This is a genomic window from Algibacter luteus (assembly GCF_030344935.1).
In the GTDB taxonomy this organism is placed as follows: Bacteria; Bacteroidota; Bacteroidia; order Flavobacteriales; family Flavobacteriaceae; genus Arenitalea; species Arenitalea lutea.
The window spans coordinates 865,071-922,741 of the sequence record NZ_CP128313.1 but is presented as its reverse complement, the minus strand read 5'-3'; the positions used below and the strand labels follow the sequence as shown (position 1 = coordinate 922,741).

General features: G+C 33.9%; 53 protein-coding genes and 1 tRNA gene (2 of these 54 cut by a window edge). 27 read left to right on the top strand and 27 right to left on the bottom strand.

Annotated elements, in window-relative coordinates:
• Positions 1-369, bottom strand: partial view of an adenylate kinase gene (locus O5O44_RS03975; RefSeq protein WP_289195827.1) — the beginning only. 741 nt of this gene lie to the left of the window's left edge; only the first 369 of its 1,110 coding nucleotides appear in the window; it begins with the start codon at positions 367-369; the stop codon falls past the left edge of the window.
• A 134-nt stretch (positions 370-503) separates the two neighbouring features.
• Here O5O44_RS03975 and O5O44_RS03970 point away from each other — a divergent pair, with 134 nt between their 5' ends.
• The 6 genes from O5O44_RS03970 to O5O44_RS03950 all read left to right on the top strand — a co-directional run bounded on the left by O5O44_RS03970 (position 504) and on the right by O5O44_RS03950 (position 5,338).
• Complete coding sequence (locus O5O44_RS03970; RefSeq protein ID WP_289195826.1) at positions 504-1,661, top strand: 5-(carboxyamino)imidazole ribonucleotide synthase; 1,158 nt, start codon at positions 504-506, stop codon at positions 1,659-1,661.
• A 2-nt stretch (positions 1,662-1,663) separates the two neighbouring features.
• Positions 1,664-2,146 carry a 5-(carboxyamino)imidazole ribonucleotide mutase gene (purE, locus tag O5O44_RS03965; RefSeq protein WP_289195825.1) on the top strand — a complete coding sequence of 161 codons (483 nt, stop codon included), beginning with the start codon at positions 1,664-1,666 and terminating at the stop codon, positions 2,144-2,146.
• Between the two features lie 147 nt (positions 2,147-2,293).
• Positions 2,294-4,333 carry a M3 family metallopeptidase gene (locus O5O44_RS03960; RefSeq protein ID WP_289195824.1) on the top strand — a complete coding sequence of 680 codons (2,040 nt, stop codon included), beginning with the start codon at positions 2,294-2,296 and terminating at the stop codon, positions 4,331-4,333.
• Positions 4,334-4,388: 55 nt separating this feature from the next.
• Positions 4,389-4,451 (top strand): hypothetical protein, encoded by a 63-nt coding sequence (locus O5O44_RS16305; RefSeq protein ID WP_350494442.1) that lies wholly within the window; start codon positions 4,389-4,391, stop codon positions 4,449-4,451.
• Positions 4,452-4,523: 72 nt separating this feature from the next.
• Positions 4,524-5,075 carry a sigma-70 family RNA polymerase sigma factor gene (locus O5O44_RS03955; RefSeq protein ID WP_019386236.1) on the top strand — a complete coding sequence of 184 codons (552 nt, stop codon included), beginning with the start codon at positions 4,524-4,526 and terminating at the stop codon, positions 5,073-5,075.
• A gap of 2 nt (positions 5,076-5,077) precedes the next feature.
• A complete protein-coding gene (locus O5O44_RS03950) occupies positions 5,078-5,338 on the top strand; it encodes a hypothetical protein (protein WP_289195823.1) in 261 nt (86 codons plus the stop codon).
• Here the strand turns inward: O5O44_RS03950 and O5O44_RS03945 are convergent.
• The gene (locus O5O44_RS03945; RefSeq protein WP_289195822.1) at positions 5,331-6,149 is read right to left on the bottom strand and encodes a UbiA prenyltransferase family protein; all 819 of its coding nucleotides are present in this window, start codon (positions 6,147-6,149) and stop codon (positions 5,331-5,333) included. The two genes, O5O44_RS03950 and O5O44_RS03945, sit on opposite strands and share 8 nt — an antisense overlap.
• Before the next feature lie 121 nt (positions 6,150-6,270).
• Between O5O44_RS03945 and gcvP the strand changes: the two genes are divergently transcribed.
• The 4 genes from gcvP (at position 6,271) to O5O44_RS03925 (ending at position 11,782) form a co-directional block, all read left to right on the top strand.
• Positions 6,271-9,120, top strand: a complete 2,850-nt coding sequence (gene gcvP / locus O5O44_RS03940) for an aminomethyl-transferring glycine dehydrogenase (RefSeq protein WP_289195821.1) — start codon at positions 6,271-6,273, stop codon at positions 9,118-9,120.
• A 103-nt stretch (positions 9,121-9,223) separates the two neighbouring features.
• On the top strand, positions 9,224-10,282 hold the full coding sequence (locus tag O5O44_RS03935; RefSeq protein ID WP_289195820.1) for a 3-oxoacyl-ACP synthase III family protein: 1,059 nt from the start codon (positions 9,224-9,226) through the stop codon (positions 10,280-10,282).
• A gap of 54 nt (positions 10,283-10,336) precedes the next feature.
• Entirely contained in the window at positions 10,337-10,858 is a 522-nt protein-coding gene (locus O5O44_RS03930) for a class I SAM-dependent methyltransferase (protein WP_019386231.1), read from the top strand.
• A 72-nt stretch (positions 10,859-10,930) separates the two neighbouring features.
• A complete protein-coding gene (locus tag O5O44_RS03925; protein WP_289195819.1) occupies positions 10,931-11,782 on the top strand; it encodes a glycosyltransferase family 2 protein in 852 nt (283 codons plus the stop codon).
• 38 nt (positions 11,783-11,820) lie between these two features.
• Here O5O44_RS03925 and O5O44_RS03920 read toward each other — a convergent pair whose 3' ends face one another.
• Entirely contained in the window at positions 11,821-12,630 is an 810-nt protein-coding gene (locus O5O44_RS03920; RefSeq protein ID WP_289195818.1) for a DNA/RNA non-specific endonuclease, read from the bottom strand.
• Complete coding sequence (pafA, locus tag O5O44_RS03915; RefSeq protein WP_289195817.1) at positions 12,623-14,266, bottom strand: alkaline phosphatase PafA; 1,644 nt, start codon at positions 14,264-14,266, stop codon at positions 12,623-12,625. The genes O5O44_RS03920 and pafA overlap by 8 nt, the downstream gene beginning before the upstream one ends.
• A 111-nt stretch (positions 14,267-14,377) precedes the next feature.
• On the opposite strand from pafA, the gene O5O44_RS03910 reads away from it, so the two are divergent.
• From O5O44_RS03910 to O5O44_RS03900, 3 genes are all read left to right on the top strand, one after another.
• Positions 14,378-15,115, top strand: coding sequence for an MlaE family ABC transporter permease (locus tag O5O44_RS03910; protein WP_019386227.1), 738 nt, complete (start codon positions 14,378-14,380; stop codon positions 15,113-15,115).
• On the top strand, positions 15,115-15,882 hold the full coding sequence (locus O5O44_RS03905; RefSeq protein ID WP_019386226.1) for an ABC transporter ATP-binding protein: 768 nt from the start codon (positions 15,115-15,117) through the stop codon (positions 15,880-15,882). The genes O5O44_RS03910 and O5O44_RS03905 overlap by 1 nt, the downstream gene beginning before the upstream one ends.
• Positions 15,883-16,025: 143 nt before the next feature.
• The gene (locus O5O44_RS03900) at positions 16,026-16,982 is read left to right on the top strand and encodes a bile acid:sodium symporter family protein (protein WP_289195816.1); all 957 of its coding nucleotides are present in this window, start codon (positions 16,026-16,028) and stop codon (positions 16,980-16,982) included.
• Positions 16,983-17,004: 22 nt separating this feature from the next.
• Here O5O44_RS03900 and O5O44_RS03895 read toward each other — a convergent pair whose 3' ends face one another.
• The 6 genes from O5O44_RS03895 to O5O44_RS03870 all read right to left on the bottom strand — a co-directional run bounded on the left by O5O44_RS03895 (position 17,005) and on the right by O5O44_RS03870 (position 22,664).
• Positions 17,005-18,486, bottom strand: coding sequence for a DUF389 domain-containing protein (locus O5O44_RS03895; RefSeq protein WP_289195815.1), 1,482 nt, complete (start codon positions 18,484-18,486; stop codon positions 17,005-17,007).
• A gap of 3 nt (positions 18,487-18,489) precedes the next feature.
• Positions 18,490-19,569, bottom strand: coding sequence for a mannose-1-phosphate guanylyltransferase (locus O5O44_RS03890; protein ID WP_289195814.1), 1,080 nt, complete (start codon positions 19,567-19,569; stop codon positions 18,490-18,492).
• A 5-nt stretch (positions 19,570-19,574) separates the two neighbouring features.
• Positions 19,575-20,171, bottom strand: coding sequence for a SprT-like domain-containing protein (locus O5O44_RS03885; RefSeq protein WP_289195813.1), 597 nt, complete (start codon positions 20,169-20,171; stop codon positions 19,575-19,577).
• A 143-nt stretch (positions 20,172-20,314) separates the two neighbouring features.
• Positions 20,315-20,950 carry an HAD family hydrolase gene (locus tag O5O44_RS03880; RefSeq protein ID WP_289195812.1) on the bottom strand — a complete coding sequence of 212 codons (636 nt, stop codon included), beginning with the start codon at positions 20,948-20,950 and terminating at the stop codon, positions 20,315-20,317.
• A gap of 3 nt (positions 20,951-20,953) precedes the next feature.
• Entirely contained in the window at positions 20,954-21,640 is a 687-nt protein-coding gene (locus O5O44_RS03875) for an SDR family NAD(P)-dependent oxidoreductase (RefSeq protein WP_289195811.1), read from the bottom strand.
• Positions 21,633-22,664, bottom strand: a complete 1,032-nt coding sequence (locus tag O5O44_RS03870) for a M20/M25/M40 family metallo-hydrolase (RefSeq protein ID WP_289195810.1) — start codon at positions 22,662-22,664, stop codon at positions 21,633-21,635. Before O5O44_RS03870 ends, O5O44_RS03875 begins: the two co-directional genes overlap by 8 nt.
• Before the next feature lie 203 nt (positions 22,665-22,867).
• Between O5O44_RS03870 and O5O44_RS03865 the strand changes: the two genes are divergently transcribed.
• Positions 22,868-25,285: an outer membrane beta-barrel family protein gene (locus O5O44_RS03865; protein ID WP_289195809.1), complete on the top strand. Its 2,418-nt coding sequence runs from the start codon at positions 22,868-22,870 to the stop codon at positions 25,283-25,285.
• A gap of 67 nt (positions 25,286-25,352) precedes the next feature.
• Here O5O44_RS03865 and O5O44_RS03860 read toward each other — a convergent pair whose 3' ends face one another.
• From O5O44_RS03860 to porU, 5 genes are all read right to left on the bottom strand, one after another.
• A complete protein-coding gene (locus O5O44_RS03860; protein ID WP_289195808.1) occupies positions 25,353-26,987 on the bottom strand; it encodes a pyruvate dehydrogenase complex dihydrolipoamide acetyltransferase in 1,635 nt (544 codons plus the stop codon).
• Between the two features lie 3 nt (positions 26,988-26,990).
• Positions 26,991-27,989 carry a pyruvate dehydrogenase (acetyl-transferring) E1 component subunit alpha gene (pdhA, locus tag O5O44_RS03855; RefSeq protein ID WP_289195807.1) on the bottom strand — a complete coding sequence of 333 codons (999 nt, stop codon included), beginning with the start codon at positions 27,987-27,989 and terminating at the stop codon, positions 26,991-26,993.
• Between the two features lie 186 nt (positions 27,990-28,175).
• Complete coding sequence (gene cdd / locus O5O44_RS03850) at positions 28,176-28,658, bottom strand: cytidine deaminase (RefSeq protein WP_019386215.1); 483 nt, start codon at positions 28,656-28,658, stop codon at positions 28,176-28,178.
• A 93-nt stretch (positions 28,659-28,751) separates the two neighbouring features.
• Positions 28,752-29,954: a type IX secretion system outer membrane channel protein PorV gene (gene porV, locus O5O44_RS03845; RefSeq protein WP_019386214.1), complete on the bottom strand. Its 1,203-nt coding sequence runs from the start codon at positions 29,952-29,954 to the stop codon at positions 28,752-28,754.
• Positions 29,955-30,052: 98 nt separating this feature from the next.
• Complete coding sequence (porU, locus tag O5O44_RS03840) at positions 30,053-33,934, bottom strand: type IX secretion system sortase PorU (RefSeq protein ID WP_289195806.1); 3,882 nt, start codon at positions 33,932-33,934, stop codon at positions 30,053-30,055.
• A gap of 261 nt (positions 33,935-34,195) precedes the next feature.
• Between porU and gldJ the strand changes: the two genes are divergently transcribed.
• Together gldJ and O5O44_RS03830 are read left to right on the top strand one after the other, a co-directional pair.
• A complete protein-coding gene (gene gldJ, locus O5O44_RS03835) occupies positions 34,196-35,887 on the top strand; it encodes a gliding motility lipoprotein GldJ (protein ID WP_289195805.1) in 1,692 nt (563 codons plus the stop codon).
• 88 nt (positions 35,888-35,975) lie between these two features.
• Entirely contained in the window at positions 35,976-37,256 is a 1,281-nt protein-coding gene (locus O5O44_RS03830) for a UDP-N-acetylmuramoyl-tripeptide--D-alanyl-D-alanine ligase (RefSeq protein ID WP_289195804.1), read from the top strand.
• Between the two features lie 143 nt (positions 37,257-37,399).
• Here O5O44_RS03830 and O5O44_RS03825 read toward each other — a convergent pair whose 3' ends face one another.
• The 10 genes from O5O44_RS03825 to O5O44_RS03780 form a co-directional block, all read right to left on the bottom strand.
• Positions 37,400-38,170 (bottom strand): LuxR C-terminal-related transcriptional regulator, encoded by a 771-nt coding sequence (locus O5O44_RS03825; RefSeq protein WP_289195803.1) that lies wholly within the window; start codon positions 38,168-38,170, stop codon positions 37,400-37,402.
• Positions 38,171-38,402: 232 nt separating this feature from the next.
• The gene (locus O5O44_RS03820; RefSeq protein ID WP_289195802.1) at positions 38,403-38,651 is read right to left on the bottom strand and encodes a GIY-YIG nuclease family protein; all 249 of its coding nucleotides are present in this window, start codon (positions 38,649-38,651) and stop codon (positions 38,403-38,405) included.
• A 52-nt stretch (positions 38,652-38,703) separates the two neighbouring features.
• Positions 38,704-38,778, bottom strand: a tRNA-Val gene (locus O5O44_RS03815).
• Positions 38,779-38,840: 62 nt separating this feature from the next.
• Positions 38,841-40,058, bottom strand: coding sequence for a bifunctional folylpolyglutamate synthase/dihydrofolate synthase (locus O5O44_RS03810; protein ID WP_289195801.1), 1,218 nt, complete (start codon positions 40,056-40,058; stop codon positions 38,841-38,843).
• 3 nt (positions 40,059-40,061) lie between these two features.
• Complete coding sequence (locus O5O44_RS03805; protein WP_289195800.1) at positions 40,062-40,910, bottom strand: energy transducer TonB; 849 nt, start codon at positions 40,908-40,910, stop codon at positions 40,062-40,064.
• Between the two features lie 4 nt (positions 40,911-40,914).
• Positions 40,915-41,307, bottom strand: a complete 393-nt coding sequence (locus tag O5O44_RS03800) for an ExbD/TolR family protein (RefSeq protein WP_019386207.1) — start codon at positions 41,305-41,307, stop codon at positions 40,915-40,917.
• Position 41,308: 1 nt separating this feature from the next.
• Positions 41,309-42,010 carry a MotA/TolQ/ExbB proton channel family protein gene (locus O5O44_RS03795; RefSeq protein WP_019386206.1) on the bottom strand — a complete coding sequence of 234 codons (702 nt, stop codon included), beginning with the start codon at positions 42,008-42,010 and terminating at the stop codon, positions 41,309-41,311.
• Positions 42,011-42,258: 248 nt separating this feature from the next.
• Positions 42,259-43,659, bottom strand: a complete 1,401-nt coding sequence (gene nhaD, locus O5O44_RS03790; protein WP_289195799.1) for a sodium:proton antiporter NhaD — start codon at positions 43,657-43,659, stop codon at positions 42,259-42,261.
• A 6-nt stretch (positions 43,660-43,665) separates the two neighbouring features.
• Positions 43,666-44,892 (bottom strand): Glu/Leu/Phe/Val dehydrogenase dimerization domain-containing protein, encoded by a 1,227-nt coding sequence (locus O5O44_RS03785; protein ID WP_289195798.1) that lies wholly within the window; start codon positions 44,890-44,892, stop codon positions 43,666-43,668.
• Positions 44,893-45,049: 157 nt separating this feature from the next.
• On the bottom strand, positions 45,050-46,111 hold the full coding sequence (locus tag O5O44_RS03780) for an anhydro-N-acetylmuramic acid kinase (RefSeq protein WP_289195797.1): 1,062 nt from the start codon (positions 46,109-46,111) through the stop codon (positions 45,050-45,052).
• A 139-nt stretch (positions 46,112-46,250) separates the two neighbouring features.
• Between O5O44_RS03780 and O5O44_RS03775 the strand changes: the two genes are divergently transcribed.
• The 9 genes from O5O44_RS03775 to O5O44_RS03735 all read left to right on the top strand — a co-directional run bounded on the left by O5O44_RS03775 (position 46,251) and on the right by O5O44_RS03735 (position 53,747).
• Positions 46,251-47,393 (top strand): acyl-CoA dehydrogenase, encoded by a 1,143-nt coding sequence (locus tag O5O44_RS03775; RefSeq protein WP_289195796.1) that lies wholly within the window; start codon positions 46,251-46,253, stop codon positions 47,391-47,393.
• Between the two features lie 130 nt (positions 47,394-47,523).
• Positions 47,524-47,859, top strand: a complete 336-nt coding sequence (locus O5O44_RS03770; RefSeq protein ID WP_019386201.1) for an arsenosugar biosynthesis-associated peroxidase-like protein — start codon at positions 47,524-47,526, stop codon at positions 47,857-47,859.
• Positions 47,860-48,050: 191 nt separating this feature from the next.
• Positions 48,051-49,106: an arsenosugar biosynthesis radical SAM (seleno)protein ArsS gene (gene arsS / locus O5O44_RS03765; RefSeq protein WP_289195795.1), complete on the top strand. Its 1,056-nt coding sequence runs from the start codon at positions 48,051-48,053 to the stop codon at positions 49,104-49,106.
• Positions 49,107-49,115: 9 nt separating this feature from the next.
• Positions 49,116-49,610 (top strand): rhodanese-like domain-containing protein, encoded by a 495-nt coding sequence (locus O5O44_RS03760; RefSeq protein ID WP_289195794.1) that lies wholly within the window; start codon positions 49,116-49,118, stop codon positions 49,608-49,610.
• Positions 49,603-50,232: a TIGR04282 family arsenosugar biosynthesis glycosyltransferase gene (locus O5O44_RS03755; RefSeq protein ID WP_019386198.1), complete on the top strand. Its 630-nt coding sequence runs from the start codon at positions 49,603-49,605 to the stop codon at positions 50,230-50,232. Before O5O44_RS03760 ends, O5O44_RS03755 begins: the two co-directional genes overlap by 8 nt.
• A complete protein-coding gene (locus O5O44_RS03750) occupies positions 50,225-51,037 on the top strand; it encodes a purine-nucleoside phosphorylase (RefSeq protein WP_019386197.1) in 813 nt (270 codons plus the stop codon). The genes O5O44_RS03755 and O5O44_RS03750 overlap by 8 nt, the downstream gene beginning before the upstream one ends.
• Positions 51,038-51,110: 73 nt before the next feature.
• Positions 51,111-52,082: an arsenosugar biosynthesis arsenite methyltransferase ArsM gene (arsM, locus tag O5O44_RS03745; RefSeq protein WP_289195793.1), complete on the top strand. Its 972-nt coding sequence runs from the start codon at positions 51,111-51,113 to the stop codon at positions 52,080-52,082.
• 20 nt (positions 52,083-52,102) lie between these two features.
• Complete coding sequence (locus tag O5O44_RS03740; protein ID WP_289195792.1) at positions 52,103-52,951, top strand: DUF547 domain-containing protein; 849 nt, start codon at positions 52,103-52,105, stop codon at positions 52,949-52,951.
• Between the two features lie 7 nt (positions 52,952-52,958).
• A complete protein-coding gene (locus tag O5O44_RS03735) occupies positions 52,959-53,747 on the top strand; it encodes a TIGR04283 family arsenosugar biosynthesis glycosyltransferase (RefSeq protein WP_019386194.1) in 789 nt (262 codons plus the stop codon).
• A gap of 8 nt (positions 53,748-53,755) precedes the next feature.
• Here O5O44_RS03735 and O5O44_RS03730 read toward each other — a convergent pair whose 3' ends face one another.
• Together O5O44_RS03730 and O5O44_RS03725 are read right to left on the bottom strand one after the other, a co-directional pair.
• Positions 53,756-54,484, bottom strand: coding sequence for a metallophosphoesterase family protein (locus tag O5O44_RS03730; protein ID WP_019386193.1), 729 nt, complete (start codon positions 54,482-54,484; stop codon positions 53,756-53,758).
• Between the two features lie 55 nt (positions 54,485-54,539).
• Complete coding sequence (locus O5O44_RS03725; protein WP_289195791.1) at positions 54,540-55,496, bottom strand: glycoside hydrolase family 113; 957 nt, start codon at positions 55,494-55,496, stop codon at positions 54,540-54,542.
• Between the two features lie 144 nt (positions 55,497-55,640).
• Here O5O44_RS03725 and O5O44_RS03720 point away from each other — a divergent pair, with 144 nt between their 5' ends.
• Together O5O44_RS03720 and O5O44_RS03715 are read left to right on the top strand one after the other, a co-directional pair.
• Positions 55,641-56,939 (top strand): NAD(P)/FAD-dependent oxidoreductase, encoded by a 1,299-nt coding sequence (locus O5O44_RS03720; RefSeq protein WP_289195790.1) that lies wholly within the window; start codon positions 55,641-55,643, stop codon positions 56,937-56,939.
• A 2-nt stretch (positions 56,940-56,941) separates the two neighbouring features.
• Positions 56,942-57,671, top strand: the beginning of a protein-coding gene (locus O5O44_RS03715; RefSeq protein WP_289195789.1) for a 4Fe-4S binding protein. Its footprint extends 860 nt past the window's final position; the window shows 730 of its 1,590 coding nt (coding positions 1-730); its start codon is at positions 56,942-56,944; the stop codon falls past the right edge of the window.

The following is a 57,671-nucleotide window of genomic DNA, read 5'->3' as shown; positions in this document are numbered from 1 at the left end:
CGATTTTACTTTTTCGTTCCTGAATATCCTATGAACCTCGTGTAACGTGTTTCCGGTATCAATAATATCTTCCAGTATAATTACTGTTCTTCCGGTTAAATCTTGTGTTAGACCAATTAAACGTTGGATATCTTCGCTAGATTTCACGCCTTCATACGACGCTAATTTTATAAAAGTGACCTCGCAGGTTTTTGGATACTTCTTTACAAAATCGCTAGTTAACATAAACGACCCGTTTAAAATACCAACAAATACAGGTATTTCGTCACCTACGTCTTCAGCAATTTCATCAACCAAGCGCTGTAAGGCATCATCAATTTCTTTAGCAGAAACAAAAGGTTTGAAATATTTATCGTGTAGCTTTATCACGGGTGTTAAATTTTAAAGTTGCAAAGATAATCAATAGATTAAGTAATACCCATTTTTTGATTTACGATTTAGGAAGTATTTTAAGATTTAAGTGTATTTTTGCCTAACTTAAATAAGTTATTAGCTTGAAAACAATGACAAACTATTTTTCTTCAAAATTTAAACTCGGAATACTTGGCGGTGGTCAATTAGGTAAAATGCTGCTTTACAACACCAGAAAATTTGATATTTACACATCTGTATTGGATGCGAGTGAAGAAGCGCCGTGTAAAATTGCGAGTAATGAATTCCATTTGGGCGACCTCATGGATTATGATGCGGTTTATAATTTTGGAAAACAAGTAGATGTTTTAACCATAGAAATTGAAAATGTTAATGTTGATGCACTAGAAAAACTTGAAAAAGAAGGCATTAAAGTATATCCATCGGCAAAAACCTTACGAACCATTCAAAATAAGGCGAAACAGAAACTGTTTTATAGAGACCATAATATTCCAACATCCGATTTTACGCGTTTTGCCTACATTTCTGAAATTGAAGACTCTCTGGAAAATGGTGGATTAGAATTCCCTTTTGTTTGGAAGGCAGCACAATTTGGGTATGATGGCAATGGTGTTAAGATGGTAAGAAATTTATCAGATTTAGAAGGTTTGCCAAAAGGCGAATGTATTGCCGAGGAGTTAATTCCATTTAAAAATGAGTTGGCAGTAATTGTGGCGAGAAGTGCATCTGGCGAAACAAAAACGTATCCTGTGGTTGAAATGGAGTTTCATCCTGAAGCAAATCAAGTTGAATATGTAATTTGTCCTGCAAGAATTTCAGAAGATGTAGCAAAAAAAGCTGAGGCGGTTGCTTTAAAAGTTTCAAAAGCTTTTAATCATGTTGGTCTTTTAGCGGTTGAAATGTTTCAAACTAAAGACGATCAAATTTTAGTTAATGAAGTGGCACCAAGACCTCACAATTCTGGTCATCAAACCATTGAAGCTAGTTATACGTCGCAATTTGAACAGCACATTAGAGCCATTTTAAATTTACCACTAGGAAGAACAGATAGTAAAGTTGGAGGCGTTATGGTAAATCTTGTTGGCGCAGAAGGCTACAGCGGCAATGTAGTTTATAAAAACATTGAAAACATTATGAATATGGAAGGTGTTACGCCTCATATTTATGGCAAAAAACAAACACGCCCGTTTAGAAAAATGGGGCATGTAACCATTGTAAACGAAGATTTAAATGAAGCCCGACGCGTTGCAGAAGAAGTTAAGAAAAGTATTAAAGTTATAAGCGAATAAATATGAGCAAAGTAGGAGTTATTATGGGAAGCAAAAGCGACCTACCAGTAATGCAAGATGCCATAGACATCTTAAAAGGATTTGATATTGAAGTTGAAGTAGATATTGTTTCTGCGCATCGTACCCCAGAAAAATTATTTGATTATGGAAAGCATGCACACACCAGAGGTTTTTCTGTTGTAATAGCAGGAGCTGGTGGAGCAGCGCACTTACCGGGAATGATTGCTTCTTTATCGCCCCTACCCGTAATTGGCGTTCCTGTAAAAAGCAGTAACTCAATTGATGGATGGGATTCTGTACTCTCTATTTTACAAATGCCTGGTGGTGTACCGGTTGCTACTGTAGCTTTAAATGGTGCCAAAAACGCGGGTATCTTAGCTGCTCAAATTATAGGTTCTAGTGATAAATGTGTGCTAGACAAAATCATAGCTTATAAAGAAGGTTTAAAAATTAAAGTCAACGAATCTGCTAAAGATTTAAAATAAAAAAAACCCCGAATTACTTCAGGGTTTTCAGCTATTAACAAATAATTCTCAAGAGTTAGTCACTCTGTGTATTATTGGCTGCAAAAATAAATAAAAATTTACTATGCATACATAGTAAATTTTATTTTTAACATATTTATTGAAAAAATGATAAAAAAAGCACTTGTTACCCCATTTAAAACAAATTATAACGCTGCTCCTTTCAGAATAATTCAAAATAAGGACTTCCTTCCCACATTTAAAGAAGCCATAAAAATGGCAAAAAAGGAGATCAATAGTATTGTAAACAATCCTGAAAATCCAACTTTTAAAAACACCATCGAAACTTTAGAATTTTCTGGAGAACAATTGGATCGAATTTCAAGTATCTTTTTCAATTTAAATTCTGCTGAAACCAATGAAGAAATTCAAAAAATAGCTCAAGAAGTTTCGCCTTTACTTTCGGAGTTTAGTAATGACATAACTTTAAATGAAGATTTATTCAAGCGTGTAAAAGCAGTTTATGATTCTCAAAACAATCTCGAATTAACAACTGAACAAACAACACTTCTAGATAAAAAATATAAAAGTTTTTCCAGAAATGGCGCCAATCTTCCTGAAGACAAAAAGACCAAACTTCGAGAAATCGATAAAAAATTAAGTCAGTTAAAATTAAAATTTGGCGAAAATGTGTTAGCTGAGACCAATAAATTTGAGATGCTAATTACCGATGAAACCGATTTAGCTGGACTTCCTGAAGGGGCTAAAGAAGCAGCGAAACAAATGGCAGAGTCAAAAAATAAAGCCGGTTGGTTATTTACACTTGACTATCCTAGCTTTATCCCATTTGTAACTTATGCCGATAATAGAGATTTGCGTAAAAAAATAACACTTGCTGCTGGAAGTAAATCGTTTAAAAACGACACATTAGACAATCAAAAAATTGTGTTACAAATTGTTAATCTAAGACACGAACGCGCTAATCTTTTAGGCTATAAAACACATGCTCATTTTGTACTTGAAGAACGTATGGCCGAAACTCCTGAAACCGTATTAAAGTTCTCGACCGATTTGTTGGAAAAAGCAAAACCAGCGGCTAAACGCGAGTTTAAACAACTTGAAAATTTTGCTAAAAAATTAGATAATATCGATCATTTAGAAAAATGGGATGGTTCTTATTATTCTGAAAAATTAAAACAAAAACTTTTTAGTCTTGATGACGAATTGCTTAAACCTTACTTTAAATTAGAAAATGTCATCAATGGTGCTTTTACCGTTGCTAATAAACTTTTCGATTTACACTTTGAAGAAATCAATGATATTGATAAATACCACGAAGACGTTTTAACCTATAAAGTTACCGACTCTAAAGGGAATTATATTTCTCTTTTTTACGCCGATTTTTTTCCAAGACCAGGAAAACGTAATGGCGCGTGGATGACATCTTACAAGCCGCAATACATTAAAGATGGTGAAAATAGTAGGCCACACATTTCAATAGTTTGCAATTTTACAAAACCCACAAAAACGAAACCGTCTTTACTTACGTTTAATGAGGTTACTACTTTATTTCATGAATTTGGTCACGCCCTTCATGGCATGCTTGCGAACACTACTTACCCTAGTTTATCAGGAACGAGCGTATATTGGGATTTTGTAGAATTACCAAGTCAGATTCTAGAAAACTGGTGTTATGAGAAAGAGGCCTTAGAATTGTTTGCGACACATTATGAAACCGGAGAAGTCATTCCGATGGAATTAGTTGATAAAATCAAAGAATCAGCAACTTTCCATGAAGGGATGCAAACGTTACGCCAATTGAGCTTTGGATTGTTAGATATGAGTTGGCACGGGCAAGACCCATCAAAGATTAAGGATGTAAAAGCTTTTGAAACAGAAACTTTTAAACGAACAACTTTATATCCTGAAACTAAAGAAACTTGTATGAGCACCTCATTTTCTCATATTTTTCAAGGTGGTTATTCATCAGGGTATTACAGTTACAAGTGGGCAGAAGTACTAGATGCAGATGCTTTTGAATATTTCAAGGAAAAAGGCATTTTCAACAAAACCGTTGCCAATAAATTTAAAAAACATGTATTAAGCCAAGGTGGGACAGACAACCCCATGACGCTCTATAAGCGTTTCAGAGGTCAAGAACCAAAACCTGAAGCGTTATTGAAACGTGCTGGATTGATTAAAACTTAAAAGATTTGTATTTGATATTTTAGATTAAATTTTCTCATAAAAAAGTAGAACCGTTATACCGAAACGGTTACTAAATAATGGTTTTAAATTTAGGATTACAACTATTGAAAAGCCCTGAGAGATTTAGTCTAATGTTGATTATATTCACTTTTTTAGCTTATTTTTGAAATTCAAAAAAATTGCATTGCAGATGCCTAACCATGTCATAGATCCAAACCAATGGATTGATCGCTATTCTGATTATCTCTATAACTACACCATATCGCGTGTAAATGATAGTAATATTGCTCAAGATTTAGTGCAAGACACCTTTTTTGCAGGCTTAAAATCAATGAAAAACTTCAAAGGAGAAGCCAGTGAACGCACATGGTTAATTTCTATATTAAAAAGAAAAATTATTGATTATTATCGGAAAATAAATTCTAATAAAGGCAAAGCCGAAGTTAGAATTAATTACAGCGATTCAGAAAGTGAAGGCGATTGGTTGGAAGAACGTGTTGCCGACCCTTTTGATAAAACGGCTGAAGACACGATGCAAAATACTGAGCTTGGTGATGCCATTTATAATTGTCTTGAAAAACTACCACCAAAACAAGCTGAAGTTTTTAAAATGAAAACCATACTTGGTTATGAAACAGAAGTTATATGTAATGAATTAAATATTACAGCGTCTAACCTTTGGGTAATTATACATAGAGCCCGTACTGCTATGGCCGATTGCCTAAAAGAAAATTGGTTTTAATTATGAGTAAATTTAAATTTAAAATTAAGTGCGACGAAGCAAATCATGTTTGCGACAAAACACAGTACGAAGATGCTTCACTTTGGGAAAAAATAATTCTAAGCTTGCATTTAATTTACTGTAGGGCTTGTAGAAAATACTCAAAAAATAATGCTACACTTACTGAAACCATTGCAAAATCAGAAATTGTGTGTTTAGAAAAGAGCTGCAAAGATGCTATGAAAAAAGATCTAGATAAAGCTATAAGAGAAATTTCTAATTAAACATCAGTATCAAAACAAGCCAAAAAATTGGCAATCCTTCTACCCAAAACGAACTGTAATAATTCTGCTGTTCAACTTTACTAAAAACTACAAACAACCCAGTTATTATAGCTGTGATTGATAAAACCAAAATAGAAGTTTGGCTTATTTCGTCCTTGAAAAATTCCAACAAGAAAATCATCAATAAAAGTAACACACCTAAAACTTTCGTTTTTTTCACACCAAGTATTTGAGGGATGGTGAATAATTTTAAATTATCAAATTTTAAGTCTCTAATTTCAAAAGGCAACATTAATACCAAAACGTATATAAACCGCTGAATCCCGATTATGGCTATATCTGTACTCACCTCAATATTAGAATTAATTACTGGAATAAACACCGTTACTCCTGTCCAAACCAAAGCAATCACATAAACTTTTAACCCGCAAACATTCCGTAATGTTTGCTTGTGTTTAGGATACAAGGGAATGGCATATAATATAGTAAGCAAGGTGAAACAGCCAATAAAAACATGTGTTTTGATCGATAATTGAAGCGCATAGAAACACATCAATACAAAGCAAATAAAAGATAAAATTTGAATTAACTTAAGCCAATTAGCCAACTTTCGGTGTCTGAATTTGGCAACCCCAAAATACTTTACAAAATTGTACCCTGTAATTGTAGCATAAAACACAAAATATAGTACGGATTCACTGTAACTTAAATCTAGTTCCAACAAGGTAATCCAAGTCAATGAGAACACCGACAAAGCCACATGAATACTGCTATTGATGTAAAAATTAAGAATCTGTTTAAGGAGTGTCATAAAGCAAAAGTAACTAAAGTGTTGATAACGTTTGTGAATAGTTAAAAACTTTCCATTTCACTCAATAAAACACATTAAATATTACGTATTTTTGCGAATTATATAATAAAATTCCGCATTAATGAATACAAATGCTTTCGCTTTGCGTCATATAGGTCCTAGAATAGACGACCAAAAACTCATGTTAAACACGTTAGGATTAGACTCTTTAAACCAACTTATTTACGAAACTATTCCTGATGATATTCGTTTGAAAAAAGATTTAGATTTAGATGAACCGATGTCGGAGCATGAGTATTTATTACATATTCATGAATTATCTAAAAAAAACAAAGTCTATAAAACTTACATAGGTTTAGGTTATCATCCTACCATTTTACCAGCTGTAATTCAAAGAAATATTCTTGAAAATCCAGGTTGGTACACGGCATACACACCTTACCAAGCAGAAATAGCACAAGGAAGACTTGAAGCCTTATTAAATTACCAAACTATGGTGATTGAACTCACTGGAATGGAAATTGCTAATGCCTCATTATTGGACGAAAGTACTGCTGCTGCCGAAGCCATGAGTTTATTATTCGCAGTAAGAGAACGAGATCAGAAAAAAGCGGGTATTAATAAATTTTTTGTTTCTGAAAATATTTTACCTCAAACATTATCATTACTTCAAACTAGAGCCATTCCAATAGGCATTGAACTTGTTATAGGCACAGAAGAAAGCTTTAATTTTTCAGAAGAATTTTTTGGAGCCATACTTCAATATCCAGGGAAAGATGGTCAAATTACCGACATCAAATCATTTATTAATCAAGCTGAGGAGAATAGAATTAAAGTAGCAGTTGCTGCCGATATTTTAAGCTTAGTAAAACTCGAGGCCCCAGGGAAATTTGGAGCAGATGTTGTTGTTGGAACCACGCAACGTTTCGGAATCCCAATGGGTTATGGTGGCCCGCACGCAGCTTATTTTGCCACGAAAGAACAATACAAACGTGATATCCCAGGGCGTATTATTGGCGTAACAAAAGACGCCAATGGTAACCGCGCGTTACGTATGGCATTACAAACCCGAGAACAGCACATAAAAAGAGACAAGGCTACTTCCAACATTTGTACCGCTCAAGTATTGTTAGCGGTTATGGCCAGTATGTATGCCGTTTATCATGGTCCGCAAGGTTTAGAATTCATTGCAAGTGAAGTTCACAATAAAGCCGTAGCGTTAGCAAATGCTTTAGAAAAACTTGGTTATCAACAAACAAATACTTCATATTTTGATACGCTTCAAATAAAAACAAATGCAAAATCTATAAAAAAAGTTGCGACTAACAAGAAGGTTAATTTATTTTATCCTGATAAAGAAACGGTGACAATTTCAGTAAACGAAACAACTTCGATAAGAGATATTAATTATTTAATTTCAGTATTTGCTGAAGCTAAAGGCAAAGAAACGATTGTGATTTCTGAAGTTGAACATGCCAATAATATTTCTGAAAATTTAAAAAGGCAGTCGGAATTCTTAACAGATGCTGTGTTTAATACTTACCATTCTGAGACCGAGTTGATGCGTTACATCAAATCATTAGAACGTAAAGATTTAGCATTAAATCACTCCATGATTTCTTTGGGATCATGTACGATGAAGCTAAATGCAGCTGCCGAAATGTTACCTTTAAGTATTTATAAATGGGCAAATATTCATCCTTTTGTTCCTAAAAAACAAGCTCACGGCTATCTTACTGTTTTAAAAGAACTGGAAGACCAACTCACTGAAATAACAGGTTTCTCAGCAACTTCATTGCAACCAAATTCTGGCGCGCAAGGTGAATTTGCTGGACTAATGGTTATAAAAGCCTACCATGAATCTCGTGATGATCACCATAGAAATATTTGCTTAATTCCATCATCTGCACACGGAACAAATCCTGCAAGTGCGGTTATGGCTGGAATGAAAGTAGTAGTTACAAAATCGACTGAAGAAGGTAATATAGACGTCGATGATTTACGCGAAAAAGCCGAATTACATAAAGACAACTTATCTTGTTTAATGGTTACCTATCCATCAACACATGGTGTTTACGAATCTGCAATCAAAGAAATCACCAAAATTATTCATGATAATGGCGGACAAGTATATATGGATGGTGCAAACATGAACGCCCAAGTAGGATTAACCAATCCAGGGAATATTGGAGCCGATGTATGCCATTTAAACCTACACAAAACTTTTGCTATTCCTCATGGCGGCGGTGGTCCTGGAGTTGGACCAATCTGTGTAGCAAAACAACTTGTTCCTTTTTTACCAGGAAATCCTTTGGTTAAAACGGGAGGCGAAAAAGCCATAACTGCAATTTCTGCTGCACCTTATGGTTCTGCATTGGCTTGCTTGATTTCCTATGGTTATATCAAGATGTTGGGCGCTCAAGGATTAACAGAATCCACTAGAATAGCCATATTAAATGCTAACTATATCAAGCACCGTCTACACGGTAGTTTTGAAACATTATACTCTGGTGAACGTGGGCGTGCAGCTCATGAAATGATTGTGGATTGCCGACCTTTTAAAGCAAATGGAATTGAAGTTACTGATATTGCTAAGCGTTTAATGGATTATGGTTTTCATGCGCCAACAGTATCATTTCCTGTTGCAGGAACTTTAATGATTGAACCAACTGAAAGCGAGAGTAAAGATGAAATTGATCGTTTTTGTGATGCTATGCTTTCAATAAAAAAAGAAATAGACGGTGTAACAAAAGAAGATGAAAATAATATTTTAAAGAATGCACCCCATACGCTTGATATGATTACTGCAAATACTTGGGATTTTCCTTATACTAGAGAAGAAGCTGCTTTTCCACTAGACTATGTAAGAGAAAATAAATTTTGGCCGAGTGTAAGACGTGTTGATGATGCCTATGGCGATAGAAATTTAATATGCTCTTGTACGCCAATAGAAGCTTTTATTGAAGCCTAAAATAGGTCTTGAACATCGTAAAATTTTATAAAATAATAACGTCATTATTTTGAAATAATTTAATTTGCTAATAAGAACAAAATTATAAGCAATTTTCATATTTATGAATATTAAAATTACAGGTACTGGTAGCTATATACCAGCCAATATAGAAAAGAACGAAAATTTTCACAGTCACGAATTTTTAAATAGTGATGGCTCAACAATTAATGCGCCTAACGAAGTGATTGTTAAAAAGTTTAAAGCTATTACTGGAATTGAAGAGCGTCGTTATGCTAAAAGTCATTTAAACACTTCCGATCTTGCTACTTTTGCAGCTGAGAAAGCCATAGAAAAAGCTAAAATTAATCGTGAAGATTTAGATTATATTATTGTTGCGCATAACTACGGTGATGTTAGATCTGGTAGTATACAAAGTGATACGGTTCCAAGTATCGCTTCAAGGGTAAAACATTTGCTAAGAATTAAAAATCCTAAATGTGTTGGATACGATTTACTTTTTGGATGCCCAGGTTGGGTTGAAGGGGTAATTCAAGCCAATGCTTTTATTAAATCTGGGATAGCCAAAAAATGTTTGGTGATTGGTGCTGAAACGTTATCGCGAATTTTAGATCCACATGATAGAGATTCTATGATTTATAGCGATGGCGCTGGGGCAGTAATTATCGAAGCTACTGATGATGAAGGTGGCATTATTACGCACGATTCGGCAACTTTTGCATTAGATGAAGCTCATTTTATATTCTTCGGTCAAACAAACAATCAAAATTCTGTTGACAATCGACGTTACATAAAGATGTATGGTAGAAAAATTTATGAATTTGCATTAACCAATGTGCCTTTGGCTATGAAATCTTGTCTTGACAAAAGTGGAGTATCTATTTCTGATGTCAAAAAAATACTCATTCATCAAGCCAACGAAAAAATGGACGAAGCCATTGTAAAACGTTTTTACGAGCTTTATAATATGCAGATGCCAGAAAATATTATGCCCATGAGTATCGGAAAACTAGGAAACTCAAGTGTTGCTACGGTTCCTACTTTATATGATTTGATTTTAAATGGTGAACTTGACAATCAAGAAATAAATAAAGGTGATGTCGTTATTTTTGCTAGTGTTGGAGCAGGCATGAACATAAATGCTATCATTTACAAGCAATAAGTAGTTAATGATTTTAAGGATTCTGTTTTCACGGAAATAAAAAAGAAATGTTGAATGTACGAGAAAACCTTTCCTAATAAGCGATACAAACATACTATTGAGTTTCTAGAAAAACACGTTACGAATTCATCTTCAATTTTAGATTTAGGAGTTACTAATCCATTTTCTAAAATCATGTTAGATCATGGTTATACCGTTGAAAATACTAAAGGTGAAGATTTAGATTTAGACACTTCAACTATTGAAAACTCTAACGCCGATGTAGTTACTGCATTTGAAATATTTGAACACTTGCTTTCCCCTTTTACAGTTTTAAAATCTATAAAATCGAATAAATTGGTGGCTAGTGTACCTCTTAAATTATGGTTTTCTTCGGCTTATAGAAGTAAAACCGATATGCTAGACAGACATTATCATGAGTTTGAAGATTGGCAATTTGACTGGTTACTTGAAAAAGCCGGATGGAGAATAATAGACCGCCAAAAATGGACAAACCCAACAAAAAAAATTGGTATCCGACCAATTTTACGATGGTTCACTCCTCGATATTATATTGTGTATGCTGAAAAGGCATAACATTTAAATCAAGTTTTAAAAATTAATGCTTTAAAAATTGGGTTTTGATATTTATATATTGAAATTTACAACATGGACTTTTACATTGTCATTCCTGCACATAACGAAGCAGATTCTATAGGACTCACAATTCACTCTTTGGTTAATCAAACTTTGAAACCAAAACAAATTGTTGTAGTTAATGACAATTCTACCGATAATACTGAATCTATCGTTGATAGCTATGTTAAAAAACATTCTTTTATTTCTTTAGTTAACAATAAATCTTCCAATCAGCATTTACCAGGTTCAAAAATAATAAATGCCTTTTATAAAGGGTTTGATACTTTAGACGACCAATATGATGTGATTTGTAAGTTTGATGCCGACTTAATTTTTCCGTCTAATTACTTAGAAGTGATTTCAAATCATTTTAAAAAAAACAACAGACTAGGTATGGTATCTGGCTTTTGTTACATAGAAAAAGACAATCAATGGGTTTTAGAAAATCTTACCCGAAAAGACCATATTCGAGGTGCCCTAAAAGCTTATAAAAAAGATTGTTTTTTGGAAATTGGAAAATTAAAACCATCCATGGGTTGGGATACCATTGATGAACTATTGGCAAAATATTACAACTGGGATATTTTAACTGATGAATTGTTACAGGTAAAACACCTAAAACCAACCGGAATAAGCTACAACAAGGGCTCAAAATATTTGCAAGGTGAAGCAATGTATAAAATGCGCTACGGTTTTATAATTACAAGCATTTCTGCATTAAAATTAGCGTACAGAAAAGGAAATTTTTCTTTGTTTAAAGATTATATGGCAGGGTATTTTAAAGCTAAAAAAGAAAAATTACCTTTTTTAGTTTCGGAAGAAGAAGGACACTTTATTAGGGAATTACGATGGAAAGGGATTCTTGGCAAGTTTAAATTATAGATGCTGCAACAACGCTCCGCATCTTAAAACTCATTCGGCTAGTTAAAACTCCAATCTTTGTAACTACTTGACGCTTCCAACTTATTTTCGATAGTATCGTCTAACTCTGGAAAAAAGTCAATGCCAGTTAAAGCTTCAACTTCATCAACCGAAACTACAAATTCGTATAATGGTTTACTGGAATTTTCATGTGGCATTAGAAATGCAATCATTTTTGTTTTTCCCGTATTATTATCAATCAACACTTTGTAAAATTGATTTGGCACTGACACCTTTTCATTTCCTATGGTCTTCATTTGTCCTTTTAAAACACCACCAGTAACCACAAAAACACCATCATATTTACTAGCCCAATAACGCACTTTCTGTTCTAAAGTATTCCAAATACCAGAATTAAAACTGTGTTCTTGAGGGCTTATATTACTAGTTAAAAAAGTTTCGTCGTGCGCATTCTGGCTATACTTTCTATCACCAGCGGGACAAAGATGCCCGCGATCGAAACCTGAATTCTTGTAGTTTCTCCAACTTGCAGCCCCTGTTTTCACCGCTTTATCAATTTCAAAATAAGGACGTTTAAAATTCGTATTAGTAAGGTGCCCTTTTTTCAATTCGTAAGCCACCCATTCCGCTTGTTCGTGAGGCTCGCTATACGATAAGGAGAAACCTTCATGATGCACAATTTGCCCTGTTGTAGATGTAGGCAAAAAGTATTCGTTTGTATTATTTTTAACTGCTTTTCCTTCAGCAATAATCTCAACTTGTTCTTCTTCCTTTAGAAAATGTTCGTATGTATAAACACCTAAAACAATTAGAATTGCAAGTAATGAAAAGATTGATTTTTTACTCATCAAAAACAAAATCTAAAGGTTGACCAATTGCGGCATTTGGAAAACTTATACCTAAAAGTGCTGACATGGTTGGTGCAATATCTGTAATTTCTGTTTTCTTAAATGTTTGACCTTTTTTAATGCCTTTTCCAAAGAATAACAATGGTACATGAGTATCATACATAAATCCTGAATGATGATCGGTTCCTGTTCTGTTCCATTTTGTGTCTTTAAAAACTTCGGGGGTGTAAACAAACATGAGGTCGCCTGAGCGTTTCTGATTATGCCCATTCTCCAAAAGGGTTTCAACATAACCATGAGAACCAATAAACTGATTTATATCAGAGGTTACATATACTTTATCAATTAGCTTATACTTTAATAATTCAAGCGCTAAAAATTCTTTTATTTCTTTTAAATCTAAGTTATTCGAAATAATTTTCTTGTGATTAAGAAAAATTTGGCTATTAATTCTACTTAAAATTAAACCCGAAACTTTAAATTGTTCTTCTAAAAAGGCATTCATTTCATCAAACATTTTGCTCTCATCAAAAAGCCCTGAAGGAATATGATTTGACTTTAAATAATTAGGTACATGTGATGCTCCATGATCTGCGGTTAAAAACACGGTATATTCACCCTCACCAACTTTGTCATCCAGAGCTTTTAGTAAGCGTTCTAAATCTAAATCAAGGCGCAAATAAGTATCTTCAATTTCTATAGAATTTGGACCAAAATCATGACCAACTTTATCTGTACTAGAGTAGCTTATTGTTAAAACGTCTGTTATATCATCTTTTCCTAAACCTTCAGCATCAATAGCCTTTATTACAAAATCTGTCGTTAAACTATTTCCATAAGGGCTTTCAACAATTATTTCAAAGTTACCATTATCGCGTTTTAGCTTTTGTAAATCGTAAGGAAATGTCGCTGTAGTTTTACCTTCAAAAATACGTTCGAAATTATTTAAATCACTTCCACTCTCTGCATAAGTATTTATATCATACAAAGTATTCCATTCTATAAAATATTTTTCAGTCGCATCCGATGCGTTAAAATTTGTTACCCATTTAGGAAGCGCCTTCATATAAAATGAACTAGTTACCCAATTACCTGAACCATTGTTTTCAAAATCAAACCAATAAGCAGCATTGGCAGCATGACCCGCCGGAAAAACAGCACCTCTATCCTTTAGTGAAATCCCGATAGATTTACCTCGCATTTGAGTAAACAATCGATTTTCATCTGCAAATGTTGATGCAAGCATTCTATGTGGAGACATTTTTCCTGCTTCATTTTCTGTGCCTATAGACTCTAAATTACTATCTCTGGCACAATACACATTCTTTTTTTGATCTTTATCAAACCAATCATTACCAATAATACCATGGTATTTAGGGGTAGTACCAGTAAATATTGAAGCATGTCCCGGACCCGTTTTGGTAGGTATATAGTTAAAATGGTTGTTTTTACAATTATAGCCCTCGTTAATTAAACGTTTAAATCCACCATCACCATATTTATCATAATAACGAGTTAAATAATCATATCGCATTTGGTCTACAACAACTCCAACAACCAACTTTGGTCTTTCATTCTGGGCAAAAACTGATAACGATAGAAAAAAAACAATAAAAAATGTGAAAAGATATTTCATCAATAAAAAGAATTTAATTGGCTCAAAAATACAAATATTAAAGCATCATTATTTAAAATTAAAGTTAAATACCCCTAAGTTTTTTTTACATTAGCACTTACAAATATATATATGACATACCTCCATAATATAGGCGCTTATTTTCTAATGATTGTAGAAATGTTTCGTAAACCCACAAAGTGGACTGTAATGAAACAATTGATACTTAAAGATGTTGATGATTTAATAATTGGCTCGTTAGGTATTGTGGCATTTATATCTTTTTTTGTGGGAGGCGTTGTTACTATTCAAACAGCATTAAATATTGATAACCCTTTAATTCCGAAATACCTTGTTGGTTTCGCAACAAGGCAATCTATTGTTCTGGAATTTGCACCTACATTTATGTCTATTATAATGGCTGGTAAAGTAGGCTCGTTTATTACCTCTAGCATAGGAACGATGCGCGTTACCGAACAGATTGATGCCTTAGAGGTTATGGGAATAAACTCGCTTAATTATCTGGTTTTTCCAAAATTCATAGCGTTATTATTATACCCATTTGTTATTTCAATTGCCATGTTTTTAGGCATTCTTGGTGGTATGGCGGCATGCGTCTATGGTGGTTTTAGCACACTCGAAGATTATATAGTAGGAATTCAAACCGATTTTATTTCGTTTCATGTTACCTATGCATTTATAAAAACCTTTGTATTTGCGTTTATACTGGCTACGGTTCCTTCGTTTCATGGTTATTACATGAAAGGTGGTGCACTAGAAGTTGGTAAGGCTAGTACAACGTCGTTTGTATGGACCAGTGTGCTTATCATACTTTTAAATTATTTACTAACCCAAATGTTATTAAGCTAATGATAGAAGTTAATAATTTACATAAATCGTTTGGCGATGTTGAAATTTTAAAAGGAATTAGCACCACTTTTGATAAAGGAAAAACCAATCTTATTATTGGGCAAAGTGGTTCGGGAAAAACGGTTTTTTTAAAATGCTTATTAGGCCTATTTGATTATGAAGAGGGTACCATATCTTACGACGGTAAAATATTTTCATTACTTTCTGAAGATGAAAAACGTAACCTAAGAGCCAAAATCGGTATGGTTTTTCAAGGTAGCGCCTTGTTTGATTCCATGACTATTGCACAAAACGTAATGTTTCCGTTGCAGATGTTTACCAAACAAAGCAAAAGCGAAATGGAAGATCGTGTTGATTTTGTTTTAAAACGTGTTAATTTAGACGATGCTCATAAAAAAATGCCAAGTGAAGCCTCTGGTGGTATGCAAAAACGTGTGGCTATTGCTCGCGCTATTGTAAACAATCCTATGTATTTATTTTGCGATGAACCAAACTCTGGATTAGACCCTAAAACAGCTATTGTTATAGACAACCTTATTCAAGAGATTACCGATGAATATCAAATTACTACCGTAATTAATTCTCATGATATGAATTCGGTAATGGAAATTGGTGAAAAAATCGTCTTCTTAAAAAATGGATTAAAAGCATGGGAAGGCTCCAATGAAACCATTTTTAAAACAGATAATGAATCGGTTACCGATTTTGTTTACTCTTCAAATCTGTTTAAAAAAGTACGTAAAATGTACATAGAGGAAAACGAGTAAAATAGTTAAGAATTATTCTTATGATAAAAGCATTTAAAATTTCCTTGATATCTGCTGCAATATGTTTTTTAATCACACTAATTTTTTTACTAATTGGCTATAAACAATTTATAGGCATACCCATTATTTTACTTTTAACTTTTTTGAGTATCACCGCAAGATGCAGTCAGCTTTATAAGAGTCTTTCTTTCACCATTTTAATATTTGCAGCCGTGGCTTTAGCCATGTTTTATCCTGAACTTTTTATTCAAATTGGGGATTTTAAGTTAAAGCTTTTAATTGTTCCTTTATTACAAATTATTATGTTTGGCATGGGTACTTCTATGAGTATTCAAGATTTTAAAGGTGTTATAAAAATGCCAAAAGGCGTGCTTATAGGATTAATTTGTCAGTTTACTATAATGCCTGTTTTGGGATTTTCAATTGCGCAATTATTTGGTTTTTCAAGCGAAATTGCCGCAGGTATTGTTTTAATAGGCTGTTCACCAAGCGGTTTAGCATCAAATGTTATGGTGTTTTTAGCAAAAGCCAATTTAGCGCTATCAATAACTTTAACGGCCATATCTACATTATTGGCTCCTTTTATAACCCCCTTACTCATGGAACTTTTAGCTGGTGAGTTTATCCCCATTGACATTTATCAAATGATGCTTAGTATAGTTAAAATGGTGATTGTTCCAATAATTGCTGGATTAATTTTTAATCGTTTATTTCATGGTAAATTTCCTTGGTTAGATATTTTATTACCAAAAATTTCAATGGGTGCCATTGCTTTAATTATTGTTATTATTGTTGCCGCGGGCAGAGATAATTTATTAGATATAGGTCTTTTGTTAGTAGTCGCAGCTATTATTCATAATACTACAGGTTACTTTTTTGGGTACTGGGGTTGCAGGCTATTTAAATTAAAGGAAAATGATTGCAGAACGATTGCCTTAGAAGTTGGAATGCAAAATGGCGGGTTAGCTTCGGGTATTGCTTTAGAATTAGGAAAAGTTTCAACAGTAGGTTTAGCACCAGCTATTTTTGGGCCATGGATGAATATCTCTGGTTCTGCGCTAGCATCCTGGTGGAGAGATAGAACACCAGTTAATCAATAAATTTCTTAAAGACCTAATATTATTAATTTATTCTTCGTACTACCAGCGTATCTAAACTTAGTTTTAATTTCAACCATTTTTCAAGTTTATCTTTATCTTTTTTGCGCTGATCTTCTTTCGCTAAAGAATCTACCCATTTAACTGAAAACACAGATAAAGTGTCCATTTTAGTAAAATTAGAATTGATAACACTCGCATAAGAAAACTGCTCGATGGTTTCGTAATTTATTTTTATTTCAGCTAACAATTCATCTAAAGCCACATGATTTCGCTCTAATTTTGAAAGCTGCTGCACCTTATTTTCTAAGTAATTTATTTTCTGAGTTTGCGATAATAAGTCTAGGGAATCTCTAGTTCTTAGTTCTTCCATATATTTAAAATTATCTAAATTTTTAGACCTATTTTGATTCACAACTAATTTACTATCAGATAAGGCACTGTAATCTTTCATTCTACTTTGTAATAGCATGATTGAAGATTCTGGAATTTCATCCAAACCAAAAGTATTTAGTTCTATTTTACTTTCCTCATTTCCGCCGTATTTATAAATAGCATTACTTTTAATGTACTCTGCATGCGGTAGAGCACTTAATTCGTTTTCAACAAACAAACCAGCATCACGTTTAAAATTACTCTCTCTATAAACATCTATAAAAGTAAAACCTGCAGGAATCATTACTACAATAGCCAACAAGGTTGCCATTCTTGAAATAAAGAGTCTCTTTTTAGAATTGGCATATTTAAGCATAGGAAACCTTAGTAGTTTTAACACTAAAAAAGTAGCCAAGGCAATAAATATGGTATTAATGGTAAAGAGATACATAGCTCCACCAAAGTAAACGAAGTTCGCTTTTGCTAAACCATATCCTGCCGTACAAAGCGGCGGCATTAAAGCAGTGGCAATAGCAACACCAAAAATAACCGAAGCGATGGTTCCTTTTTTAGTTCTAGCAATTATTAAGGCTAAACCACCAAAAAAGGCAATTAGTACATCCCTAATATCTGGTTTTACACGTCCTAAAAGTTCGTTGGTATCTTCACTAAGCGGGAAAAATTTAAAAAACAAGAAAGCAGTTAATAAACTCAACACAATCATAGTGGCTAAGTTTATTAACGAACGTTTTAAAGTATCAATATCATTTATGGCAATAGAAAGTCCTACACCTAAGATAGGCCCCATAAGTGGTGAAATTAACATCGCACCAATAACAACTGCAGTAGAGTTAGCATTTAATCCAACGGAAGCTACAAATATAGAACATACTAATATCCACGCTGTAGCACCTTTAAAAGGGATATCTCCTTTTATGGCTAGAATAGTAGCATCTCTATCAGTATCTTCTCTAAAATCTAATAGTTCACTAAGAAACTTTTTGATACTGGCCATAAGACCTTGAGCATCTTTTTTTATGCTTTCTTTTGATTGCTCAACGTTTTGTTCGTTTGTTAAAGCCTCATCTTTAGGGGCTTCATCCGAAAAATTAAACTTACTCTCTTCGCTCATGATTTAACCATATTGCTCTCCAAATTTATCTTTAACTTGTTGGAGTGTCATTTTTATATCTTGTTCTTTTGATTTAGGAAAGATAAGCAAAACTTCTTCTTTATCAACAACAATATAATCTTGAAGACCGTCAATAACAACAATTTTATCCTTTTTTGTTCTTATCATATTACCCGATGCATCTTCAGCTAATGTCCTCGCATTCACAACGGCATTACCAGATTCATCTTTATCCAACTTGTCGTATAAACTACCCCAAGTTCCTAAATCGTTCCAATCAAATTCGGCAGCAATTACATGAACATTTGCCGATTTTTCCATAATGGCATAATCTACTGATACATTTTCAGCATTCGGATAGTTCTCCTTAATAAACTCATTTTCAAATTCGGTATTGTACACAGGAATTCCACTCTCGAATAATTTAAATAATTCGGGTTGATTATTTTGAAAAGCCTTTATGACACTTTTAGCGCTCCACATAAAAATACCTGCATTCCAAAGGAAATTTCCTTGAGAAATAAATGATTTTGCCGTTTCGTAATCTGGTTTTTCTCTAAATTGATTTACAGTTTTTATCGCTTCCGCGGAAGACTTATCAAATTCAATGTAACCATATCCTGTATTAGGAAATGTTGGTTGAATGCCTAATGTCATTAACGCATCATTATTTTCGCAATAATCAAAAGCTTGTTGCACATTTTTCGAAAACGTTTTTTCATCTTCAATCCAATGATCGCTGGGAGCTACTATCATAACAGCATCCGGGTTTTCTTTTTGAATTTTTAATGATGCATATAAAATACATGGCGCTGTGTTTCTCATGGCAGGTTCTAATACCACTTGACGTTGCTCTACTTCTGGTAGTTGCTCTAAAACCAAGTCGTTGTACCGCTCGTTGGTTAAAATAAAAATATTTTCCTTTGGAATTAAATCTGCTAAACGATGAAATGTTTTTTGAATTAAGGTATCGCCAGTTCCTAACATATCGTGAAATTGTTTAGGAAAATCTTGTGTGCTAATAGGCCAAAATCTCGATCCTACTCCTCCTGCCATTAATATGGCATAATAATTTTTATTCATAATAATTAATTTATCAGTTCCACTTCAGCGTTTGGATTAAACAAATATAATCTTCCTGTTTTAACCTCAACACACTCAAAGCGTTTTACTCGTTTTTTATTCATTTTAAACACTTTTCCGTTATTTGCAAGAAAAGTATGCCCCAAAGGTACTTGGAAAATATATGTTTTATTATTGGGTTCGTCGAATTGCTTTAAAGCTAAGGTCAATGGTGCATCTGTATCGCTAGACGCTTTTGGGTTTTTAAAATGTTTCGCCAACAATGGCAGCAACTCATTCGGGAAAATTTCTGGATTTAAAAACGGTAACATTAAATGCTGAAACGTGCGTTTCCATTCGATACCATGTGGTTTTATAAATTTTCCGTACAATTTATAGGCTTCAAAATGTGCAATTTCATGAATTAAGGTAATCAAAAAACGGTATTCATTTAAATTCGAATTTACAGTAATTTGATGTTTTCCGTTAGGTAAAAACCTATAATCGCCATGGCGTGTTTTTCGTTCTTTCTTAATTTTAACCATTACATGCTCCTGTTCTAAAAGATTTAAAACTAACGGAAGCGCATGGGCAGGCACATAATCTTGAAGCTGATTTTGCATTAGCGCTAAAATACTAGATTTATTGAAAAGACCATATTAATTTAATTGACTTTGTGAGAAAAAAAATAGAATATATTTTAACTATGGATTTAAAACATTAAAGCAAATTCATATCCGCATTAGTTAAAAGAGACTTCAAAAAATCACAACATATCTAATAGTTCAGACATTCTCTTAAACGTTAGGGAAGCTTCAGTCTGTAATTCGTTGTTAAAATCGTGCTCAGCAAATCCATAAACATCAAACCCACCCGCTTTAGCAGCTCTGATTCCTATAAGACTATCTTCAATAACCAAACATTCCTCAGGATTGAAACCCATTGTTTCTGCCGCCCAAAGAAAAATATCGGGTTCTGGTTTCCATTTCTGAATTGCGAAACAACTAAATATACGGTCTTCAAAGTATGGCAGTAAACCAGTAACATCTAAGTTTAATCGTATTTTATTTTCTGGTCCGCTAGAGGCAACACAGAAAGGCATTTTTAAGTTTTCAACTACCTCTTTCACCCCATTTATTGGCTGTAGCTTTTGGCGAAAGGCTTCAAATGAATTTATACGATAATCCGTTTCAAAATTAACAGGAAGTGGAACTTTAATTCGGTTAGATATATATTCAGCACAATATTGATAGGAAGTTCCTTTTAATTCTCGCAAGGTGTTTTCAAAAGTCATATTGGCTCCCAATTGGTTACCCATTTCAACTAATACGCCAGCAGAAATAGCTTCGCTATCTACTAAAACACCATCGCAATCGAAAATTATGCATTTGTATTTACTCATATACTATGGCGTAGAATTGGAAACTTGCAACAATTTTCCGTTGTAATAGGTATTGCCATTTAATGAAAAGTCAAAAATATATTGAGCCATTTCTAAGGCTGTTGTTGGCGCCTGATACCCTGGAAAAGCTTCTTCTAGCATTTCGGTTTGTACTGCCCCTAAAGCCAACACGTTAAAGGAAATTCCAGTGCTTTTGTACTCTTCAGCCCATAATTCTGTAAGCGTAATTACTGCAGCTTTACTTGAACTATACGCCGCTAACCCAGGAAATTTCATACTGCCTTGAACGCCACCCATAGAACTAATAGTTACCACATGACTCTTATTTTTCATAAAAGGCAATACAACTCTTGTTAATTCGGCAACCCCAAAAACGTTGGTTTTATACACTTGCTCAAAATCTTCAATTGACGTTTGAGCAAATGGCTTATTTAAAAGTGTACCCGCATTATTTATTAAAACATCAACATGTTTCCATTCATCTTTTATAAAATTTTCAACTTTTTTATATGCTTTAGAATCACCCAAATCGAACGAAAACGAAGTCACATTTTCTAAGTTTAAACTTTGAATGGGCTTCTCATTCCGCGAAAGCGCTAAAACTTTACAACCTGCTTTTGCAAATAATTGAACCAACTCAAAACCTATTCCTCTACTGGTGCCTGTTATTATAACGTGTTTTTTACTCATTGTTCATTTTTATTTCTTTCGAAGGTGTATTAATCATACCTTCTAGTGCTGGAATCATTTTATTTATAAAATTGGTCATGTGATTAAAATCTATTTTTTCGGTTTCGTCATCTACATGATGGTAATACTCAAAATTAGTAAAATCGAAGGTAGAAATAGCATGTGCTGGCACTTTAAATTGTTCATAAAACGGATAATTATCCGAACGCATAAAGAGACGAAATTCTTTTGCTTTAGGAAAAAACCCTATGATTTCTGAACCCGCATATTCATTTAGAGTTTTAGCCAAATTCGATTTTTCGTAACCCGTCATATAAGCCAAAATTTCAGTTTCAGCTCTAGGCACACCTATCATTTCAAAATTAATCATGGTATGTAAGTCTATGTTTTCAGATTTTAATCGTGCTGCAAGATGTTCAGAACCTTTCAAACCCATTTCTTCTGCGGCATATAAGGTAAACAAAACACTACGCTTATTACTTTTGGTTTTCGCAAAATATTTTGCCCATTCTAAAACCGCAACAGTGCCCGAAGCATCATCGTTTGCTCCATTGGCAATGGAATCGCCATTTACTTCCTTAGATGTTCCGATATGATCGTAATGCGCACCTAAAATCACAAATTCGTTTTTTATGTTTGGATCGGTACCTTCTAAACATCCAACAATGTTGTAGCCAACAATATCTTTTATATTAAAGCTATCTCGATAGGTTTCAAAATAAGGTTTTACATTATTTTCTTTGAATACGTTTTCAATATAAATGGCAGCTTTTTCAATACCCGGTGTACCAGTTTGCCTGCCTTCCAGCGCATCTGAAGCTAAGTAGTTTAGCGACCCTTCAATACTTAATCGTGATGCTTGATTATTGGCATCGATTTTAGTTGAAGCCGACGGTGTTACCTGTTCTTTTGATGGATATGAATTAGTTCTTGCACTAGAACCATTGCTGTTTATTATGACCTCTGGAGTCTTACAACTTAATAAAAAAGTCGATATACAAATTAATACGAAAAGTTTTTTCATTAGTTATTCATTTAAGATTTAAAGGTAAAAAACAAAAAGGTAGCGGTAAAATAAATAGTTTTTAATTACCATTGAATTAATTAATATACTATATTTGAGTTAGTTAACATTTTCTTCCTTAAAGCTATTCTAGCAACTTATTAAGATTAGAATTACATTTACTGTACTGATCTTATAAATATTCACTTTCAAATTCAATTAAAATGAATTTTAAATTTATTCTTAAATTTTTCGTGTTTTTGATATCAGTAGGAGGAATTTCACAATCTAAATACACAGTAACTGGATTAATTTCAGACGATAATAGCAAAGGCATCCCTTACGTGAACGTATTATTAATAAAGGCTAGTGATTCCACCTTGATTAAAGGCACCATTTCTACAGATAAAGGCACTTATAAAATTGAAAATATACCAAGTGATAACTATCTCATTATGAGCAGTTATGTGGGTTATAAAACAACTTACTCCAATTCATTTTACTTAGATTCAGACTATAAAGTTGAAACACTTATGCTAAGTGAAGGAGAACAACTAAATGAAGTTTTTGTTGAAGCTAGAAAGCCCTTATATCAGCAAAAAGTAGATAGAATGGTTATTAATGTAGAAAACAGTATAGTTTCGGCTGGCGGAACAGCTTTGGAAGTGCTTGAACGTTCTCCAGGTGTTAATGTTAATAGGCAAAGTAACAGTATCTCTATAGTTGGTAAAGAAGGTGTTGTTGTTATGATAAATGATAAAATAAGTTACATGCCGGCATCATCTTTAGTGCAAATGTTGGAAGGGATGAGTGCCGATAATATTTCTTCAATAGAATTGATAACAACACCTCCATCTAATTTTGATGCCGAAGGGAATGCAGGATACATAAATATTGTTTTGAAAAAACGTACCGATTTAGGTTTAAATGGCTCATATTCTATTTCTGGTGGCTATGGGCAGGGTGTAACCAACAACAATAATTTAAATTTTAACTTCAGAAAAAAAAGTGTCAACCTCTATGGAAGCTATGGTTATTCGATCGATAACAGAGACCAAATCTTTAAAACCAGCAGACAATATGAAGACAATGGTGATTTATTGACCTCAAGCACAATTACAGATAGAGACCCAAGACAGCGAAATCACAATTTACGATTAGGATTGGATGTAAATACTTCTGATAAAACCATCATGGGTGTGTTGGTTAGTGCCTTTGATAACAGATGGTCTATGGATGCCATAAACAATAGTATTGATACAGAAAATGGAACACCAACTTCTTATGTTATTTTAGATAATAACGAAATAAACCACCTCAAGCATTTTGGAATAAACTATAATGTGAAGCACAATTTTACAGAAAATAAGTTTTTAAGTTTCGATATTGATTATCTCAAATATAAATTTGATAATCCTACCAACTACGAAAATTCTTTTTATGATGAAAACAATAATTTTGACAGAACAGAGCTTTTAAGAAGTGGTAAAAAAACACCTATAAAAACTTGGGTTAGTAAGTTAGATTATAGCAATAAGGTTAATGACAAAATAAAAATTGAAGCTGGTGTAAAAGGCACAAAATCTAATTTTGAAAACGATGTAAATGTTGATGATTTTGAAAATAATGTTTGGGTATCAGATGCAACATTAACTAATAAAAGTGATTTAGACGAAAAAATATATGCAGCTTATAGTGCTTTAGAATACAAATTTAATGATAAAACCAGTCTTAAAGCAGGTGTTCGCTACGAACATACAGACTCAAAATTAGATACCGACACCCAGGGTACTGTAGTTGATAGAAATTACGGTATTTGGTTTCCAAGTGTATTTTTAAATAGAAAAATTAACGATTCACTAAGCCTTAATCTTTCTTACTCCAAAAGAATTACCAGACCAACGTTTAACGATTTAGCTCCTTTTGTTATCTTTTTTGATCCCAATACGTTTTTGTCTGGTAACGCATCATTACAACCCGCAATATCCAACGCTTTTAAGTTTGATGTAAATATCAAATCTTATTTTTTATCCTTTCAATATACCGTAGAAGATTCCTCTATAGCCAATTTTCAAGAACGTATAGATGAAGCAACAGGAAGATTAATTTTTGAAGCTGCTAATTTAGATTATACCAAAACATTTGGCATTACCTTAGGAGTGCCAATAAAGTTAACGAATTGGTGGCGCACCCAAAACAACCTTACTTTTATTAAACAAAAGGTAAGAGTCTTTTACAATGATGAACCTATCGAATTAAGCTTAGGTAATTTTTCAGCAAACAGTACACATTCGTTTAAAATATCCGATAGTTTTTCGGCAGAATTATCTGGATTTTATAATGGCCCAGGATTTTTTGGATCTGCAAAATACGATGAAGTATATGGTATTAATTTAGGGCTTCAAAAGAAGTTTAGCGATAAATGGGGAACACTTAAATTTTCAATAAGTGATATTTTAGATAGTATTGAGTTTAACGGCGGAACCGACTTGCCTGAACAAAATATAAAAACGAACAATACCTTCGACTTTTTCAACAGAACATTTTCGTTGAGTTATTCTCGAAATTTCGGAAATACAAAACTTAAATCTTCACGTAATCGTGAAACAGGTTCAGAAGAAGAAAGACAGAGAGTAAATTAAAAAAACCTGCTTCAATTGTATGAAACAGGTTTTAATATGTTGAGATTCTTGCTTTCGCAGGAATTGATTATACTAACATAGTAACAGGGTTTTCAATATATCCTTTTAACGTTTGAAGGAATAAAGCTCCTGTTGCACCATCAACCGTTCTATGATCGCATGCTAATGATAATTTCATGGTATGCCCAACTACTATCTGACCATTTTTAACCACTGGTTTTTCAACAATGTTTCCAACTGAAAGAATGGCTGAATTTGGTTGGTTAATAATTGATGTAAACGTATCGATACCAAACATTCCTAAGTTAGACACCGTAAACGTGCTACCTTGCATTTCGTCTGGCGTTAACTTTTTGTTTTTAGCCTTTCCTGCAAGCTCTTTTACAGCTGCACCAATTTGAGGTAAAGATTGCTCGTTAGCAAACCTTACTACAGGTACAACCAAACCATCTGGTACAGCAACAGCCACACCAATATGTACGTGATTATTTAAACGCATTTTATCTGCAAACCACTGCGAGTTTACTTGAGGATGTTGTTTTAATGCTAAAGCACATGCTTTAACAACAATATCGTTATACGAAATTTTGGTATCTGGTATAGAATTGAACTGCGCTCGGAATGCCATAGCATTTTCCATATCAAACTCTACGCTTAAATAATAATGAGGTGCAGAGAATTTAGAATTTGTTAATGCCTTAGCAATCGCTTTACGCATTTGCGAATTATCTACATCATCAAAATCTTCTTGTCCAGAAGGCACAAATTTACCAACCGCAGCGGCTCCAGCTGCAGGCTCATAATTTTCTATATCGCGTTTTACGATACGCCCATTTTCTCCAGATCCTTGAACTTTCAATAAATTAATACCTTTTTCTTCGGCTAATTTTTTAGCAAGTGGAGATACATACACACGTCCGTTTTCAGTAACTGGCGTAGGTGCAGGTTTACTCGATTTAGCAGGAGCGCTAGATGCAGCGGCTTTAGGAGTTTCCTTTTTAGCTTCTGCTTTAGGCGCTTCTTCTTTTTTTGTAGGTGCTGCTGCTGATGCAAAATTAGCTGCAACTCCAGAAACATCTGTTCCTGCAGGACCTATTATTGCTAAAAGTGAATCTACTTTTGCAGACTCTCCTTCTTGTAATCCTATTTCTAATAAAGTACCAGATTGGAATGATTCAAATTCCATAGTAGCCTTATCTGTTTCAATTTCAGCCAATATATCTCCTTCATTAACCGTATCGCCAACTTTCTTTAACCAAGTGGCAACAGTACCTTCTTCCATAGTATCACTTAAACGTGGCATAGTCACAACTATCACCCCTTCTGGTAATTCAGCTGGTGCTGATGTTGTTTCTGGCTTAGCTGCGTCTTCTACTTTTGATTCGGCAACAGGTTTTGCCTCTTCTTTAGTTTCACCAGCATCACTGCTTCCACCTCCACTCAAAAGCGCAGATATATCTTCACCTTCATCTCCAATGATAGCCAAAAGCTCATCTACTTTTGTAGTCTCGCCCTCTTGAACACCTATATGAAGCAATGTACCTTCATTAAATGATTCAAACTCCATTGTAGCCTTATCGGTTTCAATTTCAGCTAGAATATCACCTTCTTCAATTTTATCTCCTACTTTTTTTAACCATGCAGCAACGGTTCCTTCTTCCATCGTGTCGCTTAATCGCGGCATATTTACTACTATCGCCATATTTTATAATTTATGTTGAATAAATGGATAATCTTCTTGCTCATAAACCATGTCGTAAAGTTGTTGCTTTTCTGGGAATGGAGATTCTTCAGCGAATTTTTCACATTCAGCAACACGTTCTTTAACGCGCTTATCTATTACTTTAATATCGTCTTCAGAGGCGTACTTCTTATCAAGAATAATATCTTTTACTTGTGTAATAGGGTCTATTTTCTTGTATTCCTCAACCTCAGCTTTGGTTCTATAATGCTGCGCATCACTCATAGAATGACCTCTATAGCGATATGTTTTTAACTCTAAGAATGTTGGTCCGCCACCAGTTCTAGCACGTGTGATTGCTTCATCAAAAGCTTCGGCAACTTTAACCGGATTCATACCATCAACTGGTCCACAAGGCATATCGTACCCTAAACCTAGTTTCCAGATTTCAGTATGATTTGCAGTACGTTCAACAGAAGTTCCCATGGCGTAACCATTGTTTTCACAAACAAAAACTACCGGTAAATTCCAAAGCATTGCTAAATTAAAAGTTTCATGAAGTGAACCTTGTCTTGCTGCACCATCTCCGAAACAACATAAAGTAACACCATCTACTCCGTGATACTTATCACCAAAAGCAATTCCAGCCCCTAATGGGATTTGACCACCTACAATGCCATGTCCGCCATAAAATCTAAATTCTTTAGAAAAAATGTGCATCGAACCTCCCATACCATGGGAAGTTCCAGTTACTTTACCATACAATTCTGCCATTACACGTTTTGGGTCTACACCCATTCCAATAGGCTGAACGTGATTACGATATGCCGTAATCATCTTATCTTTAGTTAAATCCATGGCGTGTAAAGCACCGGCTAATACAGCTTCTTGACCGTTATATAAATGAAGAAACCCTCTTACTTTTTGTTGGATATAAACGGCAGCAAGTTTGTCTTCGAACTTTCTCCAGAATAACATATCCTCATACCATTTAAGGTAAACTTCTTTTGTGATTTTTTGCATCGAATGATATTATATTACTAATTAGCGAAATACAAAAGTAACACATTGTGTTGTATTGAAAAAACCCTAATTAACGAAAGTGTAAAAAATAAAAATTCAATTAAATTATTCTTGATAGATTAACCAATTACTAATTTTTTATATCAAAAACTTACATATCTGAAAAACTACATCGTTATAATTGCTCTATAATACAGATTTATCAAAAACAAAAGGTAAAAGATTAGCGAGTGAATTGGATTTAGCTACGGCTCCCGTTTCGCCCATAAAATAGATTTCTATAGGTGTTTTCTGTTTTATTTCATATTCAGCTATTGCCTGTCTGCAAGCGCCGCATGGCGGAATAGGCTTGGTGGTTTGATTTCGTTTCGAGCCCGCTGTTATGGCAATAAGTAACATTTTTGCCTCTGGAAACTGAGACCCTGCATAATAAATGGCAGTACGTTCTGCACATAACCCTGACGGATAAGAAGCATTTTCTTGATTACTACCAGTAACAATTTGGCCATTATCTAGCAATATTGCTGTTCCTACGGTAAAATTGGAGTACGGCGCATAAGCATTAGCCCTAGCTTCTATAGCTTTTTGCATTAGTGCCTTTACTTGGTTTGATAGCTCATTTATGCTATCAAAAACATATAACGTCGATTCTATTTTTTTTTCCTTCATATTCAAATGTAAATAATAAAGTTAAGAAAAGCCTTTAAACAAAAAACTACTGCTAAATAGCAATAGTTTTTTAATACGTTTATTTAGTTGTTACTAATATTCGTTATACTCGCCAGCTCCGATATTGAAAGTAAGTGAAAATCGCAAAGTATTTTCCAACGGACTTTGAACTTTAGATGCTGAAAACAAATATGATAAATCGATATTAACAACATTGGCTTTGAAACCGGCTCCTAAAGCTAAAAACTTACGAGCTCCCTTGTCTTCACTTTCATTAAAATAACCTGCTCTAAATGCAAATGAATCTTGATATAAATATTCTGCTCCTAAGGCCCATGTGAATTCTTTCATCTCTTCACTAAAACCATCAGGGGCGTCACCAAACGACTGGAACATTCCTGAAAGGAAGCTTACATCCGGATCTTTCCCTTCTACGATAATGGTTGGCTCATCACTATCTTGATTTTCATCACCATCAGTATCCACATAACCATATACAGGTGGTGTTGGCACTAAAAGTTTTGTAATTTCAGCAGTAACTGCAATTTTATTATAATCATCAAATATAAAGTCGAATCCTGCTCCTAGCCTTAAATTAGTTGGTTGAAAGTTTTCTTGCCCACCTTCATCATATTTAAATTTCGGACCAATATTTTGAATTGCAAATCCTGCTCTCCAACGTCCATTAAAATCGGCATACGCTTCTTCTTCACTTTGGTAGTAACCGGTAATATCAACACCAAAAGTACTTGCTGGAGTTGCATCGCCATCTACACCATCAAGTCTTAAATCTGAACGTAAATAACGCATAGCAACTGCCATAGCAAATTGGTCAGTTAATCGTAAAGCATAGGATGCATCTATTGTCAACTCATTTGGTCTTTGAATAAGTGCTTCTGAAAATTCATCTGTAACAAACTCTATATCTCCTAAAGAAAAGTATTTTAAACTTGCCGAAAATGCACTACGCTCATCTATTCTATTAAAATAGGTCACGTTTCCTAAAAAAATATCATTTACTAACTTACTTAAGTATGGGGTATAGCTAACGCCAACTCCTGATTTCGTTTCAGAAAACGCATATTTTGAAGGATTCCATTGTTGTGAAAAAGCATCTACAGAAGTGGCAACTCCCATATCTCCCATAGCTGCAGCTCGTGCATCTGGAGCAATTAATAAAAACGGTACACCCGTTGTTATAACTCTTCTTTCTTGATTAGGGAAAATGATGGTTTCCTGTGCATTAGCTTTAAATATAAAAGCAAGAGTTATTAATAGTAATATTTGATTCTTCATGAATTCAATTTTAGTTAGCAAATATAATTTTTATTTTAAAACTTGCTTTATAATTCTGTAACATACTAAAAATCATTACAGACAAACGACACATTTGGTTAAAGAATTACAAGTTTTTCTATTTTTTCTACTGTTTTATTTGATAAGTTTGAGTGGACTTTAAGTTTATAAATATAAACACCTTTTCCTATTTTATCTCCAAAATCATCCCTTCCATCCCAAACTATATCTCTTGACAACGAACTCGTTGCTTTAATACCACCTGTGGTTTGACCATTTAATGTTCGAACTAATTTCCCGGAGACCGTGAATATCTGTATAGAAACGTCTAAAGATTCCGAACTATTGTGATTAAACCAAAATTCTGTATAATTTACGAACGGATTTGGGTAATTAAGTACATTGTTAATCACTAAACTTTGATCTTCATCGTATACCACAAACTGAATTTCAGCAATTGACGAGTTATTATAAACATCCCATGCTTTTAAAGTTAAAGTATGCAACCCAGGCTCAAGATCTCTAAATAAAAAACTTAAGGTTCCTTTGGTATAATCATCCACTTCCGTTTGATAATAATCGTTTAATATAACGGGATTCGTTTCATCGCCATCAATTATGGCTACAATATCATGCCCTATACCACTAGCCGTATTAATTCCATTGGCGTCTTCTAATTTAGCTAATAGCGTTGGCGACTCATTAGTAATACCTCCTGTGACAAAGTTTTCATCATTCATATATAATGTAATAACTGGACCCGTATTATCTTCTGGCGCATTTTCATTAAGCCCTCCTATTTTAACTGAACTTATATCTGCCCCTGCTTGGTTTTGAGTTGAAGTTTCATTTTTAGCATAAAAGCTAACTTTTCCTTGACCTACTGGAAGCCCTATATCTTTTGGCACGACAAAATCAAATTCAAATTGGCCATTCGTTACCGAGGCTTGACCTCTAAAAATAATTTCACCTAGTGTAGAGAAATCTAGAATAATGACGCCATTACTATCTCTTATCCCATCATTAGCCAAAGTTTGTCTGTTTATAAACTTATCATAAATAGTGGTCGATAGGGTTCCATTATAATTACTTAAAAGATTGCCTGAAAGATCTGTAACCTCGCCAGCTAATTTTACATAACTCAGAGCTTTTAAAGTATCTGTGGCTTGACCAATTGGCACATCATTAATTTTGGTGAGTTTAATATTGGGTTCTGGAAATGCCAATTTCATGGCAGGATCACCAATAAAAAACACTAAACTTTTTTGGCTATTTCCTGAAATTAATGGATCGTTTTTAGCTAGCCTTAAAGCTTCTGCCATTGAAGGATATTCATAATCTTCATAAGCATCATTATCGTTATACGAAAACAAATACTGCCCTAATTCTTCATTAAAAGTTATCCCAAAATTCACAAATACTTGACGCGTTGTTGTGATTAATCCTACCGCTCCCGTATCTTTATTCCAAAACGTAAATTCGCCTGCAGTTTCTCTGTACGGATTATCAAATCTAGTGAATTCGCAAGTTACTGTTACAAAGCAATTGAGTTTACAAACATTCCGAAATTCGGTAATATCAGGCTTTAACAAAATGCGCTCTTCGGCTAAACCTTCTTCACCACCATGACCAAAATAATTGACTACCAGTGCACCATTGTCAATGGCATTAACAATTTCGTTTGTAACATCGGGATATCGATCACCTCCAGCCGAAGATTCTTGCTGAAACGCGTCCGTATGTATTTTAGTGACATTCATAAACGGCTTTTCTTGAGACACAAGGTCACCTATATCATTTGTGGTTTCTTGTAATTCCCCGAGAAGCTTACTATCATTATCATCAGAAATTACAACAAAATTATTTCGCCAACTGCCATAGGCTTCCTTTATATAATAAGACTCGATTTTATCTACCATTTCTTTGGCGCGTTGCGGTGTATCTGCAAGAATTCTTCCAACGGCAATATCTAATAAGTCAGATGTATTCATGGCTCCTTCAGAATCATCCATCATACCATAAAAATCGTCAGAAACAAAAGAAGTAGCTAAACTAAAACTATTATAAGAGTACCATGAAGGCACAACATTAGTGTTATTTGGGATTCTATCTTTATAATCAAAAGAACCATCGCCAAATAAACACAAGTATTTAATTCTGTTCTCTGTTGAACTTGCATTTTCATAAACATATTTCACCATATTTCTTATAGCTCCAATATCTTGATTTCCAGAACTAAACTCATTATAAATCTCATTTAGCCCGATAGCTTTTGCATTTAAACCATATTGATTTCTATTAATTTGCGCTAATTTTTCAGCATGAGAAAGCATGTTATTTGGCGCTACGATTATGTAATCGACATCTTGAAAATCACCTTGTGTATTTTGAAAAATTGTTCCTTTAATATTTTGATTAGCTATAGAAGTTTGTGAATCGAATTTAGGAACATAATAATCTGATTGTGATACCGCTATGTAGCTTTTTAAACTTCCAAGTGTTGCTGTAAAGCTTAAAGTTGATGCTTGATCAACATTAATAAAATTTGCAACATTATATAAATCTGAAACATCCCAAATTTCTGAAAGATTCGCGGTATTTGTTATGTTATACTGCCCAATTCCTGAAGCGGTTGCCACATCTGAGTTTTTAAATAAAAATTGCTCTCCATTAAAATTTAGTTTACGGGTTGCTTTAACTCCAATATAATCTAAATACCCAATAATACTTGGGTTTCCTAAGTTATCAAAATCAAGTCCAACGGAAACCTTAGAGGAATTTACATTAACATCACCATTATAAGTAGATCCATTTGCAAATGTTGGTGATGACACCCCTCCAATAAACAATGAAGAAACTGCTGCATTATTAACACTTATATTGATTTGACTGTCTGCTGTTGTTGACGTTGCAAAAACTACTTTTAAATTTACTGGTTCGGTGGTTACCAAATCTGGAAAATTAAACTCAAAAGACTTCGAGCTATCTACATCAAATTTATCACCAAACCATCGTCTACCAAGAGACACTAGGTTATAATCATCAACCTCATGAAATTGATAATCTTCAAAAGTATCAATAATCATATCTACATTACCAATGGGTTGATTAAATGGCTGGATACGCTTACCATTCCCCGAACTTACATTAATGTAGTAGTAGGTTTTATCGGTATAACAATTTATATGCGTACCTTTTTCTATGTTATACTCTTTTGGTCCTTGAGCATAAAACAAAATATAATCGTCATTATTAAATTCGCCGTCTGCTTCACCTACGAATTTAATTGCATTTTCAGGCACATCATAAAGGTAGTTTACTGCGTTTGAATACGGAATCATGCGTCCACCATGACCAAACAATTTAATAGTTCTCGGATCTACATTGTTCACATTCACGCCCAAACGCTGTAAAAAACTTTTTGAAAGCTTAAAAACCCCTGTGGTATCTACATAAAACCGATACCATTCACCAGAACTCAACACAGAATTCGAAATTACTCTGGAAGCGTTGTTGTTTTTTAAAAACGTTTGGTTATTTGATGAACCAATTTTATAATTTACCTGAAAGGAAGTAATTCTTTTAAAACGGTTGCTCTCATCCTTTACTATAGGCGAAAGTTGAAAATAGATATACCTTTTATTTCTTGCTACAGTATTTTTTAAGGTGAATTGTAAAGTGTTGGGAATTGTATTGATGTTTAAATCCTTTAAATCTGCTTTCGTTATAGGTTGATACACCACATTAGTCACAGAAACTGAAGATTCGTTCACCAATCCCTTTGATTCCCATTGATCTACAAACCGTAATCCTTTATCTAAATCAAAATTAAAATACGTTGGATTGAAAGCGGGTATTTCAAATGAAAAACTACCGCCAGTTAAAGTTTTAGACTCCTCCCAATTAATGGTATACTTTTTTTGTTGTGCAAACACACCTACCGAAAACGTCAGTAGTAATAATAAAATTTTCTTCTTCATTGATAAAATAACGTCTTTAGCGGATTGTTATTATTAAAAAATCCACTTTTTTAAAAACTGATTCAAAAATACAATAATAAATTATGAAATCATGCGTTAATACAACACAAAACTATGGTTTGAAAGGTCAAAATCATCGTTGAAATACATAAAAATAGGACGAAATACACTATTTTTTGGATAAAATGCAGAAAACAGCTTGCGTTATTAGGTTTAATTCTTATATTGCAGCACCAAAATTATTATTAGCTTACTTAAAATATGGATATGAAAAAAGTAGTAGCATTCAAGATTTTATTAGTTTTAGCACTAGCAGTGGTATCAACTAGTTGTAAAAAATCTTCGAGTTCAAAAAACAGCTCCAGAGCTACTGGATGGGACATAAACTCTAGAGAGGGTGGTTTCCAGTACAATACAGACTTCAAAGAACAAGAAACGGCTCCAGGATTAGTTTTTATAGAAGGCGGTACATTCACGAAAGGACGTGTACAAGACGATGTTATGCATGATTGGAATAATAGCCCAAATCAGCAACATGTTCAATCTTTCTATATGGACGAAACCGAGGTAACCAATGCTATGTATATGGAATACTTAGATTGGATTAAACGCGTTTATCCGCCATCTGACGAAAGCATAAGAGCCATTTATCATGGTGCCTTACCAGACACTTTAGTCTGGAGAAATCGTTTAGGCTTTAACGAAGTTATGACGGAGAATTACTTACGTCATCCTGGTTACGGTGAATATCCTGTAGTTGGAGTAAGTTGGATTCAAGCTGTTGAATTTGCAAACTGGCGATCAGATCGTGTCAATGAATTCTACTTAGAAAAAGCTGGATATTTAAAACGTGATGCCAAAATTACAGATGTTGACTCTGAACAAACATTTAGTACAGATACATACATCAATGCACCTACTTTGACGTATGGTGGTAATGAAGAAATTATCAGACCAGAAGGTAGAGGAAGAAGAAATGTAAGAGTTGATGAAGATGGTAACGAATCTGGTGTTTTTGCTACTCGTGAAACTGGAATTATCTCACCAAAATACAGACTCCCAACAGAAACTGAATGGGAATATGCTGCTTTAGGTTTAAGTGAACTTAGAAGTTATAACCTATATCGTGGTCGTAAAAAATACCCATGGGACGGACAATACACTCGTTCGGGTAAGCGTAAAATACGTGGCGACCAAATGGCGAACTTTAAGCAAGGAAAAGGTGATTATGGTGGAATTGCTGGTTGGTCTGACGATGGTGCAGATATTACCAACGCCGTAAAATCATACGAACCTAACGATTTTGGATTATATGATATGGCTGGAAATGTTGCCGAATGGGTTGCAGATGTTTACAGACCTATAATTGATGATGAATTTAATGATTTTAACTACTACCGTGGAAATGTTTATACGAAAAATGCATTAAACGACGACGGTACTGTAAAAGTGGTAACTATAGATGATATTGTTTATGACACTTTATCTAACGGTAAAGTTGTTGCAAGAAATTTACCTGGTGAAATTTTACAGGTTCCTGTGGATGAAAACGAAACTTACTTACGTTCAAACTTTGATAAAAGTGACCAAATAAACTTTAGAGACGGAGACAAACGTTCTTCTCGCTATTTTGAAAGCTTTAATGATGATGAAAATGAAGGTGGAGCTGAATCTGAAACCAGAAAAATGTACAATTCTCCGAAACATACTATTACCAGAGATTCTTTAGGGAATATTATTAGAGAATACGACAAAAGAAACAGTAGAACATCTTTAATCAATGATAAGGTAAGAGTTTATAAAGGAGGTTCTTGGAAAGATAGAGAGTACTGGTTAGACCCTGCTCAAAGGCGTTACTTCCCGCAAGATATGGCAACAGATTATATTGGATTTAGATGTGCTATGTCTAGAGTTGGATCAAAGAGTAAAAATAAAACCAAAAAGAAAAACTAAAATTTAGTTCTTAAAATAACATAAAGGTTCTAACTCTAGTTAGAACCTTTTTTTATACTTTTATTTTCGCAAAACAAATATTAAATTTTTGAAAACAGCCGAACTACACGCACTTTTTTTAAAATGCAATGCAGTATCTACAGATACTAGAAACATTAATAAAAATGATATGTTTTTCGCTTTAAAAGGCGATAATTTTAATGGTAATAAATATGCCGAATCTGCATTAAATAAAGATGCAAAATATGCCATTGTAGATGAAGCAAAATATAATAACTCTCCGAACACCATTCTGGTCGACAATGTTTTAAAGACTTTACAAGAACTGGCTAGCTTTCACAGAAATCATTTAAAAATCCCGATAATAGCGCTAACAGGCAGTAATGGAAAAACCACTACGAAAGAATTGATAAATGCAGTGTTATCTAAAAAATATAACACAACCGCAACTATTGGTAATTTAAATAATCATATTGGCGTACCATTAACCTTATTATCCATGAGTAAGGATACAGAAATAGGCATTGTTGAAATGGGCGCAAACCATCAAAAAGAAATTGAATTCCTTTGCCAAATTGCACAACCAGATTATGGTTATATTACAAATTTTGGGAAAGCCCATCTAGAAGGTTTTGGAGGGATTGAAGGCGTTATAAAAGGGAAAAGTGAAATGTATAATTATTTAATTTCTAATAATAAACTTGTTTTTGTAAATGCCAACGATGCTATTCAAATTGATAAAACTATGACCACTAAAAGATACATTTTTGGTAACGCTACCGAAGGTATCGACATTGAGGTTACTTTTTTAGAAGCACAACCTTTCGTAACATGCAAATATGACAACTTAGAAATTCAAAGTCAACTTATAGGCGATTACAACTTTAATAATATAGCGGCAGCAATAGCTATTGGGCACTATTTTAAGGTTAATAACGAAGATATTAAAAATGCAATTGAAGGCTATATCCCTTCTAACAATCGTTCTCAAATTATCACTAAAAATTCTAGTAAAATCATTTTAGATGCCTATAACGCTAACCCGAGCAGTATGCGCGCGGCATTATTAAATTTTGAAAAACAATCTGGTAAAAAACTAGCCATATTAGGTGATATGTTCGAATTGGGAAATGAAGCTAAAAAAGAACATCAAAATATCACTGATTTAGCATGTTCTTTAGATTTAGATAAAATTATTTTCATAGGACAAAACTTTTATAATTCTCAAACAAATTCTGATACTGAAACCCAGTATCAATCTTTTGATGATTTTAAAAATAATTTTGATTTTTCAAAAATAAAAAATCAAACAATTCTAATAAAAGGATCAAGAGGAATGGCATTAGAGCGCATTCTAGAGCTACTTTAATAAAAATTATTCAAAAAAAAATGCCAGTTTAAAATAAACTGACACTTCATTTAATATAATTCTCCCTAAGAACTAATTAATAGCAATGTAAAGATGCACCTTTAATTCCGATTTAGCAATACTCAAATTGAGTATTTTACAAATTATATAAGAATTTTATTATTTTTTAACATACCAATAATTTCTCCAGTGGAAGATACTTTTAATTTTTTTAGAATATTTCTTCGGTGTGTATCCACAGTATTGGCAGTAATATTAAGTCTTTTTGCTATCTCTTTGCTACTGTAATTCAACACCAAAAGTCTAATAATATCGCGTTCCCGATTACTTATACCATCAGACAATAATTTCTGAGAAAAATTATTGAAATATACTGTTTCATATTCGTTATTATCATTTAATATCTTTGCAGAAGCACAAACTTGCATTTCAATATGATTTGATAATACCGTATAATGAGCTAATCCAATAATAGGCTTATTTTTATTATCGAATTCAAGTGGTGTTGTATTCTGAATCACATTTACGTATTCATCTTTACTATTCTTTAATCGATAATTCCATGTATAGCTCATTTTGTTTCTTTCAGAAACAGGAATCTCATTTAATGTAAAATTCATAAGCTCATTTAAGGCCTCTAACCAAACTTCTAAATCATCTGGATGCATTTTACTCCAGAGGTATTTCATGCCTTTAGCCTTAAGCTCTTCCCTATCCATACCTAAGCAAGCAGTCAGGTTTTTACTTATATATTCAAAGGCTAAATTTTGTGTATTTGTGATACAAAAAAACGTAGAATTATAGGGCATGAATGCATCCAATTCTATTATTTTTTCAATGTGTTTTTCTAATGAAGGATTATCGTGCGATTTAAAAATTTCTTTGTAAGCTTCTTTAATTGTACGCGTATTCATAGATGTGAGACTTTTTTTTCTAAAAATAGAAAAAAACCTAAAGCTTTCCTACAATAATTAATTACTAAGCAAATGCGAGTTTATTAAATACATAATTCACAATCTAAGCCATTTTAAAATCGAAACGAGCAGAAATAAAAAATCCTGATAGATTCTATCAGGATTTTTCTGTGGGCGCGAAGGGATTGGAACCCCTGACCCTCCCGATGAAAATCGGGATGCTCTGAACCAGCTATTTCTCGAAAATCAATTGTTCTATCTTTTTCCTACTTTTCCATTTCTTGATTTGCATTTCACGACTTCTTGCTTCAGTTTTGGTTGCGAACAATTCATGATATTTTACAACCCAATCTTTTGCTCTAGAAGTATAACCTTTATGATTCGACAAGTGCTTCGAAAGGCGTGCTTCTAGATTATTCGTAGAACCAACGTAATATTTATCTAAAATTGATGAGTACAATATGTAAGTGTAAAATCCCATGTTGAGTTTTTAGAAATAAAAAATCCTGATAGAATCTATCAGGATTTTTCTGTGGGCGCGAAGGGATTCGAACCCCTGACCCCTTGGGTGTAAACCAAGTGCTCTGAACCAACTGAGCTACGCGCCCTCTAAATTGGACTGCAAATATAACCTAGTTTTTAATATTGCAAAAACTTTTTCAATAAAAATTTAAATTATTTCTGCTACAACAAAAGTACTTCCTCCAATGAATACAAAATCATGTATATCAGCATTGTTTAAAGCCATTTCATAGGCCTCATTTACAGAATTATATGCTTCGCCTTTCAAATTATATTTAGAAAATACGTTTTTTAGTTCAGTGGCATCTAATCCTCTTGGGATGTCTGGTTTGCAGAAATAGTATGTTGCTTTTTTAGGCAGCAAGCCTATTATTGAAGTTAAATCTTTATCATTTACAACACCAAATACAATAAGTAATTTATTAAAAGTCTCATTTGATAGTTGTTGCATAACATAGTTTAAACCTTCCTTATTATGTCCTGTATCGCAAACTACTTTAGGGTTTAAATTTAATGTTTGCCATCTCCCCAGTAACCCGGTATTTTTTACAACATTTTGCAAACCTTGTTTCAAATTGTTCTCTGATATTTTGAAACCTTTTTTTTGTAGCGTTTTAATAGTTTGAATTACAGTTTTAATATTCTTAGATTGGTAGCTCCCTATTAAATCGGATTTATAATCTGAGGTAATCTCTTTATCTGCAAAAACTATATTTGAATGATTTTCTTCTGCTATTTTTTTAAATACAGGAGTCGTTTCTTTTTGGTTTTCGCCAATTACAACCGGTATTCTAGGTTTAATTATTCCTCCTTTTTCATAAGCTATAGCCTCAAGAGTATCACCAAGAAACTGCGTATGGTCTAACCCGATATTAGTAATTACAGAAACTTCAGGAGTAATAATATTTGTTGAATCTAATCGTCCGCCCAACCCAACTTCAATAATTGCAATATCTACTTTCTGTTTTGCAAAATAATCAAAAGCCATGCCTACGGTCATTTCAAAAAACGACAATTTATGAGCTTTAAAAAAAACCTTATTTCGTTTAATAAAACCAATAACAAATTGTTTACTTACTTCCTTACCATTAATTTTAATGCGTTCTCTAAAATCTTTTAAATGTGGTGAAGTATATAAACCAACTTTATATCCTGATTCTTGCAAAATTGAAGCCAGCATATGGCTTGAAGAACCTTTACCGTTGGTGCCTGCAACGTGAACCGATTTAAACTTAAGTTCTGGATGATTTAAGCGACTTGCGAGATTTAAGGTGTTCGTCAAATCTTTTTTAAAAGCCGTTTTACCCTGCCTTTGATACATTGGTAGTTGAGAAAACATCCAATTAAGTGTATCTTGATATGTCATTGACTATTGACTTAGTTTGAAGTTAACACTAACAAACCCTAATTGTCGTGTTGGTGCTTTAGGATCTGCTGGCCATTTATGAGATAAGGCTATTTTTTTTGCTGGTTCTAATAAACACGGTGCTGTATTTGTAGTTCCTTTTTGACCAGGTTCTGCTGAAACGACATTTCCACTTTGATTAACTACAATTTTAACAATTACCATTCCAGACTCATTACAATCTTGTTTTAACCTTTGGAATGAAGCGTTGCCACGTCCGTTTAAGCCATAACCAACACCTCCACTGCCAGTTCCTTGTCCACCAAAATAACTAGGCGCATACGGATTACCATCTAACTGACCTTTATCTCCCGATTGGTTGTCATTTCCTTCGCTACCGGTTTCCGAGCCTTCAGATTTGCTTACACCTCCAATTAAGGCATCTAATTTTTTCTTTTTTTCTTCTTGCTCGCGTTTTTCTTTTGCAATTCTATCAGCTTCGGCTTTTGCTTTGGCATCTGCAATAGCTTTTGCCCTTGCTTCTGCTTCTTTTTGCTTTTTTATAGCTATAGATTCGGCATCTTCTTGAGTTAAAACCTCCTCTTTAGTTTCTGATGATTTGGTAGGTTCCGATTTTGAAACATCGGGTTGCGGTGGTTCTTCAATTTTTAATGGCTCAGACTTCACAGGCTTTAAAGGCTGTACATTGCCTTTACCAAAATCTGAATTTCCAAAATTTACTGCAACACCATATTCCTCCGGCGGATCCATATATGTAGTACCAACAACAAACAACAAAAGCAACAAAATAATAGCAATTAACGCTGTTAATTTTGCCGAATTCTTTTCGTGTTTAGTTTTGAAATACTTCATTATTCTATTTTGGTTTAACCGCTAAAATAACTTTAAACTTATTTCGGTTTGCAATATCCATAACCTTTACTACATTTTCTACAGGTACAGATTTTTCAGCTCTTAGTATTATGGTAGGTTTATCTTTAGATGCTAAAACTGCCATTAATTCATTCTCTAATACACTTTCGCCAACACGTTTCTGGTCTATATAATACGTTAAATCTTTTTTAATACTTACCGCAACAGATTTTTTGTTTTCTGTTTTACCACTGGCTTTAGGTAATAGAATATCTATTGCATTTGTGGTAACTAAGGTAGAAGCAATCATAAAAAAGATAAGTAGTAGAAATACAATATCTGTCATTGATGACATATTGAATTCTGGTGTTACTTTATTTCTTCCTCTAAAGTTCATACTATGTAGGCTCGTTTAAATGATCTAAAAACTCTAATGAATTTGCTTCCATTTGATACACCACTTTATCGGTTTTAACAACCAAGTGATTGTAAGCCATATAAGCCACAATACCTACAATTAAACCTGCAACAGTAGTTGTCATAGCAGTATATAATCCACTTGCTAAAACATCCATTTGGATAGAACCTCCTGCGTTAGCTAATTCAAATATTGCTAATATCATTCCAATTACTGTACCAAGGAACCCAATCATGGGTGCTGCTCCAGAAATTGTTGCCAGAATACTAACGTTTTTTTCTAATCCGTAAATTTCTAAACGACCCGCATTTTCAATAGCTGTGTTAATATCCGCAAGTGGCTTTCCAATTCTAGAAATACCTTTACCAATTAAACGAGATACAGGCGTATTCACTTGCGCACAAAGCACTTGAGCCGAATCAATTTTACCATTGCTAACATGGTCTTTTATCTGATTCATGAAATTAGCATCAACTTTAGACGCAGCTTTAATTGCAAATATCCGCTCGAAATAAATATAGATTGCACCGACAAGGAGCAAAAACAGAACAGCTATAATAACTTGTCCTGCAGCGCCTCCGCTGCTTATTAATTCGATAATAGATAGTGTTTTTTCAACAGACTCTCCATCGGTTAACACTGCTGTTTCGGTTTGTGTGTTTTGTAATAATGTATTGAGCATAGAATATTATTTGTTGCAAATGTATAACGTTTCTTTTTTTATTAAAGTATAATACATTTTTTTCTAATGTTTTATATACGTTAATTATAAACTATTAGACTTAAAACAAAGTAATGCATTTGCGTTAGGAATTGTAGCGGCATCCTTTTTTTGCTGCCATTTACAGCAAAAAAAGATATAGCGCATAACCCGACCCTTAGGTAACCTGCCTGCCGGCAGGCAGGCGCCAAAAAATGAATACTCTAATTCTAGAACAAGGTTCTTGTATACATAAATGCCACAGCACCTACTAAGAAGCCTACCAATGCTAACCACCCAATTTTTTTAAGATACCAGAAGAAATCGATTTTTTCCATCCCCATAGCTACAACACCAGCGGCAGAACCGATAATTAACATACTACCTCCCGTTCCTGCTGAATATGCAATGAAATGCCACAATTCGTTATCGATTGGCTCATGGAACATACCTAAACTGGCTGCTACTAGTGGTACGTTATCGATTACTGCGGAACCTACACCTAGTAATAAAACCACTAAATCTGAAACGCCTTTATGACCTTCCTGATGTAATTCTGTTCCTAACATTGGCATAGTATCTTGAAGCGAACCTGCAAAATTGAATAGTATTCCTAAGGATTCTAAAGCGGCAACGGCCATTAAAATACCTAAGAAGAATAAGATACTTGGTAATTCTATTTTAGATAACGAATAGTGTACTGGGCTATGCATGGCGTGAGCATCGCTTTCTTCTGAACCATGTTCGGTCATGCTAAACTTAGAACTACTATAAATCTCTGCGAATGTAGCTACAACTCCTAATGAAAGCATCATACCAACATAAGGTGGTAAATGTGTTACCATTTTAAAGATTGGAACAAATACAATTGCACTCAAGCCTAAATAAAGCATGGTGCTGCTGAATTTAGATTTTTTCTTTTCTTCAACTTCTTCAAACTCTAAATCGCCTTTAAAAGCTGGAAGGAATGAAGCAATAAATGTTGGAACCGCCATACATAAAAATGATGGAAATAATAAATACCCTATTAAATGTCCTGTAGTTACTTTTTTACCTATCCAGAGCATGGTAGTTGTAACATCACCTATTGGCGACCAAGCCCCACCGGCATTTGCAGCAATAATAATTAAACCTGCAAACCAAATTCGCACATCTCTATCTTTAACAATTTTTTGAAGAATAGAAATGAGTACAATGGTAGCTGTAAGGTTGTCGATGATTGCAGAAAGAATAAAAGCTAGTATGGCAAAAATCCATAGGATTTTACTCTTCTTTTTTGTTTTGATAAAGTCTTTAATGGTTGAAAAACCATCGAAGTAATCAATTATTTCAACAATGGTCATAGCTCCTAAAAGGAAAACTAAAATTTCAGAAGTTTTACCTAAATGATGCAAGAGCGTTTCTTCCATCATATGCATTTTTTCTTCTGACCCTAATGCTCCGAAGCCTTCTAAAAGAGAGTGTTTGGCTGAATCAAACCATTGTGGGAAGGTATCAAGCCCTAAAGCAATTAATGCCCAACAAATGGCCATCATGACCAGTGCCGGAATAAGTTTGTCAATTTTTATACTGTGCTCTAAAGTAATGGCTAAATAGCCCATGACGAATACTAAAATAATTGCTGTTTCCATATGATGTTATACTAGTTGGTTAAGTGCTATTTCAAAAGCTGTAGCACTGATTTCTGTTTTTGATTTATTTTTATTGTAAACTTTTTCTATTGCTTCTTTTATTTTATTTGATGTATCATTAAAAATGGCTTCATCTGTCATTTGCACTTTACCTTCCATAAAATAAGCAAAAACTCGAGCCATTCCACAATTTGATATAAAGTCTGGTATTAAACTGACTTTATAATCTGTATGTTCCATTATAGGTCCAAAGAAAATTTCTGTATCCGCAAATGGCACATTTGCGCCACAAGATACAACCTCTAATCCACTATCAATCATTTCATCTATTTGATGAATCGTTATTAATCTTGATGCAGCACAAGGCACAAAAATTTCTGTTTGTAACGACCATATTCTTTTATTAATCTCTTCAAAAGGGATTAAATTATCGGCTGCTAATGTATTACCCTTCTTAGCAAGGAAAAAATGACAAATGTCATTAAATGTAAATCCATCTTCATTAATTAAGCCTCCACCAATATCGATAATTCCAACCACTTTTGCACCCATTTTTGATAAATAAAATGCCGCAGCGGCTCCTACATTACCAAAACCCTGCACTACTGCACGTTTTCCTTTCACTGAACCACCATAAATATCGTAATAATGTTTTACCGCTTCGGCCACACCAAAACCAGTAATCATATCGGCTACGGTATATTTTTTGGATACATCTGGCGAATAATCTGGATTTTCAATAACCTTTATTACACCTTGACGTAATTGCCCAATTCTGTTTATTTTATCGGCTTCAGTGGGTTTAAAATGTCCGTTAAAAACACCTTCTTGAGGATGCCAAACACCACTTTCTTCCGTAATTGGTATAACTTCATGAGTTTCATCTACATTCATATCTCCACCAGTACCATAATAACTTTTAAGCAACGGAGAAACCACAGCATACCAACGTTCTAATACTTGCTTTTTTCTTGAGTCTTTAGGGTCAAAATTAATTCCAGATTTAGCGCCTCCAATGGCGGGACCAGAAACCGTAAATTTAATTTCCATGGTTTTCGCTAACGATAAAACTTCATTCATATCTAGCCCTTTGCGCATTCGTGTTCCGCCACCTGCTGCACCACCACGTAAAGAATTTATAACTACCCATCCTTCTGCATCGGTTTCAGAATCTTTCCAATTAAAGACTATTTCAGGCGCTTTGTTTTCGTATATTTTTAATAATTCTTTCATTCTCTATATTATATTCAATTGATAATTAGCATACATTTTTGTTATTCCGAAGGTAAAAAAAGGTGTAGCTATAATTGAGTCATATAAATCGAATTAAAATTATTAATGTAACAAATATAAAAACTAAAAATCCAATCAGATTAATTTTATGTGAAATTTAAGGTTGAAAAATCTTACCGGTACTATGATTTTTTGACGCTCCAGTAACACTTTTGAGACAATTTATTAGATTTTCAAGTTTTAAAACGCCTAAAAACCCAAAAATTAAAGCCTCCTTAAATTCTATGACATCTTTTTCTGGAATTATAATAGTTTGATGCGTAAGTGCTTTAAGTCTATTTATAAGGAAGGTATTATAAACCCCTCCACCAGTTATTAAAAAAGTAGATTTCTCTCGTTTATTTATCTGGAAGGCAATTTGAATTGCAATATGCTCAACAAAAGTGCATAATACATCAGATACTGGTAATTGAAATTCGTCAATAAGTGGAAAAATATTTGTATTCACCCATTCCAATCCTAATGATTTTGGATATTCCTTTTTATAAAAGTCAAGCGCGTTTAATTGATTGAGTAATTCATCATGCACTTTTCCGGAAGCTGCAATATTACCTTCATCATCAAAGTCATAACCAAGTTGTATCACATAATGATTTAATACAATGTTTACTGGACAAATATCATAAGCAATACGCTCTTGATTGACATCGGTTGAAATATTAGCAAACCCACCAAGGTTTAAACAAAAATCGTATTGTGAAAACAGCAACTTATCTCCAATAGGCACTAACGGCGCCCCTTGACCTCCCAATTCTACATCTTGCACTCTAAAATCGCAAACTACTGTTTGTTGAAGTACTTGTGCTAAATGGGGTTTGTTTCCAATTTGATAGGTTAATTTTTGGTCAGGTTGATGTAATGCAGTATGCCCATGCGAGCAAACAGCATCTAATTTTTTAATTTGATGTTTTTTAATAAACCCTTGAATTACTTGTGCTAGATAATTTGAATACGCTATATCAATTCCTTCTAATTCTTGCAGACTCGTATTTGTCAAGCCCTTTAATATTTCATACCAGCTTGTTGGATATTTAATGGTTTCTGCCTTCAGAATTTTAAAACCCCACTGTACTTTTTTAGAAAATTTAATATAGGCTAAGTCAATACCATCTAATGAGGTTCCGGACATAACACCAACAACAAAGTAATCGTCTTTCATCTTAAACGTAAAAGTAATTAACTTGGGTAAATATATAAAAGATTAAACTCGTGAAATCATGTATTTGCTTTTAGGAATTCACATTAAAAAGCTATATTTGTAAACATTTTTTATCAAAACAACATTTTAATTACGAATTATGAATTTTAGCCTTTCTGAAGAACATATAATGATTCGCGATGCGGCTCGCGATTTTGCCAGAACAGAATTACTACCAGGAGTTATTGAGCGCGATGAAAAACAACAATTCCCTCAAGAACTTGTTAAAAAAATGGGCGATTTAGGATTTATGGGCATTATGGTAGATCCTAAATATGGAGGTAGTGGAATGGACGCTATTTCTTATGTTCTTATTATGGAAGAATTATCAAAAATAGACGCTTCGGCATCTGTAATTGTTTCTGTAAATAACAGTTTGGTTTGCTACGGTATTGAAGCTTACGGAACAGAGGAGCAAAAACAAAAATACCTTACAAAACTTGCAACTGGGGAGTTTGTTGGCGCATTTTGTTTGAGTGAACCTGAGGCTGGCAGCGATGCCACATCACAAAGAACCACTGCAATAGACAAAGGTGATCACTATCTAATTAATGGTACCAAAAACTGGATAACAAATGGTGGGCGCGCCGATGTTTACATTGTAATTGCACAAACTGATAGAGATAAAGGATCGCATGGCATAAATGCTTTTATTATTGAAAAAGGCACAAAAGGATTTGATATAGGACCTAAAGAAGATAAATTAGGCATCCGTGGTAGCGACACACATACTTTACAATTTAACGATGTAAAAGTGCCAAAAGAAAACAGAATTGGAGTGAATGGTTCAGGCTTCCGATTTGCAATGAAAACCCTTTCTGGAGGACGTATTGGAATCGCTGCACAAGCCTTAGGCATTGCCTCTGGCGCTTTTGAGTTGGCATTAAAATACTCCAAAGAACGTAAAGCCTTCGGAACAGAAATATGCAACCATCAAGCCATAGCTTTCAAACTTGCGGATATGGCAACCGACATTGATGCAGCAAGACATTTAGTAATGAAAGCCGCTTGGGATAAAGACCAAGGCAATAATTACGATTATTCAAGTGCCATGGCTAAACTATACGCATCTAAAGTTGCCATGGAACACACCGTAGAAGCAGTACAAATTCACGGTGGAAATGGATTTGTAAAAGAATATCATGTAGAACGCCTTATGAGAGATGCAAAAATTACTCAGATTTACGAAGGCACATCCGAAATTCAAAAAATAGTAATTTCAAGAAGCCTAATAAAGCAATAATTATATTATCTCCATTAACTAGCTACTTTTAAAAAATCGCCTTTTATATATTAATTGGCGATTTTTGTTATTTTGGCATAAAGCTTCCGACATAATAAACTAGATTTCTATCTTTAAGCAAAAATATTTTATGCAGAAAACATATTACGATCCAGCAGACCTAAAAAAATTTGGAAAAATAAGCGATTGGAACCAAGAATTAGGTGATAAATTTTTCGAGTATTACGGTAAAGTTTTCGAAGAAGGCGCGCTTACCGCCCGCGAAAAATCATTAATCGCTCTAGCAGTAGCACACACAGAGCAATGCCCCTATTGCATTGACGCGTACACTAAAGACGGGCTTCAGCGCGGGGTTACAAAGGAGGAAATGATGGAAGCCATACACGTTGGTGCAGCCATAAAAGGTGGAGCTACCTTGGTGCATGGTGTTCAAATGATGAATAAAGTAAATAAGTTAGATGGGTAAATTTTGGGCGCCTGCCTGCCGGTAGGCAGGTTTCCACAAGGGTCGGGCTTTCCGCTTTAACTTTTTTGCTTCCTAATTATTGATCAAAAAAGGACCTAAGTAACAAGCAAAAAAGTATGCCGCTTCAATCCCTAACGCGACATTCAACTAAAATTTAAACACAATAGCTTATATTAAACAAAAGACAATTAATGGCAACAAAGTCTCTACATAAACGCGAAAGCGATTTAGCAAATAGTAATAGGCAATTAGAAATTCTATCTAACGGTATTTTCCAAAATGGCGAATTGCCAACTTTTAAAAATAAAATTGCTGAATCCAATCAATTTCCACTTAAAGCTAAAAAACTCGAAATTCTGCAAATTAATGTGGGCTATATGTGCAACCAAGTATGCGATCATTGCCATGTTGATGCGGGTCCAGACCGTAAAGAAATCATGATGCGAGATACTATGCGTCAATGTTTAGAAGTTATAAAAAATACAGGCGCTCATACACTAGATTTAACCGGAGGCGCACCAGAAATGAATCCAGATTTCCGTTGGTTTGTTGAAGAAGCTGCCAAAGCAGGAATAAAAGATTTTATAGTTCGTTCTAACCTTACTATTATTCGAGCTAACAAAAAATATCACGATTTACCAGAATTTTTTAAAAAACATAACGTCCACGTCGTAAGTTCAATGCCACATTGGACACGCGGAAAAACCGATAAACAACGTGGCGATGGTGTTTTTGATGCATCCATAAAAGCACTTCAAGAGCTTAATGCTGTTGGCTATGGTATGCCAGAAAGCAGTTTAAAACTAGATTTGGTTTATAACCCTTCGGGTGCCTTTTTACCTGGCGACCAAGCCGCTATGGAAAAAGATTTTAAAAAGGCTTTAAAAGAAGATTTTAATATTCATTTTCACAATTTATTCGCTATTACTAATTTACCAATTTCTCGTTTTTTAGATTATTTAATCGCTTCAGAAAACTACGAAGATTACATGTATGCTTTAGTTGAAGCTTATAATCCGACTGCTGTAGCAAATGTTATGTGTACAAATACGCTTTCAGTAAGTTGGGATGGTTATTTGTATGATTGCGATTTTAATCAAATGTTAGAATTGCCTGTAAACAGCAAAGTAAAACACATTTCAGAATACAACGAATCGCTTTTAGAAGGACGAAATATAGTCATTTCACAACACTGTTATGGTTGTACCGCTGGCGCTGGAAGCAGCTGTCAAGGTAGTGTTGCATAGAACAACAAAATGAAAAATTTAATTATTATACTCTTTTTATGTATTTCAGCTTTAGGTTTCTCCCAGAAAAACCTGTCGAAGTTGCTAAAAAAACATAACACAGAAAGCGTTCCATACATCTCTGTCGAAAAACTTCTTAATGAAAAAGATGAAGTGATTATTTTAGATTCTCGTGAAAAAAATGAATTTGAAACCAGCCATTTAAAAAATGCCATTTGCGTAGGATACGATTTTTTTAATTTGGACTCTATTCAAGAAAAACTACCTGAAAAAGATTCAAAAATTGTGGTGTATTGCTCTTTAGGTATTCGTTCTGAAGATATCGCAGAAAAACTCAAAAAAGCAGGTTACTCGAATGTTTATAATTTATACGGTGGTATTTTCGAATGGAAAAACAACGATTTAGAAGTATTGAATGCTCAAGAAACCCCAACAGACTCTATCCATACATTTTCCAAAATATGGAGCAAATGGCTAAAAAAAGGAATAAAAGTATATGAGTAAAGCACTTGTTATTGTTTTTGTAAAAAACTTAAAATTAGGCAACGTAAAAACGCGACTCGCCAAAACCATAGGCAATCAAGGTGCGTTTGTGGTTTATTCTGAATTGGTAAAAGTTACCGAAAAAGCAACACAAAACCTTTCAGCAGATAAATGTATTTACTTCTCTGAAGCTGTTGTTGACAGCCAATGGAAAAACGAACAAAAAGCGATTCAACAAGGCAAAGATTTAGGAGAGCGTATGAAAAACGCCTTTAAAAAAGGGTTTGAAGATGGTTATGATCACATTGTTTTAATTGGCTCAGATTTACCCGATATAACCGCTAATCATATTAACAAGGGCTTACAAGCTTTAAAGCAAAGCGAAGTCGTATTTGGTCCTGCTGTTGATGGTGGCTACTACCTTTTAGGATTATCAAAAATGCATGATTTTGTTTTTAATAATAAACCATGGAGCGAAGATAATTTATTAGAAAAAACACTTTCAGAATTAAAGAAAAACAACGTCACATTTACTACCTTAGATACTTTAAACGATATTGATACTTTTGAAGATTTAGTTGATTCAAAATTCTATCAAAACAACATAAACTTACAAGAAAAAATCAAGCAATTACATGATTAAGTACATTAAAGAAACGGTTGATTATTTACATGATAAAGGTTTCGACAAACCTGAAATAGGCATCATTTTAGGCACCGGTTTAGGTCAGTTAATAAACGATATAGATATCATAAAAGAGGTTAGTTATAACCATATTCCAAATTTCCCAACTGCCACCGTAGAATTTCATAAAGGCAAACTTATTTACGGTACTATGGCCGGCAAAAAAGTAGTAGTTATGCAAGGGCGCTTTCATATTTACGAAGGCTACTCGTTGCAAGATGTTACCTATCCTGTGCGTATTATGGAAAAATTAGGAATCCACACCTTACTTGTTTCTAATGCTTCAGGAGCTATTAATTTAAACTTTAAAAAAGGCGAATTAATGCTTATTGAAGACCACATCAACCTTCAAGGTAGCTCACCTCTAGCATTTAAAGGCGTAGAAACTTTAGGCGAACGTTTTGCAGACATGAGCGCGCCGTACGACGCCGAAATTAATTCAAAATTTAAGACTATTGCCAAAAACAATAATATTAAGTTGCACGAAGGTGTTTATGCCAGTGTGGTTGGGCCGCAACTAGAAACAAGAGCTGAATATCGTATGCTAAAATTAATAGGAGCAGATGCCGTGGGCATGAGTACCGTTCCTGAAATTATTGTGGCGAATCATTTAAAATTAAGAGCTGCAGCAGTGTCAGTATTAACCGATGAGTGCGACCCAGATAACCTAGCCCCGGTTGACATTGCAGAAATTATCGCTATGGCAGGAAAAGCCGAACCCAAAATGGTAACACTTTTTAAAGAATTGATTAAAACATTATAAAATAAGTCTTCAGGATTCTGATTGCAGTTCTTATTCACTGCTAACTTAAAACTGTGAACTAAACACAAAAAAAATGAGCACATATCTAGAAACCACACACAACGTCTATAAAGAAGCAGCCTTAACTCCTGATGTTGGTTTATGCTGCACGACCAACCCTATTTGGGAATTGCCAGGATTAAAAATTCCTAAAATCATGCAAGAAATGAATTATGGTTGTGGTTCAACCGTGCATGCTCGCGATTTAACCAATAATCCAAAAATGCTTTACGTTGGCGTTGGAGGCGGTATGGAGTTATTACAGTTCGCTTATTTTAATCGCCAAAAAGGTGGTGTTATAGGTGTTGATGTAGTTGATGAAATGTTGGAGGCCTCAAGACAAAATTTTATTGAAGCTGAAGCTCAAAATGACTGGTTCAAAAGCGAGTTCGTAGACCTTAAAAAGGGCGACGCCATGAATTTACCAGTTGAAAATAATAGCATTGATGTTGCGGCTCAAAACTGTTTATTTAATATTTTTAAAGCAGACGATTTAAAAAAAGCCATTGCAGAAATGTATCGTGTTTTAAAACCTCACGGACGTTTAGTCATGAGCGATCCAACTTGCGAACAACCCATGAACGACACGTTGCGTAACGACGAGCGCCTGCGTGCCTTATGTTTAAGCGGAAGTTTACCTATAGCTGAATATGTAAAAGCGCTAACCGATGCTGGTTTTGGAACCATAGAAATTCGTGCACGTAAACCCTATCGCATCCTAGATCCTAAAAACTACCCAACAGATGAATTGATTTATATAGAATCCATAGAAGTAGCAGCCATAAAAGACCCAATGCCAGAAGATGGTCCTTGTATTTTTACGGGTAAAGCTGCTATATTTTTTGGTTCTGAGGATTATTTCGATGATAATAAAGGGCATATTTTATTAAAAAATCAGCCCATAGCTATTTGTGATAAAACGGCTGGAGATTTAGCATCTTTAGGAAGAGATGATATTTTTATCAGTGAATCAACGTATCATTATGATGGTGGAGGATGTTGCTAAATTCAATCAAATACTCAAAAATGAAGTTTATTCCAATATTTATTGCATGCTTTTTAATAACATCATGCTCGAGCTCTAAACGTGTTTCTGAAAAAACAGAAATCCAGGTAACAGAAGAGCAAGCTACAGAACAAAATACTTCTGTTACTGAAAATTCAGAATTAATAGATGTTTTAGAAACGAAAGATACAATCACTTCTAAACCCAATACTAAACAAGAAGTATTTACTCATCTCGCTTGGACAGAGTTACTTCAAAAACATGTTTCAAACGAAGGCAATGTCAATTACAATGGATTTAATACCGATAGAAAAGCATTATTGTCATACATCGGTAGTTTAGGTGAAAATATGCCTAGCGACACCTGGACAAAAGACGACAAATTAGCGTATTGGATAAACGCTTATAACGCGTTAACTATAGATTTAATTTTACGTCATTATCCAGTTGAAAGTATCAAAGACATAAAAAACCCATGGGACCAACGCTATTGGCAATTAGGTGATAAATGGTATAATTTAAACGAAATTGAGCATGATATTTTAAGAAAAATGAAAGAACCTAGAATTCATTTTGCTATTGTTTGCGCCTCTTACTCATGCCCAAAATTGCAAAACGAAGCCTTTACTGCTTCCAAATTGGAAGAGCAGCTAACAAACGCCACCAAATCATTTATTAACGACCCAGAAAAAAATGATTTAACACCAAGTAAAATAGGCTTGTCTAAAATTTTTGCTTGGTTTGATAAAGATTTTTTGATAAACGGAACAGGAAGTATTATTGAATATATTAACCGCTATTCGAACATAAAAATTTCTCCAAAAACACCTAAGAAGTTCAAAGATTACGACTGGTCTTTGAATAATTGAAATTTACATGAAATATAAAATTTCCATTATCATTCCCGTTTTAAACGAAGCCAATTTTATTGGAAAATTATTAGAACATCTATTAGCAAATGCATTAGCTAAAAATATTGCAGAAATTATAGTTGTTGATGGTGGTAGTGAAGACGGCACCCAAGACATTGTTCATGCCTTTTCTAATTTTGTGGCTCTTGACAAAAAAGAAGCGTTTCTTTACACCAATGAGAACGTGCTTAAGGACATGTTGAGACCTTCCATAGAATCAAAAACATCAATAAAGTTGTTGAATTCAGAAAAAGGGCGTGCAAAACAGATGAATTTAGGCGCTAAAGGCGCAACAGGTAATATTTTATATTTTTTACATGCCGATTCTTTACCACCAAAATATTTCGATCAGTTAATAATTGATGAAGTAAAAAAAAGTAATCAAGCCGGTTGTTTTAGATTACAGTTTGACAGCCAACATTGGTGGTTGCGATTAGCCAGTTGGTTAACAAAATTTAAATGGCGTGCTTGTCGAGGCGGTGACCAAAGTCAGTTTATCACAAAAAGTCTATTCTATACAATTGGCGGCTTTAATGAGGACTATATGATTTACGAAGACAACATATTAATAAATGCATTATATGCAAGAAACGAATTTGTGGTAATTAATAAGAAACTAAAAACTTCGGCTAGAATGTATAACAAATATGGTGTTTGGAAACTGCAATATTTCTACTGGACTATTTATGTAAAAAAATGGTTTGGAGCCAGTGCAGACGAATTGTACGCCTATTATAAAAAATCACTTATTTAAATTCGCTCCTATCGATTCCTTCCCTTTTCATTAGGATATAAACTGGGTAAATTATCACTTTGGAACACTTCTTTGGTATTCACATTTATCCCTGACAATTTTCCCGTAAAAGCAGCACCCGTATCAATATTCCAAACATTAACGGCATGCATCGGTGTATCACATTTAAAGTTTATTGTAGGCGTATGCCCTATAAAAATTTCATAATAATGCTTTAATCTGTTGGGATAAATTACAGAATCTTTCTCGATACGTTTATCCATGGTTAAAGCCATTTCCCAAAGCGTTCTATCAAAATATAATGTGGTATTGAAAACTTCTTTTTCTACGCCATGCATGGAAGTAAATCCTGCATGTAGAAAGAGTCTGTTTTCATCATCTATGTAATACAGTGGCATGCTTTCAAAAAATTCGAGATGTCGTTTTTTATCTATTTCAGAGAAACTTTCATAACTCTCTATAGTTTCTTTACCTCCGTGCATATACCAGGTAGGATTTACATCGCCGGTTTTCAACCAAGCTTCGCACCAAACATCATGATTTCCTTTTATAAAAACACATTTAATCTTTTCTGAAAGATCTATTAAAAACTGAACAACTTGAGCGGATTCACTCCAACCATCAACATAATCTCCAACAAAAATCAAGGTGTCTTCATCCTTCACTTCCATTTTATTTAAAACCTGAATTAAAGCTTTTAAACCTCCATGAATATCTCCTATTGCTAAAACGCGCATACTAAATTTGTTTTATGCGCAAATCTAAAAGATTTAAAGCGATTGAGAAAATGAATTAATAAAGACTGTATTGTTTTTTAATTAAAGCCTCTACTGGCTTATTTTGTGGCGTGAATTGATGGTTAGTTAGTCCTCCTACTTTATCGTGTTTATGAAACCATTTCCAAATAAATCCCCCAGCAAACCAATCTTCTCTCCAAAAGGTTTCAAATAACGCTTGTGTTGTATTTGTTTGAGCGTCAAGATTGACTTGATTCATACTTCTATCACTTTTCCAAGGCTCTTTTCCTGAAAAATCTACACTTCGGTAGCCATACTCCGTAAATAAAATGGGCTTATTGAATTTATCATGAACCTCTTTAATTTCTTGTTTGTGTTTTTCCCATCCTATTAAACATTCTTCTACGGTTGGTGTTTTGCTCGAACTTACAGGAAAGTAGGCATCTACACCAATATAATTTAATTCTTTCCAAAAAGGTGTTTTATGATATTCATTCCAATTAGCGGCATAAGTTAACATGCCCTTATATACTTTTTTAATTTCTTTAATCAGAGAGAACCAATAAGCAGGTCTATTATCTACAAATCGTTCTAATTCTGTACCAATGCAAAAAATATCTGCTTTTGTTACCGCAGCTAATAAAGCATATTCAAGAATAAATTTGGTATAAGCACCTTCTAATTGTTTCCAAGACGCTTCATCTTTCATTTCAATTAATCCCGTAAACTCACCACGCCAAACCCAGATTTGGGGCTTTATCATTATTTTAACTCCAGAATAACGGAGCTCCTCAATATATTGTTTTGCACCTAAACTAGTTTCGCCAAACCATTGTCTTTCGGTATTATAAACAATCTCAGGATGCTCTAAATCTCTTATAAAACCAAAAGGCATTATCGCTACAAAATTTGCATTTACGTTAAGTACCGGCTTTACGTGTTCTTGATTTATAGCTTCTCTCGAAGCCACAAAACTTACGCCGTTAATTTTCTCTCTTTTTACAGGAGCCATTGAACAGGAACAACAAAATAGTAATAAACAAAACTTTAAAATAAAGCGCATAACTATTAATTTATCTCTAAATTTAAACAAATTGGAAATACCGAGTTAAGGTTTTAACAAAACCTTCGACAAAAACACAACCAAACCAAATTCATGGAACATATTGTAATAATAGGAAATGGTATCTCTGGTGTAACTGCTGCCAGACATATTAGAAAACTTTCAGACAAAAAGATTACCATAGTTTCAGCTGAAACCGAATACTTTTTTTCAAGAACAGCGCTCATGTATGTTTACATGGGGCATATGAAATTCGAACACACCCAACCCTACGAAAATTGGTTTTGGAAAAAAAATAATATCAATCTTAAACAAGGTTTAGTAAATCAAATTGATACTGAACAAAAAACGCTTCATTTTAAAGGTGGTGAATCGCTCAATTACGACAAACTAATTATTGCAACAGGTAGTAAACCAAATAAATTTGGATGGCCTGGGCAAGATTTAGATGGCGTTATGGGCATGTATCATAAACAAGATCTTGAAAACCTTGAAAAACATGCGCCTAATAATTCTATATGCAAACGTGCCGTAATTGTTGGTGGTGGTTTAATTGGTATTGAACTTGCTGAAATGCTAAATTCAAGAGATATTCCAGTAACTTTTTTAGTTAGAGAAGACAGTTTCTGGAATGGTGTTTTGCCGCAAGGAGAAAGTGAAATGATAAATAGACATATAAAAAATCATCATATCGATTTGCGCCTAAGCACTAATTTAAAAGAAATTAAATCGGATGAAAACGGAAAAGTAAAATCCATTATTATTGAAGAAACTGGTGAAGAAATTGAATGTAACGTAGTAGGTTTAACCGCAGGAGTAACACCAAATATCGATTTTATAAAAGACTCAAATATTAAAACAGCTAAAGGTGTTAAAGTCAACCGTTTTCTAGAAACTAACATCTTAGACGTTTATGCTATAGGCGATTGTGCCGAACAACATGAAGGTATTAATGGCCGAAGAACTATTGAAGCTGTTTGGTATACAGGCCGAATGATGGGAGAAACAGTGGCACAAACTATTTGCGGCAATAGATTAGCTTATAATCCTGGGCATTGGTTCAATTCTGCTAAATTTTTAGATATTGAATATCAAACTTACGGGTGGGTTTTTTCAAAACCAAGAGAAGATGAAGCGCATTTTCATTGGAAACATGAAGACGACACCAAATGCATCACTGTTTGCTATAACACGATCACTAATGAATTTCTTGGGATTAACACTTTCGGCATGAGAATGCGTCATGAAGTTTTTGATAAATGGTTAACCGAAAAGCGCGATGTAGAATATGTGATAAATCATTTACCTGAAGCCAATTTTGATCCTGAATTTTACACTAAATATGAAGCAGAAATTCTTTCAGCTTTTAATAAAAAACTACAAACTGTATAGTTATGAGCAATAAATTAAATGAAAGCATGTCTTTAGCGAAACCTGATGCTACGAATATGTCAATCAAACAAAAAATTGCTATAGCCATAGGTTTTTTAGGGTTATTTCTTTTAACGCTTGCCTTTTTCAACACATCTTTTCCTAGCAAAAACTTGTTTTTAACTTTGGCCTTAGCGTTACTATTTATTGGTGTTATTATTTATTCCAGAAGTACATATTTATCAAAACTAGAAGGCATCAAAAATGACGGCGTTTGGTTTAAATCTATTTCATCTCGAGGGTTTTGGGGCTGGATTTTAGGTATAGTACTCACCAGTTTTTACATTGTATTATACTTCTATCCAAAATATTTGGGACTAGGAACAAATGGCGAGGAAAACGTAGGTTTAATTGGTTTTTTTGACCCATTAAGCAAATTATTAAGCGGAAGACCGGCAAGTCAATGGTTTGTTTACGGCACACTTTACACTGTTGCAATTTTGGTATTTGGTTATAAATTCATTTTAAAATACCGCCACAATCGTTACCAGCAGTTACGTACAATTTCGGTGATGTTTTTTCAATTAGCCTTTGCTTTTTTGATTCCCGAGTTTATGTATGTCATGAATAGCGATTTGCCTTACTACGACCTAAAATCGATGTGGCCCTTAAATTATTATATTTTTGACGAATGGTCTGTTAAAGGCTTTCTTTCTAGTGGCAATATTGGGCTAGCTTTTTTGATTTTTGGGA

Bases quoted from the DNA above. Each gene is read 5' to 3' on its own strand.
- O5O44_RS03805 (WP_289195800.1), bottom strand. From the start codon at position 40,910: ATGAAGTATTTCAAAACTAAACACGAAAAGAATTCGGCAAAATTAACA.
- O5O44_RS03735 (WP_019386194.1), top strand. From the start codon at position 52,959: ATGAAATATAAAATTTCCATTATCATTCCCGTTTTAAACGAAGCCAAT.
- porV (WP_019386214.1), bottom strand. From the start codon at position 29,954: ATGAAGAATCAAATATTACTATTAATAACTCTTGCTTTTATATTTAAA.
- O5O44_RS03795 (WP_019386206.1), bottom strand. From the start codon at position 42,010: ATGCTCAATACATTATTACAAAACACACAAACCGAAACAGCAGTGTTA.
- O5O44_RS03750 (WP_019386197.1), top strand. From the start codon at position 50,225: ATGATTAAGTACATTAAAGAAACGGTTGATTATTTACATGATAAAGGT.
- O5O44_RS03970 (WP_289195826.1), top strand. From the start codon at position 504: ATGACAAACTATTTTTCTTCAAAATTTAAACTCGGAATACTTGGCGGT.
- O5O44_RS03895 (WP_289195815.1), bottom strand. From the start codon at position 18,486: ATGAGCGAAGAGAGTAAGTTTAATTTTTCGGATGAAGCCCCTAAAGAT.
- O5O44_RS03910 (WP_019386227.1), top strand. From the start codon at position 14,378: ATGACATACCTCCATAATATAGGCGCTTATTTTCTAATGATTGTAGAA.
- O5O44_RS03870 (WP_289195810.1), bottom strand. From the start codon at position 22,664: ATGAAAAAACTTTTCGTATTAATTTGTATATCGACTTTTTTATTAAGT.
- O5O44_RS03780 (WP_289195797.1), bottom strand. From the start codon at position 46,111: ATGAAAGACGATTACTTTGTTGTTGGTGTTATGTCCGGAACCTCATTA.
- gcvP (WP_289195821.1), top strand. From the start codon at position 6,271: ATGAATACAAATGCTTTCGCTTTGCGTCATATAGGTCCTAGAATAGAC.
- O5O44_RS03825 (WP_289195803.1), bottom strand. From the start codon at position 38,170: ATGAATACGCGTACAATTAAAGAAGCTTACAAAGAAATTTTTAAATCG.
- O5O44_RS03890 (WP_289195814.1), bottom strand. From the start codon at position 19,569: ATGAATAAAAATTATTATGCCATATTAATGGCAGGAGGAGTAGGATCG.
- arsS (WP_289195795.1), top strand. From the start codon at position 48,051: ATGGCAACAAAGTCTCTACATAAACGCGAAAGCGATTTAGCAAATAGT.
- O5O44_RS03920 (WP_289195818.1), bottom strand. From the start codon at position 12,630: ATGAGTAAAAAATCAATCTTTTCATTACTTGCAATTCTAATTGTTTTA.
- O5O44_RS03885 (WP_289195813.1), bottom strand. From the start codon at position 20,171: ATGCAAAATCAGCTTCAAGATTATGTGCCTGCCCATGCGCTTCCGTTA.
- O5O44_RS03820 (WP_289195802.1), bottom strand. From the start codon at position 38,651: ATGGGATTTTACACTTACATATTGTACTCATCAATTTTAGATAAATAT.
- O5O44_RS03760 (WP_289195794.1), top strand. From the start codon at position 49,116: ATGAAAAATTTAATTATTATACTCTTTTTATGTATTTCAGCTTTAGGT.
- O5O44_RS03730 (WP_019386193.1), bottom strand. From the start codon at position 54,484: ATGCGCGTTTTAGCAATAGGAGATATTCATGGAGGTTTAAAAGCTTTA.
- O5O44_RS03755 (WP_019386198.1), top strand. From the start codon at position 49,603: ATGAGTAAAGCACTTGTTATTGTTTTTGTAAAAAACTTAAAATTAGGC.
- nhaD (WP_289195799.1), bottom strand. From the start codon at position 43,659: ATGGAAACAGCAATTATTTTAGTATTCGTCATGGGCTATTTAGCCATT.
- gldJ (WP_289195805.1), top strand. From the start codon at position 34,196: ATGGATATGAAAAAAGTAGTAGCATTCAAGATTTTATTAGTTTTAGCA.
- O5O44_RS03935 (WP_289195820.1), top strand. From the start codon at position 9,224: ATGAATATTAAAATTACAGGTACTGGTAGCTATATACCAGCCAATATA.
- O5O44_RS03810 (WP_289195801.1), bottom strand. From the start codon at position 40,058: ATGACATATCAAGATACACTTAATTGGATGTTTTCTCAACTACCAATG.
- arsM (WP_289195793.1), top strand. From the start codon at position 51,111: ATGAGCACATATCTAGAAACCACACACAACGTCTATAAAGAAGCAGCC.
- O5O44_RS03785 (WP_289195798.1), bottom strand. From the start codon at position 44,892: ATGAAAGAATTATTAAAAATATACGAAAACAAAGCGCCTGAAATAGTC.
- O5O44_RS03960 (WP_289195824.1), top strand. From the start codon at position 2,294: ATGATAAAAAAAGCACTTGTTACCCCATTTAAAACAAATTATAACGCT.
- O5O44_RS03925 (WP_289195819.1), top strand. From the start codon at position 10,931: ATGGACTTTTACATTGTCATTCCTGCACATAACGAAGCAGATTCTATA.
- cdd (WP_019386215.1), bottom strand. From the start codon at position 28,658: ATGAAGGAAAAAAAAATAGAATCGACGTTATATGTTTTTGATAGCATA.
- O5O44_RS03930 (WP_019386231.1), top strand. From the start codon at position 10,337: ATGTACGAGAAAACCTTTCCTAATAAGCGATACAAACATACTATTGAG.
- purE (WP_289195825.1), top strand. From the start codon at position 1,664: ATGAGCAAAGTAGGAGTTATTATGGGAAGCAAAAGCGACCTACCAGTA.
- O5O44_RS03720 (WP_289195790.1), top strand. From the start codon at position 55,641: ATGGAACATATTGTAATAATAGGAAATGGTATCTCTGGTGTAACTGCT.
- O5O44_RS03950 (WP_289195823.1), top strand. From the start codon at position 5,078: ATGAGTAAATTTAAATTTAAAATTAAGTGCGACGAAGCAAATCATGTT.
- O5O44_RS03865 (WP_289195809.1), top strand. From the start codon at position 22,868: ATGAATTTTAAATTTATTCTTAAATTTTTCGTGTTTTTGATATCAGTA.
- O5O44_RS03725 (WP_289195791.1), bottom strand. From the start codon at position 55,496: ATGGCTCCTGTAAAAAGAGAGAAAATTAACGGCGTAAGTTTTGTGGCT.
- O5O44_RS03740 (WP_289195792.1), top strand. From the start codon at position 52,103: ATGAAGTTTATTCCAATATTTATTGCATGCTTTTTAATAACATCATGC.
- O5O44_RS03770 (WP_019386201.1), top strand. From the start codon at position 47,524: ATGCAGAAAACATATTACGATCCAGCAGACCTAAAAAAATTTGGAAAA.
- pafA (WP_289195817.1), bottom strand. From the start codon at position 14,266: ATGAAATATCTTTTCACATTTTTTATTGTTTTTTTTCTATCGTTATCA.
- O5O44_RS03875 (WP_289195811.1), bottom strand. From the start codon at position 21,640: ATGAGTAAAAAACACGTTATAATAACAGGCACCAGTAGAGGAATAGGT.
- O5O44_RS03775 (WP_289195796.1), top strand. From the start codon at position 46,251: ATGAATTTTAGCCTTTCTGAAGAACATATAATGATTCGCGATGCGGCT.
- O5O44_RS03800 (WP_019386207.1), bottom strand. From the start codon at position 41,307: ATGAACTTTAGAGGAAGAAATAAAGTAACACCAGAATTCAATATGTCA.
- O5O44_RS03880 (WP_289195812.1), bottom strand. From the start codon at position 20,950: ATGAGTAAATACAAATGCATAATTTTCGATTGCGATGGTGTTTTAGTA.
- O5O44_RS03955 (WP_019386236.1), top strand. From the start codon at position 4,524: ATGCCTAACCATGTCATAGATCCAAACCAATGGATTGATCGCTATTCT.
- porU (WP_289195806.1), bottom strand. From the start codon at position 33,934: ATGAAGAAGAAAATTTTATTATTACTACTGACGTTTTCGGTAGGTGTG.
- O5O44_RS03905 (WP_019386226.1), top strand. From the start codon at position 15,115: ATGATAGAAGTTAATAATTTACATAAATCGTTTGGCGATGTTGAAATT.
- O5O44_RS03860 (WP_289195808.1), bottom strand. From the start codon at position 26,987: ATGGCGATAGTAGTAAATATGCCGCGATTAAGCGACACGATGGAAGAA.
- O5O44_RS03945 (WP_289195822.1), bottom strand. From the start codon at position 6,149: ATGACACTCCTTAAACAGATTCTTAATTTTTACATCAATAGCAGTATT.
- pdhA (WP_289195807.1), bottom strand. From the start codon at position 27,989: ATGCAAAAAATCACAAAAGAAGTTTACCTTAAATGGTATGAGGATATG.